This is a genomic window from Terribacillus aidingensis, assembly GCF_900215625.1.
In the GTDB taxonomy this organism is placed as follows: domain Bacteria; phylum Bacillota; class Bacilli; order Bacillales; family Amphibacillaceae; genus Terribacillus; species Terribacillus aidingensis.
Genome location: NZ_OBEK01000009.1, coordinates 1 through 54,538, shown reverse-complemented (window position 1 = coordinate 54,538; position 54,538 = coordinate 1). Strand labels below are relative to the sequence as shown.

Below are 54,538 nucleotides of genomic sequence, written 5' to 3'. Positions count from 1 at the left end.
CGAGGTGGAAGCGTGGTGACACGTGCAGCTGACGAATACTAATCGATCGAGGACTTAACTAAAATGATTTAGTAAGTCAACGCCAAAGACCAAGCACTCCGGTGCTTGGCAGCGCATGAGATGTAAAAGCATGAAGTTTCTTATCTAGTTTTGAGGGTTCATTTAATTGAATCTTTGAATTGTCTGGTGGTAATAGCGAAGAGGTCACACCTGTTCCCATGCCGAACACAGTAGTTAAGCTCTTCAGCGCCGATGGTAGTTGGGTTCGCCCTGCGAGAGTAGGACGCTGCCAGGCAAGATAAAATCCCTGATCAGAAATGATCAGGGATTTTTTTATATAGCGTGATAAATTGGATACGAAAAATTCCACTGTGGATTAATCTCTTGAATTTCAAATCGATGGATTGCTTTAATCAGCTGGATATACAATTCCTGCTCCATATCTTCTTTCCAAGCACGAGGAGCATTGTTGCTCAATCTCCGGATCTTTGGCTGAAAACGAAGGAGCACTGCTTCCATAGCAGCTTTGTCGTTTGCTTTTGCTTTTAGTGTCAGGTCAAATAAGCTCTCCATATTAATTTTCTCCTTTCTGAATCTGTTCAATAAGTGCCTGCAATGTCTGTTCCAGGCGTTTTATGTTTTGTTCAAGCCGAATGAGCAGATAAAAAGATACGACGATAGGGAAACCCAGGTTGCCAATCATAGAAATCAGATTATCGGTTGTCATGGTAATGCTCCTTTCGATAGAGCCACCCGCAGTTTTTTTAGTGCAGACTGGATAGATTTCGAAACAGCCTGTTGAGAGATGTCTAGTTTGTCTGCTATCTCGGTATGGGTGAGCTGATGAATGAAGCGCAGCTCGAGATGTTGTTTCTGCTTATCAGGGAGCTCCTGTATGGCCGAAAAAAGTCCGGGGTCATGAATCGCTTGTTCCCATCCATACACCTGCTGATCATCTCTGGCAATAAGCATGTCCTTTTTACTGCTGTCGTGTTCTTCATTAATTGGCTGATCAAGTATTACTAATTCCCGATCTTGTTTTTTTGCAGCATGTTTACTGTAATTGCTGGCATAAAAACTGAGTGTAGTCGTAAGGTAATTGGTCAATTGTATTTCTGTATAAAATTGCTGAAAAGCTGAGTTGAGCCGGCTTAGATTAGCGGCCGATGGATAACGAACTGCTTGTTCATAAATGGAACGATGATCTTTCTCCTTTAGGAATCCATTCATTAAGGCTGCATTCGGGTGTATGTTAGTTGGCGACTCATCTTTCTTGCTGCACATTATGCAGTCCTCCCTTCCACTACGAAGCGAACGTATGTTCTGTTTTAGTGTAAAAAAAATTAGCCTATTTGAAAAGAGTTATGTGGACAGTCCCAAGCTTCTCATCCATCAGGTATTCCTGTGGCGATTTTGCTGGGGGAGTTTCCTATAGTATATAAAAGGCAGCTAGTCCTTGAATTGACAACGTCAATACGTACAAAGCGTACAAACAACATCTGATCTAGGCACACATAGGCTAGAATACAAGGTTAGCAGGTATAGAGTTCGTTAGTTTAGGAGAAACTATCCTAACGGAGGTGGAGAATGATGAGCAAAAGTTGCTTATGCGGTATATGTGACCAAGAGAAAAAAGAAGGAATCCATTTGTATCGTCTTTTCATATGCAGAGAATGCGAACAGAAGATTGTCCAGACTGAACCGAAAGAAGTGCAGTATCATTACTTTGTGAAGAAACTTCGCAATCTTAATCAAATGACTTTCCACTAAAGCCTCTTACCGGGCTTTTTTCTTTCTATTTTAGTCCGTATAATAAATACAAACAGATCAGTAAAGGAAGAAATACGAAATGAATCAGGAAGAAACACCGCTTTATGATAGTTTACTACAATTTGCAGAACGAAAACCGATATCATTTCACGTTCCGGGACATAAACATGGTGCGCTTTTTCAGAAAGAGAATTACTTTCGGCGCGTAGCATGTCTTGATCAGACGGAGTTGTCAGGTTTGGATGATTTGCATGCACCGGAGGGAGTAATTGCAAAAGCGCAGCATTTAGCAGCATCTTACTTCGGAGCAAAGCATTCTCGTTTTTTAGTTGGCGGTAGTACGGTCGGTAATTTGGCTATGATATTGGGGGCTATCCAACTGAACGAGACAGTGTTAGTGCAGCGTAATTGTCATAAGTCTATATTAAACGGATTGGAACTTGCAGGAGCGAAGCCGGTATTTTTAGCTCCTGAATATAATGAAGCAAAAGCAAGGTATACACATCCCACACCGCATACAGTCTATAAAGCGATTAAGATGTATCCAGAGGCAAAAGCGATTATTTTAACGTATCCTGATTATTATGGCACAGTCTTCGATTTGAAAAGCGTAATAGATGCAGCGCATGCAGCAAACATGCCAGTGCTGGTCGATGAAGCGCATGGCGTACATTTTGGAACAGCCGTGTCACTTCCTCTGAGCGCACTGCAGGCCGGAGCAGATGTGGTGGTACAGTCAGCTCACAAAATGGCTCCAGCATTCACGATGGCCTCTTATCTGCATGTAAACGAAGAGAGCTATGTCCCGGTAGGCACTATTGATCGATATTTACGAATGCTGCAGTCCAGCAGTCCCTCTTATTTGCTGCTTGCTTCTTTAGATACAGCGAGGAAGTATTTAGCTACATGCACAGAAGAGGATATGAATAGCTTGCAGGCGGCTGTCGATAACTTGCGAAGCTTGCTTGCCCAATCAGATTGCTGGGAAGTAGAAAGCCCGGATGGTGACTGGCTTAAAATTGTGCTGCGGGTCAAGCCGATTTATCAGCCAAAACAGCTGGCAGCAGAGCTGGAATCACACGGTATATACCCGGAACTAGTCACAGATCGGCATATTTTACTTGTCCATGGATTAGAAAGTCTGACGCAGGAAGAGCTCCAGCGAGTAAGAGAGACTATTAATACTGTAGGACGCTATTCAAAGAGAACGCCTGTGCATGAGATTCGCCTCTTTACACAGCCTATTACGGAACTAGCTTTTAGCTATTCGGAGATGGAGCAAAAGCAAACACAGTTTACAGCATGGCAAGAAGCAGCCGGCATGGTTGCAGCAGAATCGATTATTCCGTATCCTCCTGGTATTCCGGTTCTGGCAAAAGGAGAAATCGTTACAAAACAGCATGTGGAAATGATACAATTATGGAAGAATAGCGGCATCTCTTTTCAAAATGAACGGATTGCAGAAGGGATGCTTATGTATAGCAGATGAAGGAGAATGATTTTGACAGGATTGTTTATTACGCTGGAAGGCGGAGAAGGTGCAGGCAAGACTTCTGCTGTTCCGCTGTTGGCAGCTCGTTTAGAGGAAGAAGGCTATCAAGTGCTGTCGACACGCGAGCCTGGCGGTATTGAGATTGCAGAAGCAATTCGTGCTGTCATCTTGGATCCGTCTAACACGAAAATGGATGGACGCACAGAGGCGCTGCTTTACGCTGCTGCGAGAAGACAGCATCTTGTAGAGAAGGTGTGGCCGGCTTTAGAAAAGGGAATGATAGTACTGTGCGATCGCTTTGTTGACAGCAGCTTAGCCTATCAAGGGTATACACGCGGACTTGGAATGGAGGAAGTGATGGAAATAAATCGCTTCGCTGTCGAGTCGACCATGCCTGATTTGACGCTATTCTTTGATATTTCTCCAAAAGAAGGATTAGCACGAATCTCGGAGAATAAAGGTAGAGAGAAGAATCGATTGGACTTGGAGACTTTATCCTTTCATGAGCGCGTTTATGAAGGGTATAAGATCTTGCAGGAACAATACAAGGACCGCTTTGTAGCACTTGATGCTGCTAAGCCGCTTGCAGAAGTAGCGGAAGAGGCTGTGCAGGCGATCATGACTTTTTTAAAGCAAAAGTAATGGAAAAGACATGGAGGAGGAATTGCGATGAAATTAGTATTAGCAATTATTCAGGATAAAGATAGTAACAGATTGACAGATGCACTCGGAGATCAGAATTACAAAACAACCAAGCTATCTACGACCGGCGGTTTCCTTAAAGCAGGGAATACGACACTTATGGTCGGTTGTGAAGATGACCAAGTAGATGACGTGATGGATATCATTAAAGATAACTGCAGCCAGCGCAATCAGATGGTCGCACCTATCTCCCCTATGGGAGGCAACGCAGATTCTTATATCCCGAACCCGGTCAAAGTAGAAGTTGGCGGAGCAACTGTATTTGTACTGCCTGTTGATTCCTTCTTCAAGTTCTAAATAAAGGAGACTATACCGTTGAAAATCGGTCCGGAGATACGTGCACAGCTGGATGCTGCACGTAAGAATACAACACAGACACCAACAGAACCAAAACGGTTTCAAGACTTGGTGCAGTCTCAAAGCAGGAAGCTGCAAGGGGCTGAGTTACAGCAGCTGATAACGGATATCACAAAGCAAGGAGAACGCCTTGCAAAGACAAGGTCGTTTCGCGAGCTTACTTTATATAAAAGAAAGATCAAGAAATTCATGGAAGATGTAAAGGAAAATGGAATGGAGCTGCATCATGAGCATTCCTGGAACCAGAACGGAGCCCGGCGACTCACAACAGTACGCCAGATAGATGAGAAACTCATGGAGCTGACAGAGATCTTAATGGATCAAGAAAAGCAGCAGATTGGTGTACTCGGACTGATTGGAGAAATAAAAGGGCTCTTGTTTAATCTTTACACGTGAAGTAACTGATAAAGGAAGAGCAGTATGTCTAATTGGACGGAAATGTCTGCCGTGCAGCCTGTTGTGAGTAAAATGCTCATCAACAGTCTAAAGCGCGATCGAATATCTCATGCCTACATATTTCAGGGGGCGCGCGGTACTGGCAAAGCGGAATTGAGCCGCTTGTATGCCAAAAGTATCTTTTGTAAGAACCGCACAGGTGCTGAACCTTGCAATGACTGTAAGGACTGCCGCCGTATTGATTCAGGCAACCATCCAGACCTTCATTGGATTATTCCGGATGGTGCTTCAATCAAGAATGAACAAATTCTCAAGCTGCAAAAAGAATTTTCTTACACGGGTATGGAATCGGAACGCAAGGTATACGTCATGGAAAATGCGGATAAAATGACAGCAAATGCATCCAATCGCCTGCTCAAGTTTCTGGAGGAGCCTGGAGCTTATACAACGGCCATTTTGCTGACCGAGAATAGTCAGGCTTTACTGCAGACAATTCAATCCAGGTGTCAGATACTAGCACTGCAGCCATTACAGGAAGGACAATTTGCAGAATTACTTAATTCCGAGGGAATATCTCAGTCCTCAGCCCGTCTTTTATCTCAGCTGACGAACAATTATGAGGAGGCAATGGAGATTTCCGGGCAAGAGTGGTTTGCTAAAGCGCGAAAACTAGTGGTACAATTAGTAGAAGTGCTGGAAACGAGGCCTAATGAAGCGCTTTTGTTTGTCCATAGCCAATGGATGCCTGTAATGAAGGACCGCGAGATGCAGCAGCTGGCATTACATCTGCTATTATTGTGGTTTAAAGACATTATCTATCTTTATGCTGACAGGCCGGATTCCGTTATCTATATACAGGAAAAAGACAGGCTTGAAAACAGCCTTCGCCATTGGACAAGGCAGCGAGCTACAGATTGTTTGCAGTCTATTATGGAAGCAAAACGCCAATTAGATCAAAATGTCCATCCTGCACTTGTTATGGAGAAATTAACACTTCAGATGCAGAGGTGAATTGGTAGATGCAAGTCATTGGTGTCCGTTTTAAAAAGGCGGGTAAGATCTATTACTTTGATCCAGGCAACCTTTCTGTTGCACTGGACGACTATGTTATTGTAGAGACTGTTCGCGGCGTAGAATTCGGACGAGTTGTACTTGCAGATAAGCAAGTAGACGAAGAGGATATTGTCCTTCCTCTGAAAAAGGTTATTCGTATCGCAACAGACAAAGATAAATATAGCGTGGCGGAAAATACAGAGAACGCTGCGCAAGCGTATAAAGTTTGTGAGAAGAAGATTCGCGATCATAAACTTGATATGAATTTGGTTGAAGTAGAATATACATTCGACCGAAATAAAGTGATTTTCTACTTTACAGCAGACGGACGGGTTGATTTCCGTAACCTGGTGAAAGATTTAGCAGCAGTATTTAAGACTCGGATTGAGCTTAGGCAGATTGGTGTGCGTGACGAAGCAAAGCTGCTAGGCGGAATTGGTCCTTGCGGCAGAATGCTTTGCTGCTCTACTTTTCTGGGAGATTTCGAGCCAGTGTCCATCAAGATGGCAAAGGATCAGAACCTATCGCTGAATCCGGCGAAGATCTCCGGCTTATGCGGCAGGCTTATGTGCTGCTTGAAGTATGAAAATGATGAGTACGAAGAGGCGAAACGTGAGCTACCGGATTTAGGTGAAGCGATTCGGACTTCTTACGGATCAGGTAAGGTAGTAGGCCTGAACATTTTGGAACGGTTGATTCAGATTGAAGTACCGGAGAAGGAACGGGTTATCGAGTATACCTTAGATGAACTGATCGAAGAAGGAGTTATCTCAACGCAAGCCATGGACTGATGGGGTGGAGAGACGGTGAATAAGAAGGAAATACTGGAGCATGTCACACAGATGGAAGAGCAGATTGGCCAGCTGTACAAGCAATTGGGTGATGTTAAAGGTCATGTAGCGGAACTGTTGGAAGAGAACAACCGTTTAACGGTAGAGAATCATCATCTGCGCAATCGTCTAGATGGCCAAGCTGCACAGGAGCAAAAAGCTGGCAGCAAGGCCGCACCGTCTAAGGAAGCACCGATTGGCGAAGGATATGACAACCTAGCGCGTTTATATGAAGAGGGTTTCCATATCTGTAATGTACACTTCGGCAGTCCGAGACGTAATGAAGATTGCTTGTTCTGTTTGACGTTCTTGAATAAGAATAAATGACGTGGAGGCTTACCTTACTTATAGTAAGGAAGGCCTTTTTTTGATGAAAAAATATATTAGATGGTGTATATGCTATCATTTTATAATCCGTGTTTAGATAATGGTAATGACGAAACCAAGATTTCTATCTATATTCATTTTACTTGTTACTTCTCAAAGAGAGATATCCTTTCCTAGTTTTCATTGTACCCCATTCGCTACCAATCCCATTAACTACATTCGATAAGCCGCCTCCTGTCTTCGTTCCTTCTATCGGAAAATAAACATACAGATTAAGAAAGTGTAGAACTCTTTCCTCATTTGCCTCTAGGTCTTCTTTATCTAATTTTCATTAAAAGTATTAAGGTTTGTAGGTAATTATCCTTAATTGTTGAATTTTGTAAGTTATTGTTAAACAAATCCAATTAAAAACGATATAATTTGGTAGACTTTTCAAGGCGGACTTTTTTAATACATGAATAGTAATAGGACATACCAAAGCAACCATACAGTGGTTAAGTTCGTTAGGTTAAGAAAAAATTGGAGGGATTAGATGAAAGCAGCAAAACACCTTATTTGGATCGTACTGGCAATTGCACTATTCTTAACTGGATGTGGTGCTAATGACGCTTCAACAGAGACAAAAGGAGAAGAAAAGAAAACACCAACTCCAGAAGAGATTCTAGAGAAAAGCTTCGAAGCTGATGCTGACATGAAAAGTGCTGATATTGATATGAATATGAAGATGGATATCAATGCTCCCGGTGTTGACCAGTCAACCACTAGTTCCATATCAGGAACAATTGTTATGAAACCATCTATATCTATGAAACTAAACATGGATACGATGGGAGAACAAGTCGAATCGTACATTAAAGAAGATACACTTTACTTATATGAACCTACTACAGCTGCGTGGTATAAAATGGATGCAGACTCCGAAACCAGCGCTGCCCTTGATCCGAAGCAATATGAGCAACCGATAGGCAGCCAGATTAAAACAGTACAGAAAATGGCAGATAGTATAAAGGTTTCTGAAACGGATACAGATTATGTTCTTGATGTAAAGATAGCAGAAGATAAAATGAAGGATATTATGGAAGAAAAAATGGGTGCCTCTTATGAAGACATTGTGGCCTTAGAGGATGTATCATATGATAAATTTGATTACACCATTACCATTGACAAAGAAACCAACTATTTCAAGAACTACAAAATAGATATGGTTATGAAGGCAACCCAAGCTGGTGAAGAAGGTACTGTAAATGCTGTGATAGATGTTAATACAAGTAACTTTAATGGAACGGATGCCATTGAACTTCCAGAGGAAGTGAAAGACGCTATTGACATAACCGAAGAAGCAGGTATGGCTTATTAAGCAGCTATCTTATAAGAATTTCTTTCGGAGCAAGTGTGATAGGTGATTTGTGAACAGGATTTTGATCGGCATAGCTGCCTCTTTCAGAATCCTGTTTTTTTAGGCTGCCTGCACTGAGTACTGATATGTGTCAATGTACTTTCACTAGGAGGTTGTAAATGAAAAAACAACTGGCCCCAGGCTAGCTAGCGCCCGGTGTTCTATACTGATACGTATTCAAAACTGTCTATGACATAGATAGGGCAACGCCTTAAGTAATTATTCTCAATCTCCATACCTTCATTTTTCTCTACTATCCCTTTCAGCTTTGTATAATCCTTTCAGCTAGTTTTTATAACGAACGTTTGTTAATGTCTAACCATCCCAAGAGATTATTTTTCCTTCATTTAATGAATTGGCATTGAATATAGTTAGGAGTTTTTTTCGTAACAAAACAGATAGTTCTTACTTGCAGTAGATAGTGTCCCGTTTAATTGACTTTGTGGACTCATTAGCTTATTCTTTTTTAGTCTTCTAAGATTACCATCTAAAACGCATAGTTTTCTTAAGACAATCTATCTTCTTGATTTTTAATTGCTAGTTATACAAGCTATCTAATTATATGGCTAACCTACATCATTTCATTATTACTTCATTATAAGATACATTTGAAAATCGAACTTTCGTTCGTGCTATAATACTATGAAAGGAGCTGCTATTATGTCGTCTGATTACTTTAAAATGAATTTAGAAAACATAAGCAAGGTTATCATATGGTGGAATTAAAAGGAGATGAGCGGCTAGACGATCTGCTTGCGGAGCAAAATATGCGTATTATCCAGAGTCCGACTGTTTTTGCCTTCTCATTAGATGCGGTGCTTCTGGCTGATTTCGCTTCTATTCCTCTTACAAAGGGAAAAATATTAGACTTATGCTCCGGTAATGGGGTTATTCCTTTATTGATGAGCAGAAGAACGAAAGCACAAATTACAGGTGTTGAAATCCAAGAGCGCCTTTATGATATGGCAGTTCGTAATGTGACATTAAATGAGCTGGATGAACAGCTGGATATAGTACATGGAGATTTAAAAGACATGCCGGCATTCTTTGGCAACGGTCCTTTTGATGCTGTGACATGCAACCCGCCTTATTTCAAGACGCCAGGCAAACGCGAGCAAAATCTGAATAAACATCTGACAATTGCTCGTCATGAAGTTATGTGTACGTTGGATGATGTAATTCTGGCTTGCCGTAAGCTTGTCAAGCCGGGCGGAAAGGTGAGTCTAGTGCATCGTCCGGAGCGGATGCTTGATATTGTTACGTCGATGCGTCAACAGAAAATCGAACCAAAACGTATGCGGCTTGTTTATCCGAAACCTGATAAGGAAGCCAATATCCTGTTAATCGAAGGGGTACGTAATGGCAATCCTGGCTTAAAGGTATTGCCTCCGCTATATTCACATACTGCAAGCGGGGGATATACAGAAGAATTAGAGGAAATCCTGTATGGGAGAAAATAAGCATGTCGTCTATATATTAAAGTGCAAGGATGAAAGTTTGTATACCGGCTATACGAATGCACTTGCTAACCGCTTAAAGCAGCATAGCACTGGAAAAGGTGCAAAATATACAAGAGGAAGAGGGCCATTTATCTTGGTATATCTCCAAACATTTGAAACACGACAAGCAGCATTGCGAGAGGAATATCGGATCAAGCAGCTCTCTAAGCAGCAAAAATGGAAGCTTATATTGGAAGGGGGAAGGCAGCATGCAATCACAGAAAAGTTTTGAGAAGCACCAGACAGGAACGCTTTTTATTATCCCGACACCGATTGGCAACTTGCAGGATATTACATTGCGAGCACTGGAAACATTGAAGCAAGTACATACTGTCGCTGCAGAAGATACACGCAATACGATAAAACTATTTAATCACTTTGATATTCAAACACCGCTAATCAGTTACCACGAACATAATCGTAAAACGAGAGAACAAATGCTGCTGGATTTGTTAGCAGAAGAGAAGGATGTCGGGTTAGTCAGCGACGCTGGTATGCCGGCAATATCTGATCCGGGTCAGGAATTGGTCCAAGCAGCTGCAGCAGCTGGTTATCCGGTAGTTGTACTTCCAGGAGCCAATGCAGCGCTGGTAGCATTAGTCGGTTCTGGTATTTCTACTGATGCTTATCATTTTTTCGGATTTTTGCCGAGAAAGAAGAAGGATTTGACTGGAGACCTGGAGAAACTGCGTAAGGTGACAGCAACATTGGTTTTTTATGAGAGTCCTCATCGTTTGAAAGAAACGTTAGCGGCTATACATGATAGTTTCGGTGAACGCAAAGTAGCATTAGGTAGAGAACTGACGAAACGTTATGAAGAATTTCTGCGAGGTAACCTACAAGAAGCCGTGGAATGGGCGGCATCTGAAAATTTGCGCGGCGAATTCTGTATCGTAGTAGAAGGTGCAACAGAAGCAGAACTGCAGGAAGCAGAGCAGGCTTTCTGGGAGAATATGAGTGTGCAGGAACACGTAGATTGGTATATAAAGAAAGACGATATCCCATCTAAGCAGGCAATCAAACAAGTAGCCATTGATCGCAATCTTTCAAAACGCGATGTTTATCAGGCCTATCATGTAGAATAAAAAAAAACCGCTCCCTTTAACGGAGCGGTTTTTGCTTATTTGTTCAAACGTGTTTGGATTTCATTGATTAGCTCTTCTGCACCTTCGCGGCTAAGAACTAGTTTGCCATTTGCCAATGACAAGTTATCATCAGAGATCTCGCCAGTGATATGGCAAGTCATATTTGGTTTGTATTTTTTAAGAATGATGCGGTCATCATCAACGTAGATTTCCAAAGCATCTTTTTCGTTGATGCCAAGTGTGCGGCGCAATTCAATTGGAATTACAACCCTTCCTAATTCATCTACTTTACGTACAATACCTGTTGATTTCATCCTTTGTTTCTCCTCTCGGGTGTATATATATGTTGATTCGTCATTATTCGACAATTTAACTAACGCTATCGTACCAGTGATTGACATATGTGTCAATTCAAATATCTTGAAGTAAAGCGCTTTTCTGGCAGTAAAAACAGGTATAAGGCAAATGAGTAGGTATTTTAACCTCTAATAATGTATTTATTTGTAAAATAAGTAAAATAAATTAAGGAATTTCAACCGAACAATGACAAAAGAAATGTGCCGATAAGTCGACATTATTCGACAAATTAACTCGATTTGTCGGATTTCTACTATAAAGTACGTAGATTAGATCTATTTTCTGTCGCAACACGATGAAAATATTTCAGCCGGATTGGAATTTATAGTGGAAAGTCGCTACAATAGAGGTAAGTGTAAATGTATACGAACAGCTCATCTTAGTGAGCTTTTTTGATAATGGAGGGTTAGCAGATGCAGAAAGAAAATAAAACATTTTATATCACAACGCCGATTTATTATCCGAGTGGCAAGTTACATATCGGACATGCCTATACGACAGTAGCGGGTGATGCAATGGCGCGCTACAAGCGTCTGCGTGGATACGATGTTGCGTATTTGACAGGTACTGATGAGCATGGCCAGAAGATTCAAAAGAAAGCAGAAGAAAAAGGTGTAACACCTCAAGCGTATGTAGATGAGATTGTTAAAGGAATAAAAGACCTTTGGAAAACACTTGAGATTACCAACACAGACTTCATTCGAACAACAGAACCGCGGCATAAAGAGACGGTTCAAAAAATCTTCTCCCGTCTTTTAGAACAGGGTGATATTTACTTAGATGAATACGAAGGCTGGTACTGTACGTCTTGTGAGTCCTTCTTTACAGAAACACAGCTGCAAGACAGCAAATGTCCTGATTGCGGCGGACCTGTTGATCGTGTTAAGGAAGAGTCTTATTTCTTACGTACGAGCAAGTATGCAGATCGTCTGTTAAAGCATTATGAAGAGAATCCTGAATTCATCCAGCCAGTGAGCCGGAAGAATGAAATGATTAATAACTTCATTAAGCCTGGTTTGGAAGACTTAGCTGTATCTCGTACTTCCTTTGAATGGGGACCTAAAGTGCTGGAAAATCCGAAGCACGTTATTTATGTATGGATTGACGCGCTATCTAACTATATTACTGCACTTGGGTATGGCTCCGATGATGACAGCTTATACCAAAAGTACTGGCCGGCTGATGTGCATTTGATGAGTAAAGAAATCGTTCGTTTCCATACAATTTACTGGCCAATCATGCTGATGGCACTTGACTTGCCATTGCCAAAGAAGGTATTCGCACATGGATGGATCCTTATGAAGGATGGCAAGATGAGTAAATCGAAGGGGAATGTTGTAAGCCCGGTTGATTTGAAAGAGCGCTATGGTCTTGATCCGCTTCGTTACTACTTGCTTCGTGAAGTACCATTCGGTGCTGACGGCGTATTCACACCAGAAGGCTTTGTCGATCGCACAAACTTTGACTTGGCAAATGACCTTGGTAACTTGCTGAACCGTACAGTGGCAATGATTACGCAATATAAGGGCGGTATTGTTCCTGCTTATACAGCTGGTGAAACAGAATTTGAGCAGGCGCTGGAAGATATGGCAAAACAAACAGTCAAAGAAGTAGAAGAGGGAATGGAAAACATGGAGTTTTCCGTTGTGCTTGCGAAGATTTGGCAGTTAGTAAGCCGGGCAAACAAATATATTGATGAAACAAAACCATGGGTATTAGCGAAAGATGAAGCACAGGCGGACCGTTTAGGTAACGTGCTTGCGCATCTTGCAGAAGTATTGCGCCAAGTGGCAATCTTGCTTCGTCCCTTCCTTGTGGAAACACCAGCGAAAATCTTCGATCAGCTTGGTGTAGAGGAAGCAAGCCAAGCGTGGGAAACGCTGCTTTCTTCCGAAGTGAAGGCAGGACGCCAAGTGAAAAAAGAAGGTCCAATCTTCCCGCGTTTGGATGCCAAGGTGGAAGTAGAAGCAATTAAGAATATGATGAAGCTACCAGAACCAGAGAAAAAGGCTAAACCAGCAGAAGAACAAGACATTGCGAAACTTCCAGAAGTGCAGTATGACGATTTCGCAAAGCTTGAATTCCGAGTGGCAGAAGTTATTGCAGCAGAAAAAGTAAAGAAGGCGAACAAGCTACTGAAAATTCAGCTGGATCTTGGGACGGAAAAACGCCAAGTTATCTCCGGAATTGCAGAGCATTATGAGCCGGAAGCATTAGTAGGCAAGAAAGTGATTTGTGTAGTAAATCTAAAGCCAGTTAAACTTAGAGGCGAGATGTCTGAGGGAATGATCCTTTCTGGTGAAAGTGCAGATGGAAAACTGGCATTGGCAACAGTGGAGCAAGCTTTACCGAATGGTTCCATTGTAAAATAAAGAAGGAAAGGGAGACGCTTGTACACAAGCGTTTTTCCTTTTTTTATTAGATAGAAAGGATAATGTTTTATGTTATTTGATACACATGCTCATATTAATGATAAGCAGTTTGCGGAAGACCGCGAAGAAATGCTGCAGCGGGCATTGGACGCGGGTGTTTCTCGTCTTGTTGTGATTGGCTGTGACGCAGAAGGCATCACATCAGCAATGGAGCTTGCGGAAAAATATGATTTCGTTTATGCTGCGATCGGCTGGCACCCTGTAGATGCTATTGATATGACGGATGCAGACTTAGAGCGAATAGAAGAGCTATCAACTCATCCAAAGGTTGTTGCAATCGGTGAAATGGGCCTTGATTATCATTGGGATAAATCACCGAAGGATGTCCAAAAAGATGTATTGCGTCGGCAGATTCAGCTGGCTAAACGAGTGAAGCTGCCTATCATCATTCATAACAGGGAGGCAACAGCTGATATCATCCCTATCCTGAGAGAAGAAGGAGCAGCGGAAGTTGGCGGTATTATGCACTGCTATAGTGATGAAGCTGATTTGGTTCAGGAGTTTCTTGATATGAACTTTTATATATCGTTAGGCGGACCTGTTACATTTAAGAATGCGCGGGCGCCAAAGGAAGTAGCAAAGATGGTTCCGCCAGATCGCTTATTAATCGAGACGGACTGTCCTTATTTAGCGCCGCATCCAAATCGCGGCAAACGTAATGAACCAGCTTATGTAAAACTGGTGGCAGAACAGATTGCTGAGCTCCGCGGTATCGGCTATGAGGAATTGGCAGAGCTGACGATGCGGAATGCAGAAAGACTATATCAAATCAAAGCATAGAGGGAAAAGTGTGCAAATTAAAGAAGTTATTGTCGTTGAAGGAAAGGACGACACAGCGAAGATAAACCAAGCGATCGAAGCAGATACAATAGAGACGAATGGTTCTGCGGTGAATGCGGGTGTTATTGAGCAAATCAGACATGCGCAAGAGAAGCGGGGCGTCATTATCTTTACAGATCCGGATTATCCTGGTGAGCGAATTCGGCATATTGTCTCTCAGGCAGTACCAGGATGTAAGCATGCGTTTTTATCAAAGGATAAAGCTCGTGCAAAACATAATAAAGGGATCGGTATTGAACACGCAACAGCTGAATCGATCCGTGCCGCTTTAGAGCAAGTATATGAGATGGACAACACCTACGAACCGCAAATATCCAGAGAAGCTGTCATCGCTTACGGCCTTTTAGGAGGACCGCGAGCAAAACAAAGACGGAAACTGCTAGGAGAAAAATTGGCGATTGGGCATACGAATGGAAAGCAGCTGCTAAAGCGGCTGGCAATGTTCCGTATATCAGAGCAGCTGTTCGTTGAAACGATGCAGCGCATTATACAGGAGGAAGAAGATGACGAATGAACGGCATATTGCCACCCCGACACGAACAAAGGAGCTGCTTCAGAAATATAATTTCTCCTTTAAGAAAAGTCTCGGACAGAACTTTTTAATCGATACAAACATTTTACGAAATATAATTCATCATGCAGGAGTAACGAAGGAATCTGGTGCAATTGAAATTGGGCCTGGAATGGGTGCGTTGACAGAGCAGCTGGCAATCGCTGCAAACAAAGTATTGGCATTTGAGATTGATCAGCGATTATTGCCGATTTTGGAAGATACTTTATCTCCGTATGACAATGTTCAAGTTCGGAATGAAGATATATTGAAAGCAGACGTACAGAAGGAATTGCAGCAGTATTTCGGTGATCAAGAAGTGAAGATTGTGGCGAACTTGCCATATTACATTACAACGCCAATTTTAATGAATCTGTTAACTAGAGAGCTGCCAATCTCCAGTATTACAGTTATGATTCAAAAAGAAGTAGCTAATCGGATGGCTGCATCGCCGAATTCAAAGAGCTATGGTTCCCTGTCGCTCGCAGTTCAATATTATACAGAAGCAGCTGTTGTCATGACAGTGCCAAAAACGGCTTTCATGCCGCAGCCAAACGTCGATTCGGCAGTACTTCATTTGGAGCTGCGTAAAGAAGCTCCTGTTGCAGTAGAGGATGAAAAGTTCTTTTTTGAGCTTATACAGGCATCCTTTGCACAGCGTCGCAAAACGCTCCGCAATAATTTGAACCGACATTTCTCTGCGAAATTCTCGAAAGAGCAGCTGGAAGACATCATGAATGAAGCGGGTATTGATGGCACTCGCAGAGGGGAATCGCTTGCTATGGATGAATTTGCTGCCTTAGCCAACACCTTTACAGCCAGAAGCTGAACACTTTTGCCCGCCTATCATAAGCTGTAGAAGAAAGCTTTGGTGGATGAGGTGAACGGGAATGGAATGGACGATTGGTGATATCGTCACGAGAAAATCATACCAGCACGATTTATTGTTTCGTGTGTCCAGCTTCACAGCAAACAAAGTCATTCTGCATGGAGAAGATATGCGTCTTATCGCTGATGCTCCAGCGGATGATCTCGTGAAAGCTGGCACACGCGAAATCAGCAAACAAAAGAAAACATGGCAGGATAAAGAAGATTATTCCTACCGTCTCTTTCGCCAGGATTATATGCTGATGAAGGATAAGCGGGAATATGACTCAACTGCAGGCTATCAGCACAGCCCTAACTACTTTCAAATCCCTGCGAAGGTTCTCCATATTGATGGAGACAGGACGTATCTGAAGAAATGTATCGATTTTTACCAGCGGTTCGGCATCCAGGTACACGGTGTTCATCTGCAGGAAAAAGAGATGCCGCTCCAAATTGCTTCCCTTCTAGAAAAAATCCAACCAGATATTATCGTCATAACCGGACATGATGCCTTTCAGAAAAATAAAGGTGATAAGCATGACATGAAGGCTTATCGACATTCCCAATACTTTGTGGAGACCGTCAGAGAAGCTCGTCGACTCTACCCTCATTTAGATCAATTGGTTATTTTTGCTGGTGCCTGCCAATCCCATTTTGAATCTTTGATTCGAGCTGGTGCGAACTTTGCGAGTTCGCCGAGCAGAATCAATATCCATGCTTTAGATCCTGTTTACATTGTAGCTAAAATTGCGTTTACACCTTTTATGGAAAAGGTCGGTGTTTGGGATGCGCTTCGTAATACATTGACAGGAGAACGTGGTTTGGGGGGGATTGAAACCCGCGGATTACTGCGAACTGGACTACCATATGTCGATCCAGATGAGGAAGAATAAAACAATAGAATAAGCAATCTGACACATAAATTTACCACTGATGCATAATTCTGCACAAATTTGAAAGAATAAAGTGAAATAAGAAACATTTAATCTTTTCATTGACATCAAAATTGATATGCTGTTATAATGATAAGTTTTATTTGACTTCATATCTGAAATGTGCTATGATTAGATCAGTGAGGTGGAGTGCAGTGGCTAAAACATTAGTTGAAATTAAGCAGGGTCTGGAAGGACAAATTGGTAAACGTTTAAAATTGAAAGCTAATGGTGGGAGAAAGAAAACCATCGAACGTTGCGGAGTACTTGCGGAAACGTATCCAGCTGTATTCATCGTAGAACTTGATCAAGATGAGAATGCGTTTGAGCGTGTCTCCTATAGCTATGCAGATGTCTTAACCGAAACAGTAGAATTAGATTTTGATACAGACGATTTGAACGAAATCGCTAAATAATGCTAGAAAAAAGCAGAGGATTATCCTCTGCTTTTTAATTTGCCCTTTTTGCATAAATCTGACAGTCATAACACTGACTGTCGAGACAGATAATAAGCGTGTCGTAAATATCAGAAGGGAGCTGTTTTCTTTGGGCAGAAGAAGAGGTATGATGTCTGATGCACTAAAAGAGGAAATTGCAAAAGAACTTGGGTTTTACGACACGGTACAGAAGGAAGGCTGGGGCGGCATACGTTCTCGCGACGCGGGGAATATGGTAAAGTATGCAATCGCCATGGCTGAGCAGTCGATGCAAGACAAACAGTAGTAGAGATCAGCCCTTCTCGGTTATTTAAGAGGAGGGCTGCTTCTTTTCAGGCAGAATAGCCTGCACCTTCTTTTTATGATACAATTTTGAAGAAATTCAACTAAAGTAGGTGACATGACATGTATTTGCTCGAAAAGGCGCCAGCTAAGATCAATCTTTCGTTGGACGTACTATACAAACGCCCGGATGGCTATCATGAGGTAGAGATGGTGATGACAACGATTGACCTGGCAGACCGGATAGAGTTAATCGTGTTACAGGAGAACAAGATTGAAATCGAATCGGATAACAGATTTGTACCGAACGATGAACGCAATCTTGCCTACCGTGCGGCGCAATTGATCAAAGATACATATAACATTGATAAAGGTGTCAAGATATACATAGATAAGCAGATACCGGTCGCAGCCGGTCTTGCAGGCGGAAGCAGCGATGCAGCGGCTGTACTGCGTGGCCTGAACACGTTATGGGAATTGGGATTATCCCTTGATACGCTGGCTGAGCTGGGAGCAAAAATCGGCTCGGATGTTTCTTTCTGTGTATATGGATCAACAGCCCTATCAACTGGCCGCGGAGAGAAGATAAAAGAACTTCCAGCTCCGCCGGCTTGCTGGGTTGTGCTAGCTAATCCTGGAGTGGGTGTTTCCACACAGACAATTTATCAGCAGTTAAAAATCGAAGGTATTGAGCACCCTGATACAGAAGGAATGGTTAATGCGATCGAGCATGGAGATTTCCAATCTATTTGTGACAAGGTCGCAAATGTATTGGAACCTGTCACACTAAAGCTATGTCCGGAAGTAAAACAAATTAAACAGCAGATGGCTGAAGCGGGAGCAGATGCGGTATTGATGAGCGGTAGCGGACCAACTGTCTTCTCTCTAGTCTCCCAAGAGAGTCGCGCATACCGGATATACAACAGCTTAAGGGGATTTTGTGAGCAAGTTTATGTTGTGCGAATGCTTGGCGGTCGGCCTGAGCTTGATTAAAACCGTACGAGAGTGTTATTATCTAACAATAACATTCGGTTTTGAGGTGTAGAGATGAAAAGAAGTGAACGTTTGGTTGCGATGACGAATTATTTAATTAATCATCCGCAGCAATTGGTGTCTTTGCCATATTTTTCAACAACGTACGCTGCTGCCAAATCTTCCGTTAGCGAAGATTTGTCTATTATAAATGATATGTTCCAGCAAGAAGGAATTGGGTATTTGCAATCCGTATCAGGTGCAGCTGGCGGTGTCCGCTATATCCCGATCTACTCGAAGGAAAACAGTGCCTCCTTCATTGATGAGCTTTGTGATAAGCTGGCGGATTCGGATCGGCTTCTTCCAGGAGGCTATTTGTTCATGAGTGATATTCTGGGAGAGCCTGCTGCAGTGAACAAAATCGGCCGTCTTTTTGCAACAGCCTTTCACGACCGTGAAATTGATGTCGTTGTAACAGTTGCTACAAAAGGTATTCCAATTGCTTATGCGACAGCGAATTATTTAAACGTTCCTGTAGTTATTGTAAGAAGAGATCCGAAAGTAACAGAAGGGTCTACCGTGAGTGTTAATTATGTTTCTGGATCGTCAAGGAAGATACAGACGATGGTGCTTTCGAAACGGAGTATACCGGATCAAGCCAATGTATGTATTGTTGATGACTTTATGAAGGCGGGCGGTACGATTAATGGCATGAAGAGTCTCCTGCAAGAATTCAATGCGAACGTGACTGCTATTGGTGTATTAGCGGAAGCTGAAGATGAAGAAGAGGACCGAGTAGTGGAAGATTACACGTCGCTGATTAAGATACAGAACGTGGATGTCCGCAACAAGCAAATCGACGTACAAAAAGGCAATTACTTTAGCTAAAATAAGTTCCAATCCCTTACCGAAAAATTTTTAAAAAAAGTTTTAGGTTTAGAAGGAGTTTCCAGAGTTTTGTAGAATTACTGGTAATAAGTTCTAAATAAGGTAAGGGTGGTGAAACATAATGGAAGTAACTGACGTAAGATTACGCCGCGTTAATACCGAGGGAAGAATGCGTGCTATCGCTTCTATTACGATGGATCAAGAGTTTGTTGTACACGACATTCGTGTCATTGAAGGGAATAACGGCTTGTTTGTCGCTATGCCTTCCAAACGTACACCAGACGGCGAATTCCGTGATGTAGCACATCCAATCAACTCCGGCACACGGAGCAAGATTCAGGATGCAGTGCTGCAGGAATATCATCGTGCAGGAGATGAAGAAGTAGAAGTGGTGGAATATGAAGAAGCAGCAGGTGCTTCTTAACAGGAGATCAACAGATGGTATCTGCCATCTTTTATAAAGGCAAAACTAACAGCTGTTCTAACATATGGAATGGCTGTTATTTTTATGCCATTATTTACACAAATGATGATAAAATTGTCTCGAATTACGTGAAATCAAGCCAGCCTCCTGTTGAAATGACAATTATTTTAAGATATATTTACAGAGGATAAAAGAATGGAGGGTTCGCATGTCATACCGATATGCAGTCATCCTTGCTGCTGGAAAAGGCACCAGGATGAAATCAAAGCTGTACAAAGTGCTGCATCCTGTTATGGGAAAGCCAATGGTACAGCATGTTACTGACCAGTTAAATTCTTTACACTTAAATAAATTAATTACGATTGTAGGACATGGAGCGGAGTCGGTCCAAGCACAGCTTGGCGACGCAAGTGTTTATGCATTGCAGGAAGAACAGCTGGGTACAGGTCATGCCGTACTGCAGGCAGAAGAATTTCTCAAGGATAAAGACGGTGTAACAGTTGTGTTGAGCGGAGATACACCGTTAATCACAGGCGAGACGATTCAAGCTTTACTTGATCATCATGAACAGCAAGGGGCAAGTGCAACAGTTTTGACTGCAAAAGCACCAAACCCTGCAGGTTACGGGCGTGTTATTCGCAATGATGCAGGAGAAGTACTGCGTATTGTCGAGCATAAGGATGCGAATGCAGAAGAGTTGCTTGTTGATGAGATTAATACGGGTACATACTGCTTTGATAATAAGTTATTGTTCCACACATTGCATAATGTATCGAACGATAATGCTCAAGGTGAGTATTACCTTCCAGATGTACTGGAACTGCTGAAGAAAGCCAACAAACTGGTGACCGCTTACCAGACAGCTGATTTTGATGAAACGATGGGTGTAAATGATCGTGTTGCGCTCTCCGAAGCGGAGCAAATCATGAAACGCCGTATCAATGAGCAGCACATGCGCAATGGTGTAACAATTACAGACCCTGCATCTACTTATATCAGCACCGATGCTGTAATCGGTCAGGATGTGACGATCTTACCGGGCACAATGATTCTGGGCAATACAGTTATTGGGGAAGATAGCATTATTGGTCCGAATTCGGAAGTGAAGGATGTCACAATCGGAGATCGTACCATTGTGAAACAAAGTGTTGCGCATAACAGCGAAATTGGCAATGATGTCAATATCGGACCTTATGCTCACATCCGTCCGCAAGCACAGCTTGGCGACAATGTGAAGATTGGTAACTTTGTGGAAGTGAAAAAAGCGTCGATTGCAGATGGAAGTAAAGTATCTCATTTGAGCTACATTGGCGATGCCGAAGTAGGAAAAGATGTAAATATCGGTTGTGGTACAATAACAGTGAACTATGACGGTAAAAATAAACATCTCACGAAAATTGAGGACAACGCGTTTATTGGCTGTAATACGAACCTGATTGCGCCAGTCACAGTCGGAAAAGGCGCTTTAGTAGCAGCAGGCTCGACGATTACGGATGATGTACCATCAGAAGCTTTATCGATTGCAAGAGCAAGACAAGAAAACAAAACTTCTTATTTTAAGAATAAATAATTTTGGAGGGTTACTTGACATGCCTTATACTGATCCATCGTTAAAAGTTTTTTCTTTGAATTCCAATCCGGAGTTAGCTAAGTCAATTGCAGACCACATTGGCGTAGAACTGGGTAAAATCACTGTCTCCCACTTTAGCGATGGCGAAATCCAGATCAATATTGAAGAAAGTATCCGCGGCTGCGATGTGTATGTTGTTCAATCCACTAGCGCGCCGGTAAACCAGCACATGATGGAATTGCTTATCATGATTGATGCATTAAAACGTGCGTCAGCTAAAACGATTAATATTATCATGCCTTATTACGGCTATGCACGTCAGGACCGCAAAGCGCGTTCTCGTGAACCAATCACTAGCAAACTGATTGCTGATATTCTGCAAACTGCTGGTGCAACACGCGTCTTGACGCTTGATTTGCATGCACCGCAAATTCAAGGTTTCTTCGATATTCCAATTGATCATCTAGTCGGTGTTCCAATTCTATCTGATTACTTCGAGAAGAAGAATTTGGAAGATATCGTTGTTGTATCTCCTGACCACGGTGGTGTAGTTCGTGCTCGCCGCATGGCTGACCGTCTGAAAGCACCAATTGCAATTATTGATAAGCGCCGTCCGCGTCCGAACGTGGCAGAGGTAATGAATATTATCGGTGAGATCAAAGGCAAAACAGCGATCATTATTGATGATATCATTGATACAGCTGGTACCCTTACACTAGCTGCTAATGCGTTAAGAGAAAAAGGCGCAACGGCAGTATATGCAGCATGTTCTCACCCAGTATTATCTGGACCGGCAATCGAGCGAATCCAAAATTCTCAAATTAAAGAGCTTGTTGTGACAAACTCTATTCCGCTTCCTAAGGAGAAGCAAATTGATAACATCACACAGCTTTCTGTAGCACCATTGTTCAGTGAAGCAATCATCCGCATTCACGAACAGCAATCTGTTAGTGTACTATTTGATTGATTATATGTTTAGTGCCTGAATCATAAGGGAATCCTTACATGTAGATGCGTAAAAACATGGAGGGTGATTATGATGGCAGTAAAACTTAAAGCAAATAGAAGAGACAACCATACAAGATCGTATCTCAATGAATTACGCGAGGAGGGTATTATCCCTGCAATCGTGTATGGCAACGGGAAAGAGCCTGTAAGTGTTGCGGTAGATAGTATCGACTTATTAAAAACAGTACGTGATGAAGGGAAAAACGCGGTAATCTCACTGGATATTACAGGAGATGCAGTAGATGTTATGCTGCACGATTACCAAACGGACCCATTAAAAGATCGTATCTTGCACGCGGATTTCTTTGTTGTAAATATGTCTGAAGCGCGCACTGTAGAAGTACCGATTCAGCTGGAGGGAGATGCACCAGGTTCTAAAGAAGGCGGCGTTTTACAGCAGCCATTGTACGATTTAGAAATCAGTGCAAAACCTAATGATATTCCGGATCATATTTCAGTCGACGTTTCTAAGTTGGAAGTCGGTGACAGTATCAGTGTAGGTGACCTGCCATCAAACGGCACTTACGAAATACTCACAGACGCTGATACAACGATCGCAACAGTCACAGCACCAACTGCAGAAATTGAATCCGATGACACAACTACTGGTGACGCAAGCGATGTAGAGGCAACGGAAGAAGGATCTAAGAACGATAAAGAAGAATAAATTAAAAAGCTGTACCTTAGCGGGTGCAGCTTTTTTTACGTAAATTATATGTTAAGAATATTGTATGAAGGACTAACGTCATCTTTACAGGGGTATGCTATACCAATACCCAGATAAAGCATGTCAAGGATGGGAAAGTAAGCCTCCTTGGTGTGCTTTTTGTGCAGGATAGAGGAATTTTACCGTGGCAAGGAGAAGAAGATAGTATGGGGAAAGGTCTCCACTTCTGGGCTCCCTTGCTTATCCTTACGTCCCTAACCGTCTCTCTCCGCTTTTCGGTTTCCTTGTATTTTATTTTCTGTTGGGGTATCATTTTTTCGTATGGAATATGTGAATAAAGGGCGTTTATAGATATGAAAATGATTGTTGGGCTTGGGAATCCGGGTCAGAAGTTTGATCAGACACGGCATAATATTGGGTTCATTGCAATTGATGAATTGGTGCATCGGCACAATTTGCCGTTAACAAATAAAAAGTTCAATAGTGTGTATGCAACAGGCATGATAAATGGGGAAAAGGTAATACTTGTGAAGCCTACAACGTTTATGAATCTTTCAGGCGAGGCAGTGCGTCCGCTCATGAATTATTATAATGTGGAGCTTGAGGATGTGGCTGTCATTTATGATGATTTGGACTTGCCTGCTGGGAAGATTCGTCTTCGGGAGAAGGGCGGTCATGGAGGTCATAATGGTATTCGATCTTTGATTGATCACCTCGGCACGAAAGAATTTAAACGGCTTCGACTTGGTATTGGCCGTCCGGTTAATCGGCAGCCTGTAGTAGACTATGTACTGCAGCGTTTCCATAAGGATGAATTACAAGATATAGTAGACAGTGTGAAAAAATCTGCTGATGCTGTAGAAGCATGGCTTCAGGAGCCTTTCTTGAATGTTATGAACGATTTCAATCGCTGACACATACATTGCCATGTGTATGAAATGAACGATTTTCGGGCAGACTTTGACAGAGTCAAATCTAAGTCTCGGAGGCGTGATCATGGCTATTATTTACCGTTGTCGGCATTGCAAAACACAGCTCGCAGAACTGGACGAATATAAAGTTGATATAAAGTCACTCGGATGGGATCAGTTATCCGCAGTCGATTATCAGGAAATGGTGCAGATGGACGCTGGAAATATTGTTTGCCAAGTGTCGTGTGAGGATTGTGAAAATACCTTGCAGCGGTATCCGCACTATCATGAACTGGATCATTTTATGCAATAACGTATAGCTAAATATTGCTGTCATAAAAAAGCTTTGGTGCTTCAACCAAGGCGTTTTTTGCTTATGACATGTACTAGCAGAAGGAGGCATTATGCAAGAGATTAAGCAATTCGTCTCTGCCCAGGATGACATTCAGTCCGTCATCAATGGGGTAAAGTCAAGGATGGGGGAACAGCTTCTCACCGGATTGTCCGGCTCGGCAAGAAGTGTGTTAGCGACATTGCTGCAGGATGCAGTGCGACGTAAGGTTATTCTCGTTACCCACCAGCTGACACAGGCGCAAACACTTTATGAAGACTTATTAGAACTTAGTACAAATTCAAATGTTTATCTTTACCCGGTAAATGAACTGCTAGCATCAGAGCTTGCCATCTCCAGTCCGGAACTCCGCAGCCAGCGTCTTGATGCTTTGCGGAATTGGATGCAGAGTGAAAATGGTGTCTTGGTGGCGCCGGCAGCTGCTTTAAAACGAATACTTCCGCAACCAGCTAAATGGGAAAGCTATCAGCTGGCTTTTCGTGTTGGAGAAGAAATCGATCTTGACCAATATATGAAGGCACTTGCAGATATGGGATACGAGCGCTCGGATATGGTTGCAGGTCCTGGCGAGTACAGCTTACGCGGCGGTATCCTGGACATCTTTCCGCTGACAGAAGAAAACCCAGTGAGGATAGAGTTATTTGATACAGAAGTCGATTCAATACGGTACTTTGATTCAAATACACAGCGATCAATGGAGAAGCAAAACATGGTTGATATCGGACCTGCGACAGAATTGCTCGTTGATCAAGAAGATATCGCAAGGGCAGCTGATCGTCTGGAGAAGGCGTTGGGCGAAACAATCGGTAAGCTGAAAGAAGATGAACATAAACAGCGCGTGCTCGAGGCAGTCAGTCAGGATCTGGAGCGACTGAAGCAGCAGGAGCGCTTCCCTGCGATGGCTAAATATGCTGGCTATTTCTATGAAAAGCCAGCTAGTTTATTAGATTATCTTGGACAGGATGGCTATATTATCCTAGATGAAATGAGCCGTATTCAAGAAACTGCCAATCGGCTTGATGAAGAGGAAGCGGAATGGCATCAAAGTTTATTGGAAGCGCATCAGACTGTCAGGGATTTACGCCTCTCCTTTGATTGGCACGAGGTATTGCAGCAGATGAAACAGCCGCGTCTGTACTTGAGTGTGTTCCTGCGGCATATATCGAATACGCAGCCGCAAAACATTGTGAATGTGACATGCAGAGCGATGCAGCAATTCCACGGACAAATGCATTTATTGAAAAATGAGTTAGAACGGTGGAGCAAGAGCAATTATTCTATTATCTTAATGGCTCCGAGCCAACAGCGGGCAGAAAAAATTCAGGCTGTAATGACTGATTATGAGATGGAAGCGGTCATTACAGAGCGTGTCTCGTTACCAGTAAGTACCCCGACAATCATTATTGGCAATATTAGCAGCGGATTTGAGCTGCCTTTCCACAAGCTGGCGGTACTAACAGAAAACGAGTTGTTCAAGAAACGAACATCCAGACCAAAACGGAAACAAAAGATATCCAATGCAGAACGAATAAAAAGTTATCAGGAGCTTGCAGTTGGTGATTACGTTGTTCATGCCAATCACGGTATTGGTCGCTATGTTGGAATAGAAACGCTGCAAGTACAAGATATACGGAAAGATTTCATGTTGATCCGTTATTCAGGCGATGATAAGTTATTTGTACCAATCGATCAAATTGATCTTGTGCAAAAGTATGTTGGTTCGGAAGGTAAAGAACCAAAGCTATATAAACTTGGCGGATCAGAATGGAAGAAAGTAAAAAGCCGTGTGCAGTCTTCCGTTGAAGATATTGCGGATGAACTGATCAAGCTGTATGCGGAGCGAGAAGCATCTAAAGGGTATGCCTTCTCCGAAGATACCGAGATGCAGCGAGAGTTCGAAGCTGCTTTCCCTTATCAGGAAACGGAGGATCAGCTTCGCTGTATTGATGAAATTAAGCAGGATATGGAGCGGGAGCGGCCGATGGACAGGCTGCTTTGCGGAGATGTTGGGTACGGAAAAACAGAGGTTGCCATACGTGCTGCATTTAAAGCAATTGCAGATGGCAAGCAGGTTGCGATTCTCGTTCCGACTACCATATTGGCGCAGCAGCATTATGAGACGATTTTAGAGCGATTTCAAGACTACCCGATTAATGTCGGACTAATGAGTCGCTTCCGGACACGCAAACAGCAAAATGAGGTGACAGCGGGCTTGAAAAACGGCACAGTTGATGTTGTCGTAGGTACGCACAGACTATTATCTAAAGATGTTGTCTATAAGGATCTAGGGCTGTTGGTCGTCGATGAAGAGCAGCGTTTTGGTGTAAAACATAAAGAAAAACTAAAACAGCTGAAGACGAATGTCGACGTATTAACGTTGACGGCAACGCCAATTCCGCGAACATTGCATATGTCCATGCTTGGTGTAAGAGATTTATCTGTTATTGAAACCCCACCTGAAAACAGGTTCCCGATTCAAACATATGTTATGGAATATAATCCGGTATTTATCCGAGAAGCGATTGAACGGGAAATGGCTCGCGATGGCCAAGTGTTCTTCCTGTATAACCAGGTTGAAAGCATTGAGCGAAAAGCGCAGGAAATCTCTGCTTTGGTTGATGATGCGAGGGTTGCATTTGCACATGGTCAGATGAATGAATCAGAACTCGAAGGTGTGATGCTTGCCTTCTTGGAAGGGGAGTATGACGTCCTTGTCAGTACGACCATTATTGAAACTGGTGTAGATATACCTAATGTAAATACATTAATCGTTAATAATGCGGATCGGATGGGTCTTAGCCAGCTGTACCAGTTACGCGGACGAGTTGGACGCTCAAACCGTGTTGCTTATGCTTACTTCACATATCAGCAAGATAAAGTGCTCACAGAAGTAGCCGAGAAACGGCTGCAGGCAATCAAAGAATTCACAGAGCTAGGATCCGGATTCAAGATTGCAATGCGTGACTTATCTATCCGCGGAGCCGGTAACTTGCTCGGTTCTCAGCAACACGGATTTATCGATTCAGTCGGTTTTGACATGTATTCACAAATGCTTACAGAAGCAGTGGAGGCTCGTAAAGCAGGTAAGCCTGCCGAGGAGATGAAGCCGTTCGAAGTTGAGTTGGATCTGGATATCAATGCGTATATACCGGAAAGCTATATTAGCGATGAAAAGCAGAAGATTGATATGTACAAACGGTTCCAAAGCTGCACTTCTCAAGAAGAAATCCATGACTTACGCGAGGAGCTAATTGATCGTTTTGGAGATTATCCGGATGAAGTAGCCAATCTCTTCCACGTTACAACGATCAAGATGTATGCGAAGCGTGAGAAAATTGAATCCATTAGTGAGAAGAAGAAAAAGCAGCGCATGGAGATACTTGTCGATTCAGATATGAGTCAGCATGTAGATGGCGGAAAGCTATTTGACTTCGCGAATCAATACGGACGGATGGTCCAGCTTGGCACAGAAGACAAGAAACTGAAAATCGTGTTCAATTGGGACAGAAACTCCTATAACCGACGGTATGAGATTGCAGAGGAATTCATTCAAGCAATGCGGGAATTCAAGCGAGCTGGTTAAAGTCTTATCATTGTCCTCGAAAAATTTGGCAGGAAATTGAATAGTTATGCCAATGTGTATCATACTAACATCACAACTGGTGAATTCTTCTTTTCTTCATAATAAGTAGAAAATACCCCAGAGCAGCTTAGGATACAGAAAGAGAGGCAATGGAAGATGAAGGCTACAGGAATCGTACGCAGAATTGATGACTTGGGACGTGTTGTTATCCCGAAGGAAATACGCCGGACACTGCGCATTCGAGAAGGAGATCCGCTAGAGATCTTTGTTGATCGTGATGGAGAAGTGATTCTAAAAAAGTACTCACCTATCAGTGAATTAGGTGACTTCGCAAAAGAATACGCGGAAGCGCTATTTACTACAATTAATCATGGTGTTATGATCTGTGACCGTGACGAATATATCGCAGTTGCAGGCGAATCGAAGAAAGAATACATGAACAAAGGTATTGGAGAAGTTATCGAAAAGGCAATGCAGGACAGAGCAACTGCTGTTTACAATCAATCGGGAAATGTTGAGCTTGTAGAAGGAAAAGATGATGAAATACAGGCATATGTAGTCAGTCCTATTATTGCCAGCGGTGATCCAATTGGCTGTGTTGTCATTGTCAGTCGTAATGACGGTGAATTAAGCACGGTAGAGGAAAAAGCTGCAGAAACTGCTGCTAACTTCCTTGCGAGACAAATGGAATAATGAATCTGAAATCATAGGAATTCCGCAGCTGATATGCTGCGGGATTCTTTTTTATGCTAAGCTGTTGAAGAGAAGGGGGGGACGTCATGATACTAGAACATCAAAACGGCCTTTTGTTATGGCGCAAAAGCTTGCTGGGAGAGAGAATCTGGCGTGATGATCTTAGCTACAAACTGCTATTCAGTCCTAACGGGAGATCTGTCTATCAGTTCACAGAACAGGACATGGAGCTTACCGCCGGTGAATCGCTCCTCCTTAACCCGCACGTTATTCATAAGCAGCTCTTTCATACCTCTGAGAAATGGATTGTAGAATTAAGTCCAGCATTCTTGTCGGACGTAGCTAGGGAAGTTGGCATTACAGCCTCAGATCCTTTCTTCGCAAAAATTGTATTTAAGCATCCTCTGATTCATCAGTGGGTGGACACGACTCGCTTGTATTTACAAATGCAAACGACAGAAACGGAGCAGCGCTTTTGGATGGAGAACAGTTTAATCCAGCTTGCGTTGCTGCTGCTTCGGCTTGTTCCAGGCGCACATGCCGAAAATTGGAATATAGAGGGATACGATCCGTCGATATTTGTAGTACTGGATGCATTGAAGCAGAGTTATGAACAGGATTGGACATTAGATGATATGGTGGCATTGACTTCGTTAGGAAAGTATCAGTTTAGCCACCACTTCAAAAAGGAAACAGGTCTGACTCCCTACAGCTGGCTGCAAATACTCCGTGTCGTGAAAAGCCAGCGGCTGCTGCAGCAGACAGATGCCTCCATCCTTACAATTGCATTAGAAGTTGGTTTTAAAAATGCAGCTGCTTATCATACGGTGTTTCGGCGGCTCTATGGTCAGACACCAGGTGATTTCCGAAAGAGACTGTTGAAAACATAGAGGCACACGACCAACAGAATAGCCAATCCGCTTATTAACATGAACATTCGAATAGATAACACGGGTAATAGACTAGCATAAATACTCAAGGACAATGTGTTAGCTGCATAAAGCAAAACCGTATTTGTACTAAAAGCTCTCCCTAGCATCGATTTAGGTACAGAAGTTTGGATAAGATAAACTCTCGTCAAACTGCTGATTGGAAGACCAATTCCAATGAGCAGCGCGCCAATAAAGAAAAATGGAAGCTCATATACAAATCCTATTAAGCTGATACCCAGCCCCCATATGATACTTCCGATAAGATACTTTTTCATGTTCAGCTGATTTAGCAGATAAGGGAGGAGAACACTGATGATGGTAGCTGCGATACCATAAAATATCTGTAAGGCATTAAACCAACGCTCCCCGTTTGTTGTAATCTCCTCGAAAGCAAGCAGCATCCCTACTTGCCACACCCATGTATTGAAAAAGACGACCAAGAAAGTGATGGAAAACAGCCGTACCAGCACGGAATTGTTTTTCCCGTATTGCACAAACGCCCACATAGATTTATACAAAGAAGATAAAGAGAGGCTTTCTTGTTTGGTTAAACGAGGTATGGGTGGTAAACGAGAAATACAGACAGCGCTTATAGCAAATGATAAAGCATCTGCTATAAATAGATATACGATATCACCTTTTGCCAGCATCCAGACAGCCAAAATCGGACCTGCTAAGGAAGCTGATCGCTGTATAGTGTCCCACGCACTATTCGCAGCCGGAAGCTGCCTCTCTTTAACAAGCTCTGGCAGAACAGCCCGATGAGCAGGATTAAAAAAGCATCCGCTGCATTGGAGCAGGAAACTGCCTGTTAATAGATGATAAAAGTTCAGCCAATCCTGAAAATATAAAATAACAGTGACGCTTGTAATTCCAAAGCGCAATAAATCCATCATAATCATCATCTTTTTTCTATTCATTACATCTGCTGCTGCTCCGCCAATCAAGCCGAACATAAGATACGGCACTGTTTCTGCAATTGCTATACATGTAGTCTGCACATTTGATTCTGTCAGACGGTATGCGAGAAATAAAAAGCCTAAGCCAGATAAGACATTGCCAATTTGTGATACAGCACCTCCTGAGAAGTAATAGATTACATGACGGTTCTTCCAAATATCTCTATACATATACTCACCTCCTGTTCAGCATATAGCCCAGAAAGGGTTTCGTCGTATAGAATCTTGCGCAAAGATAAAGCAAGATTTGACATAACGCTACGTGGTATAATCCCAATAGAAAAGGTTGGGGGAATTAGTGCATGGGGTTAGGAATGAAGCGGCTTTTCCATGGAGCGTTTATCCTGGCAGTCGCTGGATTGATTAGTAAGATCTTAAGTGCGGGTTATCGTGTCCCGTTCCAAAATATTGTAGGTGATAAAGGATTCTACATTTACCAGCAGGTATATCCTTTTCTAGGTATTGCGGCAAGCATAGCTTTATATGGAATTCCAGCTGCGGTATCTCGGCTAGTATCTGAACAATATCCGAAGCAGCTGCCGTCTCTTCGTTCGTTCTACGTGCCGCTTGGTGCTTTTTTGTTTCTTTTGGCCGCTTTAACATCTGCCTTCTTATATACAGCAGCACCGCACATAGCTGAACTTATGGGAGATTCCGCTCTGAAGGTCCCGCTTCAAGCGTCGTCTTTTATCTTTCTGGCGGTGCCGTTTACAGCTATCTTAAGAGGAGTTTATCAAGGCAAGCAGAATATGACGCCGACAGCTGTCTCGCAAGTAGTAGAGCAGCTTATCCGAGTAGGGTTGATTCTGGTTGTTACGTTCCTGCTCGTTCGCGGCGGAAGTGATTTATATGTGATTGGAGCGAAAGCGGCGCTAGCATCATTAGCAGGAGCTTGCTGCGGCATTGTGGTACTTTGTTTTTTTATAAAGCAGGAACCGATTATCTCTTCTGTGAAGCAGTCGCTAGCGTGGGTCCATGTTATAAAAACGATTTTCGTATATGGCTTTTTTATTTGTCTAAACTATATGCTATTGCTTCTGCTGCAGTTTGCAGACGCGTTTACACTTGTATCTGGCTTGCTGGAGCATGGGTTTAGTTTAGAGGAAGCGCGTGAATGGAAAGGAATATATGACCGTGGGCAGCCGTTAGTTCAGCTGGGAATTGTAGTAGGTTCTTCTCTGGCGCTGGCATTTGTGCCATCTATTACGAAAAAACAGCTGCTGGACGAGCGAGCATCTGTTATTGCTCTGCTGCATAGCGGTTGGAAACTTAGCTTCTTATTGTCCATCGCTGCTGCTGCCGGTTTAATAAGTCTTTTTCCGTTAGTTAACAGATTGCTCTTTAAAGAGGATCTTGGTACATATACGTTGCAAGTATTTATGCTCACAATCTTTGTGTGCTCACTCACACTAACAACCGCTTCCATGCTGGAGACATTAGGGAAATGGAAGCATACAGCTGCTGTCATTGCTGTCGGGTTGTTAATCAAGTGGATGCTGAATGATTGGCTTGTCCCGATGTGGGGTATTATGGGTGCTTCTATAGCAACCGTTATGACTGTGACCTGCATCTTGGCTGCTAATATGTATTTGCTTCACCGTTATATACCGGATATAAAACTGTTCAAGCTGCCCTGGAGGAGTTTATTTGTCGGACTGCTGGCCATGGTTGTCGCAGTTGGTATGTTATATGCAGCTGCTGTCGAATTGTTTCACGTGAAAACACGAATTTTGTTATTGGTATATGTTATGTTCGCAGTCATAACAGGTGCATTGCTGTATGCTATAACGTTAATTAAGACAAAGGCGTTCAGCCGATCTGAATTAAAGGCATTACCATTCAGCCGATATTTGCTGCGATTGGAAGGGAGAACAAGAAAATGAAACATACAATAGAAGTGGTCGGCCTTGGCGGCGGCGACATTAATCAGCTGTCACTCGGAATCTACCGAAAATTAAAGGAGCAGGCAAACCCTGTTTTTGTGAGGACGAAGGACCATCCAGTCGTCCAGACATTGCAAGAAGAAGGTGTGACGTTCCATTCGTATGATGAGATATATGAACAATATCCAGATTTCCAGACGGTGTATGAAGAGATAGCCAACAGCTTGTTTCGGGAAGCAGAGGAAGGTTCAATTATCTATGCAGTGCCCGGACATCCGATGCTGGCAGAAAAAACAGTACAGCTGCTGCTGGCACAGCAAGAAGTAGATGTGAAAATCATTGGCGGCCAGAGCTTTTTGGATGACTTATTCTCTGTCCTTCAGATTGATCCGATTGATGGCTTTCAGTTCGTAGATGCCACATCCTTCCGCCGAGATGAACTCGAGTACAGGCAGCATCTAATCTTCTGTCAGGTATATGATCAAATGGTAGCATCAGAAGTGAAGCTGGAATTATTGGAAGATCTTCCGCCGGAATACCCGGTAACGATTGTGGATGCTGTAGGCAGTTCGAATGAAAGCATCAAAACCGTAGCGCTGGAGGAACTGGACAGAAGTGTAGCGTTCAGTAATCTGATGAGTGTTTATGTACCGCCGGCTATTTCATTGGAATTAAATCATAAATTTTATCGACTTCATGACGTCATCCGGACATTGCGAGGGCCGAATGGCTGTCCATGGGATCAAAAACAAACACATACATCCTTACGCCGTTATGTAATTGAAGAGGCATATGAATTAATTGATGCGATTAACAAGGAAGATGATGAGAATCTGATTGAAGAGCTCGGAGATGTGCTGCTTCAAGTTATGCTGCATAGCCAAATCGGGGAAGGTGAAGGGTACTTCACGATTGATGATGTGATTCGAAGCGTAACAGAAAAAATGATTCGCCGTCATCCGCATGTGTTTGGTGATGAAGTGTTAGAAACAGAAGAAGAGCTGCGCGATAGTTGGGCAGCCATCAAGCAAGAAGAAAAGAAAGAGCAAGGTCGCACGCATACGGAAGAAGAAGCGATGGTGCCTCAGTTAATGAAAGCTGCGAAGTTAGGAAAAGCAAAAAAGATAACTGTGTCTGATATTGATCAGCTGCTAGCAAAGCTGGATGGGAAAGAGGAGCAGAGCGAGCAGTATGAAACGGCAATTGGAGAGATTCTGTTTGCTATTGCATCCTATGCAGGCTATCATAAGATAAACCCAGAAATCGCACTGCATCAGGTGATTGATAAGAAGCAAAGTACGGATAAAGGAAGTGAACGATGATGCGATTAGACAAGTTTCTGAAAGTATCACGATTGATTAAACGACGGACACTGGCAAAAGAAGTAGCAGATCAAGGACGTATTACAATTAATGGTGTCCAAGCGAAAGCATCTACTAATGTGGCTGTTGGAGACGAAATGGCTATTCGTTTCGGACAAAAACTGCTCACGATTGAAGTGCAGCAGCTTAAAGAAGCAGTGAAGAAAGACGATGCTGCAACACTCTATAAAGTGAAAAAGGAAGAGCCTGTTCAATAAAGCCGTTCTAACCTTGTCCCTATCCACATAGATTGTTAGGGATAAAGGGAGGCGGTAACGATGGATCAAACCCGAAAAGTTCAAGCGGATCATGACATAAAGATGTTCAATCGAAAAACACTTGAGATTAGCGGTGTGAAAGAAGTGGACAGCTTCGATAGCGAGGAGTTTCTGCTTCAGACCGAGATGGGTTATATGGTCATCCGCGGCAGTAACCTGCATATGAAGAATCTTGATTTGCAGGAAGGCAAAGTATCAATAAAAGGCAAGATCCAGGAGCTGTCTTATTTAGACGAGCAGCACGGGGAGAAGGCTAAAGGAATCTTTAGCAAGCTCTTCAAATGACGCTTACCGTCCAGTTCCTCACTATTGTGTCGATGATTGCCGGCGGAATTTATCTTGGAGCAGCCATGGATACATTCCGCCGCTTTGAACGGCACTGGAAGAAACAGATTATCATGCGGTATGTGATGGAATGCGGATTCTGGCTGCTGCAGGCATTGCTGCTATTCTTCCTGCTGTTTCAGGTAAATCAGGGAGAAATGCGATTTTATATTCTTCTAGCACTAATATGCGGATTCGCGGGATATCGAGCTCTATTTCAGACAAGCTATCGGCGTGTGCTCGAATGGCTTATTCGTGTGATTTACAGGATAATCTTCATCGTCAAACGTATCTTGTATGTACTTGTTTTAACGCCGCTTCGATGGCTTCTGCAAGGACTCCTTGTACTGGCTGGAGGATTACTCACATTAGTATGGAAGTTCATTTGGCTGCTTTTTATTATCCTATTGTACCCAATCCGTATGATAGGGCGGTTGATTTGGAAGCTGACACCAAAAAAGTACCGAAAAATTTACTCCATTTCAGCAGGTATCTATAGTAGAATGAAGAATATAGCAGCAAAGGTATTTGATTCACTGCGCAGATCAAGGAGGTAAAACCGGCGTGGCAAGACAGAGACGAAATGTAACGAAGATGGAGTCCAGTTATACGAAGAAATACGACGCATATACAGAACGGCAGCGGAAAAAACAAAAAAGACTCTTTCGGCGTTTAATCTTGTTCGCCGCTTTTGCAGTTGTTCTGCTTGGACTGATGATAGGCTTTCATATTCACCAGCGCGGTGTCTATTCAGCAAAGCAGTCGGAATACAAAGAGAAACAAGAAGAGTTGGCTAGTTTACAAAAGAAAGAAGAGGAACTGAAAGAAGAGATCGAGCTTCTGAATGATAAGAGTTATGTACTGGAAATAGCCAGAACGAACTATTTTTATTCAAAAGACGGTGAAACGATATTTAAGATCACCGAAGAGGAGCCCTCTTATTGACACCCTTTTCTAAGCTTTTATATAATATATAAGTAGTATATTTCTTTCAAACTTTAAGGAGGAGCATTTTTTTTATGTCAATTGAAGTAGGCAGCAAGTATCAGGGTAAGGTAACAGGTATTACTAATTTCGGTGCATTCGTAGAACTGCCAGGCGGATCTACAGGTCTTGTGCATATTAGTGAGGTTGCCGATAATTATGTGAAAGACATTAATGAACATTTGTCTGTTGGTGATATGATCACAGTCAAAGTTATTAATGAGAAGGACGGAAAGATCGGACTTTCTATTAAGAAAGCAAAAGATAATCCGCCTCCAGCACGCCGTAACAACAATAATAGAGGGTCCAATCATGGCGGCGGCCGTGAACGCACGGAAACTTTCGAAGCAAAAATGAATCGCTTCTTGAAGGATTCAGAGGACCGTCTGGCGTCCCTTAAGAAACACACAGAAGCAAAACGCGGTGGCAGAGGCGCTAAAAAAGGTTAAACTTGCTGTCTATATTGGGATTTGATAAAAATGCAAATCTTAAGATATAAAACGATTGACCGAATGCTTTCAAGCATTCGGTTTTTTCTTACTATACAAGTGTATATAATAAAAAAACAAGGAATGCAATATGCATTCCTTGTTTTAGGGATAGCGGCGGAGGGGATCGAACCCCCGACCTCACGGGTATGAACCGTACGCTCTAGCCAGCTGAGCTACACCGCCATAACAATATATGTTTCAGACACAAATAATATAATACACCAGCCTATACTATATGTCAACAATAAAATTATTATTCGTTTGCTGTTAAGAATACGGTATAGTAGGAATATAGTTTATGGGGAGGGGATCAATGTGATTTGCCTTGTAAGACATGGAGAAACTGATTGGAATAAGCTTGGCAAAGTACAAGGAAGCACCGACATACCATTGAATGAAACAGGAATAAAGCAGGCGCAGGCAACGCGTGATTACCTGGCGGGCAGTGATTTTGATTTGATTATAGCTAGTCCGATGCAACGCGCAAGAAAGACAGCAGATATTATTAACGAGTCATTACAGCTTCCGCTAATAGAGATGAAAGGCTTTGTTGAGAGAGGCTTTGGCGAAGCAGAGGGGCTGACAAGAGAAGAGCGTGAGGCCAAGTATCCGAGCTGGGACTTTCCGGGTATGGAAACATGGGACGCCCTGGTGGAACGTGTAATGCAAGCCTTGCAGCAAGTAAATGCGAAGTATGGAGAGAAGAAAGTGCTGCTTGTTGCACATGGAGCAGTAATTTCTGCCATTCTGGCTACCATATCTGACGGGGAATACGACATCGAGAATACACGCCTTGTGAATGCGTGTTTAAGCAACATTCAGTTTGTTGAAGATAAATGGAAAATGCATGATTACAATCTGGCCGATCATTTGGCGAATATATAAAAAAACCTGCATCCAATTACGGATGCAGGTTTTTACTTTTAATGTGTTTCGGAAGGTTTTCCGATAGGTGTTGTATTCGCGTTTGTTTGTTCTTCTTCAATCTCATCTGCAGGACGAACCTTTTTCAGGAAGAATGAAAGCAGGAAGCCAACACCAGCAATCAATGTGGCAATCCAGAATGCATCATTGATCCCTTCAATTGAACCAAGCAAAGCAGCTTGCTGCTGTGGGGTACCAGATGCCATGAAATCAGTCACATGCACTTTTGTTTGGTTAGAGAATACCGTAACTAGTAATGCTGTACCAATTGCACCGGCCATCTGACGCAACGTATTTGCCATTGCTGTACCGTGTGCATAATAACGCTTTGGCAGCTGGTTCAAACCTGCTGTCATGATTGGCATCATAACCATGGAAACACCAATCATACGGAATGTATAAACAGTCATCATATACGTGTACGTTGTATCAATTGTTAATGTGCTTAGGAAGTATGTTGTAATCGTTGTAATCAATAATCCAATCAATGCAAGCGGACGAGCGCCAATCTTATCAAATAACTTACCAGTAACAGGCGACATAATTGCTGATACTAATGCACCAGGTAATAGCAGTAAGCCTGATTCAAGTGGTGTGTAGCCAAGCATATTCTGGGTAAAGATAGGAATTAATAGCATCGCCGCAAACATAGCCATTGTGACAACGACGTTGATTACTGTTGATAGAGAGAACATCCAGTATTTAAATACACGGAACTCCAGCATCGGCTTTTTCATTATCAACTGACGTGTAATGAAGATAATTAAAGCAACTGCACCTACAGCTAGTGTGGTAATAACTTCTGCTGAATCCCAGCCTTTATCACCAGCAACACTAAAGCCGTATAATAGTCCGCCAAATCCGATAGTAGAAAGAAGGACAGATAGAATATCAACAGATGACTTTTGTGTCTTCGTTACATTACGCAATACGAAAACAGCTAGAATTACATCAATTAGAGCAATTGGCAGGATGATAAAGAATAACCATCTCCAAGATGCGCTTTGAACAATAAATCCGGATAGTGTAGGTCCAACTGCTGGAGCAAACATCATCGCAAGACCAATTAGTCCCATTGCACTTCCTCGTTTTTCAATCGGGAAGAGGCTCAATACTGTGTTAAATAGCAATGGCATCATAATACCGGCGCCGGCAGCCTGGATGATACGACCAATTAAGATAGTAGAGAAACCAGGTCCAACTCCGCAGATGAGTGTTCCAAGTGCAAACAAGCTCATTGCTGTAATGAATAATTTACGTGTTGAGAATCTTTCCATAAAGAAAGCAGTAATAGGAATTAAGATACCGTTAACTAGCATAAATGCTGTTGTCAGCCATTGGGCTGTATTTTCTTCAATTTCTAGATCCTCCATCATAACGGGCAGTGCGATATTCATCAATGTTTGGTTTAGGATAGCTACAAAAGCACCTAAGACCATGATGGCTATGATCGGACCTTTGTTAACCGTTTTCGGATCCGCATAGGCAGAACGATCTTTCATTTTGTTTCATCTCCTTGAGTTGTTATCTTGTTAAGCAAACGGCGGTGAAGCGACATCAATGTCTCTATCTCCTCCGTGCTGAAGTCTGAAATGTTCCCCAATCTTTGCAAGTAGGCTCGGTAAGCTGTCTTCTTCTGCTCCAGCCCCTTTGGAGTCAGCGACAGAACGATAGCGCGCCGGTCGTGCGTCGAACGCTCTCGTTTTACCAGGTCAGCTTGTACAAGCCTTTCAACCGTTTCACTCACTGTACTCTTGCTTGCATTCACTTTATGCGCAAGTTCATTCAAGCCAGTTCCAGGCTCGTCCGCCAATACTTTTAGAATGTGGAGCTGTACGACAGTCACACCCAATTGGTCAGCGTTGTGCCAAAACTGCTTATGGAAAGCTTGATTCAAGCAGCGAAACGATTGAATAACTTGGCTGATTTTATCCTCATCAGTCAAAGTTGTCATCCCCTCAACAAAAAAATAGTTCGCATGCGAACTGTTTCAGTGTGAACTATTTTACTCTCTTTTCATTAAAAATCAATATAGAAGTTTTACAGTAAACGCTTCCTTGAAAAAGTAATTGTTTTCTGACAAGAGACCCAACAGCTGAACTCGATACGACAAGAGAAATTGGCGTAAAACAGCTGTTGTTGTCCCAGAGGTGTTGAAGCTCGTGAAAAGGGACAGGAATAAGTCGAAATGTTTTTCGGTTTGCATTGGTTCTTTTGACAAATTGTGAAAAAGAGATGTGGTTAAATGACATTAATCAAAAAGAGTTTGTCCCGGGGATTGCCATAGTATGTACACAGAACCTCGGCAAATTTGAGGATAGGAGTGTTCAATGTAATGGAGACAGTATCGAGAAAAAAATGGGGCATCTATGGAGTAGAACAGAAGCGGCTGGATAATTGGAAGAAGAAAGGGATTGAACTTGCGAAGCTTCTATTGATTGAAAAGGCATGGCTCTTAGCACTTGTTGGATTCTTGTTAGGACGAGCTGTCGTTTTGACAACTGTCTCACCATTTGCAGCAGCATTTCTGGCATCCATATGGCTGACAAGACGAAGAAAGATGCTGCCGATTACGCTGGCAACCATTGCGGGGGCATGCAGCTACCAATGGACACATGGTCTCTATGCAGCGGGTGCAGCATTTGTTCTCTACTTTTTAGCGGCTATATGCAAAAAGATACCGCATCAAGTTCGAGTCTTGACTGTACTTGTCTTTTTGGCCAGTGCCTTACCTAGAATGCTGACTCTTTCTTATGAACATACTTTATCCAGCTTCGATTGGATGATGATTGGCGTCGAAGGAGTTCTAGGTTCTGTCCTCTTTATTATCTTTATGCAAAGTCTACCGTTATTATCCGTTAAAAGATATTATCCAGCATTAAAGAATGAAGAAATTGTCTGTTTGATCATCTTACTCGCTTCGGTACTGACTGGTACGATCGGTTGGCAGATACAGGGAGCTGGCATTGAGCAAATCTTCTCCCGGTATTTTGTCTTACTGCTTGCTTTAATTGGGGGCGCGGCAATGGGTTCGACAGTAGGTGTAGTTGCTGGACTGATTCTGAGTCTCGCCAATGTCGCCAGTCTCTATCAGATGAGCCTGCTGGCATTTGCCGGGCTGCTGGGCGGGTTATTAAAAGATGGAAAGAAATTCGGCGTAAGTATAGGGCTTGTGATTGGAACTTTGCTGATTGGTCTGTACGGACAAGAGCAAGGATTGCAGGAAGTTTATCCATCTTTGCTTGCATCAGCAATTAGTATTCTGCTTCTGGTATTGACGCCGGACAGCTGGATCCGGCGTATGTCTCGTTTTGTGCCAGGAACTGCCGAACATAATCAAGAGCAGGAGCAATACTTGCAAAAGGTCCGGGATGTAACAGCCAGTCGTGTGCAGCAGTTTTCAAATGTGTTTCATGCTTTAGCGAAAAGTTTTACGACTCCGGATCGTGCTGCAGAAGAAATGCGTGATCGGGAGACTGATTCTCTGCTGGGCAATGTAACCGAGCAAACATGTCAGCTTTGCTTTAAAAAGGATCGCTGCTGGGGGGCGCAGCAATTTGACCGAACCTATCAACTGATGGAGAGTTTGAAGGAAGATATGGAGGGCGGCGGGTCGCCGAATAAGCTGCTGGAGAGGAACCTGGAATCGCACTGTGTTAAATCGAAGAAAGTGGTGGAAACGATGAAGCATGAGCTGAGTTTCTACCAAGCAAATCAAATGCTGCGCCGGCAAGTAGAGGAAAGCCGCCGTTTTGTCGCTGATCAATTAAACGGCGTATCCGAAGTGATGGAGGATTTCGCGAAAGAGATTGTAAAAGAAAAAGAAAATCATGAACAACAGGAAGTAGAGATAATGGCTGCACTGACGGCGGCTGGCTTAGTTGTGGAGAAACTGGATGTATTCTCTCTTACGAAGGGAAGCATTGACGTAGAGATACACGTATCTATAGCTGGTTATCACGGGGAAGGACAGAAACTTATAGGTCCAATCCTATCCGACATTCTAGGGGAGACTGTCGTTGTGACGAAGGAAGAAATAGCAGAGTTTCCGGACAAGTCCTGTTTCTTGGCCTTTTCTTCCATCAAGAAATTTGTTGTGGACACAGGCGTTGCGCATGCGGCAAAAGGTGGGGGGTTCGTATCGGGAGACAGTTATTCGACGATCGAACTAGGGGCGGGCAAGTACGCAGTTGCAATCAGTGATGGAATGGGCAATGGAGATCGAGCACATGAAGAAAGTACAGAAACACTGCGTTTGCTGCAGCAGATACTGCAGTCAGGGATCCGAGAGGAAGTGGCAATCAAATCTATTAACTCTATCCTCTCCTTAAGATCCAGTGAAGAAATATTTGCAACATTGGACCTTGCAGTCATCGATTTGCACGATGCAGCTGTCCAATTCCTAAAAATCGGATCGACACCTAGCTTCATTAAGCGTGGTGATCAGGTCATTAAAATAGAGTCCGGTAATTTACCAATAGGTATTGTGCAAGATCTAGAAGTTGATGTCGTACAGGAGCAGCTTCAGCCGGGAGACTTACTCGTCATGATGAGTGACGGCATCTTCGAGTCACCGCGACATATAGAAAATATAGATATTTGGCTGAAACGCAAAATAAGAGAGATGAATACAACTGTGCCACAGGAAATGGCTGATTTGCTGCTGGAAGAGGTTGTTCGCAATCGAGCTGGGGAGATTGAGGACGACATGACGGTGATGGTAGCGGCTATTGATCGCAATATGCCGGAATGGGCCTCCATCTCTACTTATAAAAACGATGTAAGAGAGGCATAGAAACGTATATTTTCTTCTTTTCCAGTCGATGATGGAGATAACGAATGGAGAAGAGGGATAACGATGAAACCAAGCACACTCAAACAGATCCTGTTACTTACTGATGGATGCTCCAACCGCGGAGAAGACCCTTCAGCTGTTGCAGCCTTAGCTTACGCTCAGCATATAACCGTTAATGTTATTGGCATATTAGAAGAAGGACAGACAGAGCAGTCGCTCAGTTTAGCAGAAGTAGAGAACATCGCTAGAGCTGGGGGCGGTGTCAGTCAGCTTATTTACAAACAAGCCTTGACAGAGACCGTTCAAATGGTCACCAAGCAGGCGATGACACAAACAATTGAAGGAGTTGTCAATCAAGAGCTTAAGCAAATTCTTGGCAAGGGTAATACATTAGATGATTTGCCTCCAGAAAAACGCGGCGATGTACTGGAAGTTGTTGAGGAGATTAGTGAGACGGCGAATTTGGAAGTTCTAATCCTTGTCGACACAAGTGCCAGCATGCATCATAAGCTTCCAGTCGTCAAAGAAGCATTAATTGACCTTTCCATTAGTATGAATGCGCGGCAGGGACAAAACAAATTTGCCATCTTCGGTTTTCCGGGGAAAAGAGAAGCGGCCGTAAAAATAATGGATTGGACCGAACGGCTGGAGAATGTATCATCTGTGTTTCCTAAACTTGCAACAGGCGGCGTGACACCGACTGGTCCAGCACTTCGGGAAGCATTACATGAATTCAGCCGCCAATCGCTGCAAAGGAGCACAGCCAATGACAGAATCTCCGAATATGAAGAGTTCGGCAACTGATTTGCGTTCTGGTATTCGCTTAACAGGCAAGTGGCATAACGGAACTTATCCGCTTATCCGCAAACTCGGAAGCGGAGCGATTGGTTCTGTCTACCTAACAGAGAGAAATGGTGTTCAAGCTGCCTTGAAGATCAGTGATAAGCGAACCTCAATAACAATGGAAGTGAATGTGCTGCAATCACTGAAAAAGGTCCAGGGTCATTTCCTAGGGCCTTGTTTGCTTGAAACAGATGATTATAGCAGTCCTAGCGGGAAACTATATACTTTTTATGTGATGGAATATATTCAAGGAAGCAGATTAGATGACTATGTTAAAAAGAAAGGATCGGAATGGCTGCCGGTGCTGTTGCTTGGACTGCTCGAGGATCTCGAACATCTTCACCAAGCAGGCTGGGTATTTGGCGATTTGAAATTGGATAACCTGGTTGTAAGTGATAACCCAATTCGGCTTCGGTGGGTCGATGTAGGTGGCACCACCCAAATAGGACGTGCAATTAAGGAATATACAGAATTCTACGATCGCGGTCACTGGGGAATGGGCAGCAGAAAAGCAGAACCAACTTATGATTTATTTGCGCTTGCGATGACAGCACTAGAAGTAATACACGGAAGCAGATTTAATAAAGGGGAAACGCCGAAAGTAACATTGAAGAAGTCTTTAACCCGTGCTGGTCTTTTGCGGCCGATACTTGAAAAAGCCTTGGCAGGAAAGTACCCATCCAGTATCGCAATGAAGCAAGATATGATGAAATTACTTATGAAGCAAAATATCCCTGCAGCAGTATCAAAACAAGTGCCGCCTGCAAGGCGTTCCAAACGAAAAACTGGAATTGGGGAGTGTTTGTTACTAAGCGGCTACGGCTTCGTTTGTTATGTACTTTACTTGCTGCAATAAACTTTAGGTATATCCGTATAAATGGTACGATAATAGCAGCAACTACATAAGGATGACAGTAATGGACCAAACGATGACAGCATTTATGGATAAACATGAGTTGTGGAAAGAGAACACAACAATCTTGGTAGGTGTTTCTGGAGGACCTGACTCAATGGCGCTGCTTCATTTCTTGAAGGAAAGAAAGGAACGAAGAGGATGGAAGATAGTAGCTTTAAGTGTCGATCACGGGCTGAGGGGGACTGAATCCAGATCTGATGCTGAATTCGTAAAGGAAGTATGCGAAAAATGGGGAGTTATGTCTGAGATTGTCACATTGGATGTTCCGGCTTGGAAGGCAGCGCACCAACAGAGCACACAAGTTGCAGCAAGGGAAGTACGCTATCGGTATTTTGAGGAGCAAATGAGACGCTACCAGGCAGACAGCTTGTTTCTGGCCCATCATGGTGATGACCAAGCAGAAACAATTATGATGCGTATGGCACGGGGGTCAAATACTGCTGCTGTCAGCGGGATGGCTGTCAGACGAAACTTTGCCAGCGGTGAATTGATTCGCCCAATGCTAGCTTGCAGCAAAGAGCAAATTCAACAATATTGTGAACGTTACGATGTTCCTTTTCGAATTGATCCATCCAATGCAAGTGTGGATTACACGCGAAACTATTTCCGGCACCGCGTTCTTCAGCCCATTAAGGAAGCTTATCCAAGCTTCCATCAGCATGCCCAACGCTTTAGTGAAGCGCTTAAAGCAGATGAAGCATATCTTGCGGAACAGGCTGCGAAGATGTTCAAAGAGGCCGTAGCGTACGACCCAGAGAAACAGGCGGCAGCCTTTGAAATTGCACGTTTTTGTACATACCCGATTGCTTTACAAAGAAGAGTGTTTCATCTAATATTAAATTATCTGTATCAAGCGCTTCCGGTGGACTTACACCATCGGCACGAAGCGCAGTTTTTTGAACTGATAGCTAGCTCTAAAGCAAATAGCTCTTTAGATTTTCCGGCAGGATTACAACTGACAAAGTCTTACAGCCGCTTGTCGATTTCTTTTCGAGATGAGGCGAAAGATTTATTCCACTATACATTACACGCTCCCGGATGCGTCACGTTACCTGATGGATCATTATTAACGGCTGCTTTTACCCCTCACCAAACAGAAGAAAATCCCTATATCTTTGTTATTCCGCTTGAAGACATTACGTTGCCTTTAAAAGTACGGACAAGGAAAAATGGCGATAAAATGAAGCTGCGCGGAATGAGAGGGACCAAAAAAGTAAAAGATATTTTCATTGATGGAAAAATTCCTGCGCTCCAAAGGCAGGTTTGGCCGATTGTGGAGGATGCGACTGGCACTATTTTGTGGCTTATCGGTTTGAGAAAAGGGGAAACAGGCAGAACAACAGGAAAGACAGGCAATTATTTATGTCTGTGTTACCAAGCGAAAAATGGGGAACAAACAGGAGGACCAGGCAATGCATGATGAGATTGAGAAAGTACTGATATCTAAGGAAGAGATTGACGCGAAATGTGCGGAAATCGGAAAGCAGCTTACAGAGGAGTACAAGGATTCATTCCCGTTGGCAATCGGCGTATTAAAAGGCGCCCTTCCATTTATGTCTGACGTGATCCGTTATATGGATACGCACTTGGAAATGGATTTTATGGACGTATCCAGCTATGGAGGCGGCATGACATCTTCTGGTGAAGTGAAAATCGTCAAGGATTTGGACACAAAAGTAGAAGGCAGAGACCTTCTGATTATTGAGGATATCATTGATAGCGGACTTACATTGAGCTATCTGGTGGATCTGTTCAAATACCGAAAAGCAAAATCGATTAAGATAGTAACATTGCTTGATAAACCTTCAGGCCGCACGGCAAAAATTCAAGCGGACTTGGTTGGATTCCATGTACCGAATGAATTTGTTGTAGGTTACGGATTGGACTATCAAGAGAAATATCGTAACTTGCCATATATCGGTGTACTGAAACCAGAAGTATATGGCGGTGTCCGTGCTGAATAAACAGTTACGGTATGGATTATCTGCCTTTTACATAAGGTAAAGGGTATTTAGTTGTGCAGCACGTTTTGCGTATGGTAGTATTTACTATAGTTTTCTCGTTTGGGAGGAGGTAGGCAATGAGCAAAGTGTTTCGTAATATCCTAATGGTTATAATTATATTTGTAGTCATTATCGGTGTGATCAACTTATTCCAGAACCAGTCTAATGAAACCGAACAGTACGATATTAATCAGTTCAGAACCACGCTTGAGAGTGGTGACATAAAAAGTATGACCGTCCAGCCTACTAATAACATCATTACTATTACAGGTGAGACGGAAGACAATACGCAGTTCCAAACTGAGGTTCCTCAGAATGAGCAGCTGATGGACGAAATCCTGGCTGCAGCAGGTGAACAGAATGTCAAGCTTAATGCAGATGAAGAGCCTCAGCCAAGCTTCTGGCAGACGCTGCTGTCTACACTATTCCCTGTATTGCTGATTATCTTGGTATTCCTATTCTTCATGAGCCAAGCACAAGGCGGCGGCAGCCGAGTAATGAACTTCGGTAAGAGCAAAGCCAAAATGTACAGCGAAGAGAAGAAGAAAGTGAAGTTCCGTGATGTAGCAGGTGCTGATGAAGAGAAACAGGAGCTTGTTGAAGTAGTTGACTTCCTTAAAGATCCGCGTAAATTCTCCGCAGTTGGTGCACGTATTCCGAAGGGTGTTCTTCTTGTAGGACCTCCGGGTACAGGTAAAACATTGCTAGCCCGTGCAGTAGCAGGGGAAGCTGGCGTTCCATTCTTCTCAATAAGTGGTTCGGACTTCGTAGAGATGTTTGTGGGTGTCGGTGCATCCCGTGTACGTGACTTGTTTGAAAATGCGAAGAAAAATTCTCCATGTATCATCTTCATAGATGAGATTGATGCAGTTGGACGTCAGCGTGGCGCTGGATTAGGCGGCGGACATGATGAGCGTGAGCAGACATTGAACCAGCTTCTTGTTGAAATGGATGGTTTCGGTGCTAATGAAGGAATCATCATCATCGCGGCAACAAACCGTGCTGACATCTTGGATCCAGCATTGCTTCGTCCAGGACGTTTCGACCGTCAGATCACAGTTGACAGACCAGATTTAGGCGGACGTGAAGCAGTATTGCAAGTACATGCTCGTAACAAACCACTTGATGAGTCAGTTAATTTGCGTACAATTGCGATGCGTACACCAGGTTTCTCTGGAGCGGATTTGGAGAACTTACTTAATGAGGCTGCTTTAGTAGCTGCTCGTAATGACCGCAAAGAAATTGTAATGGATGATGTCGATGAAGCAATCGACCGTGTCATTGCAGGCCCGGCGAAGAAGAGCCGTGTTATTTCTAAAAAAGAACGTAATATCGTTGCTTATCATGAGAGCGGACATACTGTTATCGGTATGGTGCTGGATGATGCAGACATGGTGCATAAAGTTACCATCGTCCCTCGCGGCCAAGCTGGCGGGTATGCCGTTATGCTGCCGAGAGAAGACCGTTACTTCATGACGAAGCCGGAATTGCTTGATAAGATTACTGGATTACTTGGCGGACGTGTCGCGGAGGAAGTTATTTTCGGTGAAGTAAGTACTGGAGCACATAATGACTTCCAGCGAGCAACGAACATTGCTCGTAAGATGGTCACTGAGTATGGTATGAGTGATAAGATTGGACCGCTTCAGTTTACAAGCAGCGGCGGAAATGTCTTCCTTGGCCGTGATATCCAGAACGAACAAACATACAGTGATGCGATTGCTTATGAAATTGATCAAGAAGTACAAAGCTTCATCAATCAGTGTTATGCAAGAGCGAAGGATATTCTCACAGAGAACAAAGCGAAGCTGGAACTTATTGCACAAACATTGCTTGATATCGAAACATTGGATGCACTGCAAATCCAAACGCTATTCGATAAAGGGCGTCTTCCAACAGAGGAAGAGCTTGCTGAAGAGCGCAGCAAGTCGAATAAAAAAACAAGCCTGATGAAAGATGAAGATGATGACGTAACTGTTACCATCCAACCGCAGGAAGACAAGGAAGTAACACCAGCAGATGACAATGCCATCGATGAAAATACTCCTGCTCCTCGGGAACAATCAGGAATACCGGAAGATGAACCGCGCCAAGATAATGGTCCGGACGATCGTCCAAGATTATAAAAGAAAAAGGTCTCCTTAAAGGAGGCCTTTTTCTCTGTTTGGGTATAGTAAACATATCAAAGGATTTACCCAAAGGATTATGTTAAGATATACAATACCTTAAGGACATAAAACCGTTAAAGGTTGATATATAAAAGGAGTGACTTTACTGTCATGGGTGATTATTTAATTAAAGCTACAGGATTCAACGGCAATATTCGTGCTTATGCTATTCAATCGACAGAATTGGTGGAAGAGGCACGGCGTCGTCATGATACGTATGCAACAGCTTCAGCAGCATTAGGTCGTACACTGACGATTAGTGCTATGATGGGAACAATGTTAAAAGGTCAGGACAAGCTGACGGTGAAGGTAGAAGGAGACGGGCCGGTCGGACCGATTATTGTAGACAGTAATGCTAAAGGAGAAGTAAGAGGGTATATTACTAATCCCCATGTTGATTTTGAGCTGAACTCTCTTGGAAAACTTGATGTATCACGGGCAGTCGGTACAGTTGGAACATTAAGTGTAGCAAAAGACCTTGGACTAAAAGACATGTTTACTGGTCAAGTGCCGCTTGTGTCTGGTGAGATCGGAGACGACTTCACCTATTACTTCGCTAATTCAGAACAGGTGCCTTCCGCAGTCGGTGCTGGTGTCTTAGTGAACCCAGATCACACTATCCTTGCTGCTGGCGGGTTTATCCTGCAAGTAATGCCCGGAGCAAGTGATGAAATTATTGCGCAGCTAGAAGAGAGAATCAGTACGATCGCGCCAATTTCTACATTGATTAGAGAAGGAAATACACCTGAACAGATTCTAGAGAAGCTGATTGGGGAGGAAAACCTTCACCTTTTAGAATCAATGCCTGTAAGCTTTACTTGCCAGTGCTCCCGGGAACGTATCCAAAATGCAATTACGAGCCTTGGGAATGATGAAATTCAAGCAATGATTGACGAGGATCATGGTGCGAAGGCGAGCTGTCACTTCTGTAACGAAACATACACTTTCTCTGAAGAAGAACTAACAGAACTGCTCTGATAAAAGCCCGTTTGGATTGACTTTTCAGCATATTTTGCTTACAGTTAAGTAAATCCAATCAAAATAGTGGGAATTAGGGGGAATAATCATGGCAATTGCATCATCTATTTCTGAATTGATCGGTAACACACCTATCGTCAAACTTAATCGCACGGCGGACGCAGACAGTGCTGAGATTTACGTAAAGCTGGAATTTCAGAATCCAGGCGGCTCTGTTAAAGATCGGATTGCCCTTGCAATGATTGAGGATGCAGAAGAAAATGGCAGACTCACTGCTGGCGATACAATCATTGAACCGACAAGTGGGAACACAGGTATCGGACTTGCTTTAGTGGCGGCAATAAAAGGCTATAAAGCAATTCTGGTTATGCCGGATACAATGAGTATGGAAAGACGCAATCTGCTTCGGGCTTATGGTGCGCAGCTTGTGCTAACACCTGGTGCTGAAGGGATGAAAGGTGCCATTCAGAAAGCAGAAGAATTGCAAAAAGAACATGGTTATTTCATGCCGCAACAGTTTAATAACGAAGCCAATCCTGCTATACACGCACGTACAACTGGTAAAGAGATTGCATCTGAATTTGGCGGTGATTTGGATGCTTTTGTCGCTGGTATCGGCACAGGCGGAACAATCACTGGTGTAGGTAAAGTATTAAAAGAGCTGAATAAGGACATTCGTATTGTCGCGGTTGAACCGACAAGTTCGCCAGTTTTGTCTGGCGGGCAGCCAGGGCCTCATAAGATACAAGGTATCGGGGCAGGATTTGTTCCTTCTATCTTGGATACAGACATCTATACGGATATCATTCAAGTAGAGAATGATGAAGCGTATGACACGGCTAGAGAAACAGCAGCCAAGGAAGGTTTGCTTGGCGGTGTCTCTACCGGAGCGGCAATCTTTGCGGCGAAGAAGGTAGCGAAAGAACTAGGACCTGGCAAAAAGGTGTTAGCGATTGTGCCAAGTAATGGCGAACGCTATTTATCAACACCGCTTTACCAGTTCGAAGACTAATAGAAAAAACATCCCTGCTAACGTTGGCAGGGGTGTTTTTTTGTGCGGAAAATCGTGTACACTAGTAAAATAGATTGAACGAGAGGTTGACGTGCCATGAAACGAAAGATAGGAAATAAAGAATATGACCTGAAGAAGCAGACGCTTGTAATGGGTATACTCAATGTGACACCTGATTCCTTTTCAGATGGAGGCAGCTATACAGATGTGGAAGCTGCGGTTCAACAGGCACGAAAGCTTGTCGATGAAGGGGCGCATGTATTGGACATTGGCGGTGAGTCAACACGTCCTGGCTTTGAACCTGTTGGGATAGACGAAGAAATTGCTCGTATCGTGCCAGCGATAGAAGCTATCAAAGAAGCGGTAGATGTGCCAATTTCTATCGATACATACAAAGCACAAACAGCAGAAGCCGCTATTAAAGCAGGGGCAACAATCATCAATGATATTTGGGGAGCAAAATATGACCCGTTGATGGCAAAGGTAGCAGCTCGCTACAAAGTGCCGATCATTTTGATGCATAATCGGGAGAAAGTACAGTATAAAGATTTGCTTTCGGATATGATGACTGATTTGGAGGAAAGTATTCAAATCGTCTTAAGCGCAGGTGTGAAAAAGGAAAACATATGGTTGGACCCTGGTATAGGCTTTGCGAAGAACCTGGAAGAAAATATGACTGCCATGCGCCAGTTAGACAAACTTTCTGCTATGGATTATCCAGTGCTGCTTGGTACTTCGAGAAAGAGGTTTATCGGTACAATACTTGATTTGCCAGCTGACGAACGAGATGAAGGAACCGCCGCTACTGTAGCGTATGGTATCACAAAAGGTGTACATATGGTTCGTGTACATGAAGTGAAGCGAACAGTGCGTATCGCGAAAATGATGGATGCTTTAGTTCGGGAGGAGTAAATAATGGATAAAATACATTTGAATCAACTGCAGTTTTACGGCTATCATGGTCTGTTCCCGGAAGAAAACAAGCTTGGACAGCGGTTTACAGTCGATGCTGTACTAGAGTTAGATCTTCGTAAAGCGGGTGAATCGGATGATATGACGCAATCGATACATTATGGACAGGCATACGAAGTTATTAGAACAGTTGTTGAAGGCCGGGCAAAAAACCTAATTGAAGCAGTGGCAGAAGAGATTGCCAAGCAGCTATTTGCTGCTTTTCCTCTGCTGGAAGCATGCACAATCAAAGTAATTAAACCAAATCCGCCAATTGCAGGACATTATGAATCAGTGGCAGTTGAAATTAGGCGGGAGCGCTTATGAAGCCGGCGTGGATTGCTTTAGGATCGAACATACAGCCAAAAGAAGTATACTTGCAGCAAGCAGTCCAAAAGCTGGCAGACAGTCGGAATATTGTGCTTAAACAAGTGTCGACAGTTTATGAGACAGAGCCAGTCGGCTATGAAGAACAAGATCAGTTTCTAAATCTTGTAGTAGAAGTGGATACGAGCTTGACTCCTCAGGAACTGCTTCGTGCGTGTCAGGAAATTGAACAAGAGCTAGGAAGGGAACGTGTCATCAGGTGGGGGCCTCGAACAGTAGACCTTGACATTTTACTGTATAGTAATGAGAATATGAACATTGAGGAACTTATTCTCCCTCACCCGCGCATGCATGAACGAGCCTTTGTTTTAGTGCCATTAGCTGAAATAGCTCCGCACCTCACCCTTAATGGGAGAGAAGTGAAAGAATGGTTGGAAACAATGACTGCTGAAGAGGTGCAAGGCGTAAGGGTTTGGGGTTCTTTGCATAGATAGTCACATAGGAGGTAGTGAAGTTGTTCAATATAGGTGATATCACCATTAAGAACCGTGTAATATTAGCGCCAATGGCTGGTATCAGTAACTCTGCATTCCGTTTAACCGTGAAAGAATTCGGCGCAGGAGTCGTATGCGCCGAAATGATTAGTGATAATGGCATCGTGACTCGTAATGCGAAAACGATGAACATGCTTTATATAGATGAGCAGGAAAAGCCGATGAGCTTGCAGATCTTTGGGTCAAATCCAGAAACATTGGTGGAGGCTGCTAAATTCGTTGATCAAAACACAACAGCAGATATCATCGATATTAATATGGGTTGCCCAGCACCGAAGATTACGAAGAATATGGCGGGATCTCGCTGGCTGCTGCAGCCAGAGAAAATTTATGAAATGGTTTCGGCAGTTGTGAAAGAAGTCAATAAACCGGTTACTGTAAAAATGCGAACAGGCTGGGATGACAGCACCATTTATGCTGTAGAAAATGCGCAAGCTCTGGAAGAGGCGGGAGCAGCGGCAGTTGCACTGCATGGCCGTACGCGGGAGCAGCATTACGAAGGATTGGCTAACTGGGATATCATCCGACAAGTGAAAGAGTCCGTATCCATTCCAGTTATCGGGAATGGAGATATTACGACTCCGCAGATTGCGAAACAGCGCTTGGATGAGACTGGCGTAGATGCAGTGATGATTGGCCGTGCTGCGCTAGGAGATCCCTGGATGATTTATCGTACGGTACATTACTTGGAAACGGGAGAGTTACTAGATGAGCCGAGACCAAGGGAGAAGATTGATGTTTGTCTCTTGCACATGGAGCGCTTGATTCGTCTAAAAGGGGAGAAGGTTGCGGTATTGGAAATGCGCAAGCACGCTGCCTGGTACCTAAAAGGGTTAGATGGTAATGGAAAAGTGCGCAAGTTGATCAATGAAACAAATACAAAAGAAGGTATGCTCGAATTGCTGTATGATTACGCTGACCAAGTAGAAGCTTCGATGGCAATGTCGTAATAGGGTGTGCTTTGTTGACACAGCAGTGCTGCTTTTCTATACTAATACGAGGTAGCAATGCGATAAGCCTCGCATTTTACGAGGACGAAGGATACTGCCAGCCCATGCTGGCAGTTTTTTTAGCATGTTAGAGACTGAATATAGAAATGGGAGTGAACAGGATGAGTGAAGAATTAAACGATCAGATGCAGGTGCGTCGTGAGAAGATGGAACAGCTCATGAACCAAGGCTATAATCCGTTCGGTGCCAGGTTCGAGCGTACACATCAATCCGAAGAACTAGTGGCAGCTTACGATTCTTTCAGTAAGGAAGAACTAGAAGAGAAAAAAGCAGAAGTAACTATTGCGGGCCGTCTGATGACGAAGCGAGGCAAAGGGAAAGCGGGCTTTGCTCACTTGCAAGACTTGAGCGGACAAATTCAGCTTTATGTACGTAAAGATCAGGTTGGAGAAGAAGCGTACGAGCTATTCAGCAGTGCAGACCTAGGTGATATCGTAGGAGTAACTGGTGTTATGTTCAAAACAAACGTAGGAGAGCTTTCTGTTAAGGCAACATCCTTCGATCTTTTGTCAAAAGCACTTCGCCCGCTTCCGGACAAGTTCCATGGTCTGACAGACATTGAACAGCGTTACCGTCAGCGCTATCTTGATTTGATCGTAAACCCGGAATCAAAGCAGACATTCATCACTCGCAGTAAAATCATTCAAAGCATCCGTCGTTATTTGGATGATATCGGATACTTAGAAGTCGAAACGCCACTTATGCACAGCATCCCAGGCGGAGCGGCAGCTCGTCCGTTCATTACACATCACAATGCACTGGATATACCACTATACATGCGTATAGCTATTGAGCTACATCTAAAACGCTTGATTGTCGGCGGATTAGAAAAAGTCTATGAAATTGGACGTGTATTCCGAAACGAAGGTGTCTCCACGCGCCATAACCCGGAATTTACGATGCTTGAGCTATATGAAGCTTACGGTGATATGGACACCATTATGGATTTGACAGAGAATCTGATTGCGCATGTAGCAAAAGATGTACTTGGCAAAACAGTTATTCCTTATGGGGAGTATGAAATCAACCTAGAGCCGGAGTGGAAACGACTACACATGGCAGATGCAGTAAAAGAACATACAGGTGCGGACTTCTGGAAGCACATGAGTGATGACGAAGCAAAAGCTCTGGCAAAAGAGCATGGTATTGAGATCAAAGATACAATGACATTCGGTCATATTCTAAATGAATTCTTCGAACAGCGCGTAGAGGAGAAGCTGATTCAGCCTACATTCATTTATGGACATCCGGTAGAGATTTCTCCGCTAGCGAAGAAAAATCCAGAGGATGAACGTTTCACAGATCGTTTTGAAGTGTTTATTGTAGGAAGAGAGCATGGAAATGCATTCTCTGAATTAAACGATCCAATCGATCAGCGTGAACGATTTGAAGCACAATTAAAAGAGAAAGAACAAGGTAATGACGAAGCACATGAAATGGATGAGGATTTCTTAGAATCCCTTGAATACGGTATGCCGCCAACAGGTGGATTGGGTATCGGGATTGACCGCTTGATCATGCTGCTTACAAATGCGCCATCTATCCGGGACGTACTGCTATTCCCGCAAATGCGCAACCGTTCTTAATAAGAAGAAGAAGGGCATTTTGCTCTTCTTCTTTCACTCTTTATAGGCATTTGCATAGAATACAGAAAAGATGAGAAAGCTATATCAAAAAAAGGCTTTACAGAAATATTATGTTTATGTAAAAAAAAGTATTGCAATGGTTCTGTATCCGTGGTAAATTATTAGAGTTGCTTCGAACGGAGCAGCAGACGCAAGAATTAAATTAAAAAAACATGTTGACAACGAAAGTCAAAACATGATAAGATATTCTAGTCGCCAAATGAGCGGCGGGATAAAAAATTGATCTTTGAAAACTGAACAAAACAACCAATTACGAACTAAACGACATGGTCTTTTATAAGATCAACGTCAGCGCAAGAAGCAAAGCATCACACTTTCATGGAGAGTTTGATCTTGGCTCAGGACGAACGCTGGCGGCGTGCCTAATACATGCAAGTCGAGCGCAGGAAGCTAGATGACCCCTTCGGGGTGATTCTAGTGGAATGAGCGGCGGACGGGTGAGTAACACGTGGGCAACCTGCCTGTAAGACTGGGATAACTCCGGGAAACCGGGGCTAATACCGGATAGTATTTTCTTTCTCCTGATT

Annotated in this window: 58 protein-coding genes, 1 tRNA gene and 2 rRNA genes; 53 read left to right on the top strand and 8 right to left on the bottom strand. The window is 43.2% G+C overall.

Features of this window, described 5'->3' with window-relative positions:
* The first annotated feature begins 182 nt into the window (after window positions 1-182).
* Window positions 183-295 (top strand): 5S ribosomal RNA (gene rrf, locus CRO17_RS17255).
* A gap of 38 nt (window positions 296-333) precedes the next feature.
* Here the strand turns inward: rrf and CRO17_RS17250 are convergent.
* From CRO17_RS17250 to CRO17_RS17240, 3 genes are read right to left on the bottom strand one after another with little or no spacing between them, the layout of a single operon-like run.
* The gene (locus CRO17_RS17250; RefSeq protein ID WP_097043684.1) at window positions 334-573 is read right to left on the bottom strand and encodes a helix-turn-helix domain-containing protein; all 240 of its coding nucleotides are present in this window, start codon (window positions 571-573) and stop codon (window positions 334-336) included.
* Window position 574: 1 nt separating this feature from the next.
* Complete coding sequence (locus CRO17_RS17245) at window positions 575-727, bottom strand: YvrJ family protein (protein ID WP_077303920.1); 153 nt, start codon at window positions 725-727, stop codon at window positions 575-577.
* Entirely contained in the window at window positions 724-1,284 is a 561-nt protein-coding gene (locus tag CRO17_RS17240; RefSeq protein ID WP_097043683.1) for a sigma-70 family RNA polymerase sigma factor, read from the bottom strand. Before CRO17_RS17240 ends, CRO17_RS17245 begins: the two co-directional genes overlap by 4 nt.
* A 303-nt stretch (window positions 1,285-1,587) precedes the next feature.
* On the opposite strand from CRO17_RS17240, the gene CRO17_RS17235 reads away from it, so the two are divergent.
* The 12 genes from CRO17_RS17235 (at window position 1,588) to rsmI (ending at window position 10,907) form a co-directional block, all read left to right on the top strand.
* Entirely contained in the window at window positions 1,588-1,770 is a 183-nt protein-coding gene (locus tag CRO17_RS17235; protein WP_077303914.1) for a sigma factor G inhibitor Gin, read from the top strand.
* A 79-nt stretch (window positions 1,771-1,849) separates the two neighbouring features.
* The gene (locus CRO17_RS17230) at window positions 1,850-3,259 is read left to right on the top strand and encodes an aminotransferase class I/II-fold pyridoxal phosphate-dependent enzyme (RefSeq protein WP_097043682.1); all 1,410 of its coding nucleotides are present in this window, start codon (window positions 1,850-1,852) and stop codon (window positions 3,257-3,259) included.
* A gap of 12 nt (window positions 3,260-3,271) precedes the next feature.
* Window positions 3,272-3,904, top strand: a complete 633-nt coding sequence (tmk, locus tag CRO17_RS17225; protein WP_425444482.1) for a dTMP kinase — start codon at window positions 3,272-3,274, stop codon at window positions 3,902-3,904.
* Between the two features lie 27 nt (window positions 3,905-3,931).
* Window positions 3,932-4,261: a cyclic-di-AMP receptor gene (locus tag CRO17_RS17220; RefSeq protein WP_077303905.1), complete on the top strand. Its 330-nt coding sequence runs from the start codon at window positions 3,932-3,934 to the stop codon at window positions 4,259-4,261.
* 18 nt (window positions 4,262-4,279) lie between these two features.
* On the top strand, window positions 4,280-4,717 hold the full coding sequence (locus CRO17_RS17215; RefSeq protein WP_097043681.1) for a YaaR family protein: 438 nt from the start codon (window positions 4,280-4,282) through the stop codon (window positions 4,715-4,717).
* Between the two features lie 24 nt (window positions 4,718-4,741).
* The gene (holB, locus tag CRO17_RS17210; RefSeq protein WP_097043680.1) at window positions 4,742-5,728 is read left to right on the top strand and encodes a DNA polymerase III subunit delta'; all 987 of its coding nucleotides are present in this window, start codon (window positions 4,742-4,744) and stop codon (window positions 5,726-5,728) included.
* Between the two features lie 8 nt (window positions 5,729-5,736).
* Window positions 5,737-6,561: a PSP1 domain-containing protein gene (locus CRO17_RS17205; RefSeq protein WP_097043679.1), complete on the top strand. Its 825-nt coding sequence runs from the start codon at window positions 5,737-5,739 to the stop codon at window positions 6,559-6,561.
* A 15-nt stretch (window positions 6,562-6,576) separates the two neighbouring features.
* Window positions 6,577-6,927: a DNA replication initiation control protein YabA gene (gene yabA, locus CRO17_RS17200; protein ID WP_077303894.1), complete on the top strand. Its 351-nt coding sequence runs from the start codon at window positions 6,577-6,579 to the stop codon at window positions 6,925-6,927.
* 532 nt (window positions 6,928-7,459) lie between these two features.
* Window positions 7,460-8,284, top strand: a complete 825-nt coding sequence (locus CRO17_RS17195; RefSeq protein WP_097043678.1) for a DUF6612 family protein — start codon at window positions 7,460-7,462, stop codon at window positions 8,282-8,284.
* A gap of 752 nt (window positions 8,285-9,036) precedes the next feature.
* On the top strand, window positions 9,037-9,783 hold the full coding sequence (locus CRO17_RS17190) for a tRNA1(Val) (adenine(37)-N6)-methyltransferase (protein WP_097043677.1): 747 nt from the start codon (window positions 9,037-9,039) through the stop codon (window positions 9,781-9,783).
* Window positions 9,770-10,054, top strand: coding sequence for a GIY-YIG nuclease family protein (locus CRO17_RS17185; RefSeq protein ID WP_097043676.1), 285 nt, complete (start codon window positions 9,770-9,772; stop codon window positions 10,052-10,054). Before CRO17_RS17190 ends, CRO17_RS17185 begins: the two co-directional genes overlap by 14 nt.
* Window positions 10,032-10,907: a 16S rRNA (cytidine(1402)-2'-O)-methyltransferase gene (gene rsmI, locus CRO17_RS17180; protein ID WP_097043675.1), complete on the top strand. Its 876-nt coding sequence runs from the start codon at window positions 10,032-10,034 to the stop codon at window positions 10,905-10,907. Before CRO17_RS17185 ends, rsmI begins: the two co-directional genes overlap by 23 nt.
* 35 nt (window positions 10,908-10,942) lie before the next feature.
* Here rsmI and CRO17_RS17175 read toward each other — a convergent pair whose 3' ends face one another.
* A complete protein-coding gene (locus CRO17_RS17175; protein WP_038562480.1) occupies window positions 10,943-11,221 on the bottom strand; it encodes a transition state genes transcriptional regulator AbrB in 279 nt (92 codons plus the stop codon).
* A gap of 456 nt (window positions 11,222-11,677) precedes the next feature.
* On the opposite strand from CRO17_RS17175, the gene metG reads away from it, so the two are divergent.
* The 18 genes from metG (at window position 11,678) to CRO17_RS17085 (ending at window position 29,562) form a co-directional block, all read left to right on the top strand.
* On the top strand, window positions 11,678-13,636 hold the full coding sequence (gene metG / locus CRO17_RS17170) for a methionine--tRNA ligase (RefSeq protein ID WP_097043674.1): 1,959 nt from the start codon (window positions 11,678-11,680) through the stop codon (window positions 13,634-13,636).
* A 69-nt stretch (window positions 13,637-13,705) separates the two neighbouring features.
* Entirely contained in the window at window positions 13,706-14,476 is a 771-nt protein-coding gene (locus CRO17_RS17165) for a TatD family hydrolase (protein ID WP_097043673.1), read from the top strand.
* Between the two features lie 10 nt (window positions 14,477-14,486).
* Complete coding sequence (gene rnmV / locus CRO17_RS17160; protein ID WP_097043689.1) at window positions 14,487-15,050, top strand: ribonuclease M5; 564 nt, start codon at window positions 14,487-14,489, stop codon at window positions 15,048-15,050.
* A complete protein-coding gene (rsmA, locus tag CRO17_RS17155; RefSeq protein WP_097043672.1) occupies window positions 15,040-15,915 on the top strand; it encodes a 16S rRNA (adenine(1518)-N(6)/adenine(1519)-N(6))-dimethyltransferase RsmA in 876 nt (291 codons plus the stop codon). The genes rnmV and rsmA overlap by 11 nt, the downstream gene beginning before the upstream one ends.
* 61 nt (window positions 15,916-15,976) lie before the next feature.
* Window positions 15,977-16,846, top strand: coding sequence for a sporulation peptidase YabG (gene yabG / locus CRO17_RS17150; RefSeq protein ID WP_097043671.1), 870 nt, complete (start codon window positions 15,977-15,979; stop codon window positions 16,844-16,846).
* Between the two features lie 194 nt (window positions 16,847-17,040).
* Window positions 17,041-17,301 (top strand): biofilm formation stimulator Veg, encoded by a 261-nt coding sequence (gene veg, locus CRO17_RS17145; protein ID WP_038562465.1) that lies wholly within the window; start codon window positions 17,041-17,043, stop codon window positions 17,299-17,301.
* Between the two features lie 130 nt (window positions 17,302-17,431).
* Window positions 17,432-17,608: a small, acid-soluble spore protein, alpha/beta type gene (locus CRO17_RS17140; protein WP_097043670.1), complete on the top strand. Its 177-nt coding sequence runs from the start codon at window positions 17,432-17,434 to the stop codon at window positions 17,606-17,608.
* 119 nt (window positions 17,609-17,727) lie between these two features.
* Window positions 17,728-18,597, top strand: a complete 870-nt coding sequence (ispE, locus tag CRO17_RS17135) for a 4-(cytidine 5'-diphospho)-2-C-methyl-D-erythritol kinase (protein WP_097043669.1) — start codon at window positions 17,728-17,730, stop codon at window positions 18,595-18,597.
* A gap of 54 nt (window positions 18,598-18,651) precedes the next feature.
* On the top strand, window positions 18,652-19,464 hold the full coding sequence (gene purR, locus CRO17_RS17130) for a pur operon repressor (protein WP_097043668.1): 813 nt from the start codon (window positions 18,652-18,654) through the stop codon (window positions 19,462-19,464).
* Window positions 19,465-19,585: 121 nt separating this feature from the next.
* Window positions 19,586-19,888, top strand: coding sequence for a septation regulator SpoVG (gene spoVG / locus CRO17_RS17125; RefSeq protein ID WP_077303863.1), 303 nt, complete (start codon window positions 19,586-19,588; stop codon window positions 19,886-19,888).
* A 208-nt stretch (window positions 19,889-20,096) separates the two neighbouring features.
* The gene (gene glmU / locus CRO17_RS17120) at window positions 20,097-21,458 is read left to right on the top strand and encodes a bifunctional UDP-N-acetylglucosamine diphosphorylase/glucosamine-1-phosphate N-acetyltransferase GlmU (protein ID WP_097043667.1); all 1,362 of its coding nucleotides are present in this window, start codon (window positions 20,097-20,099) and stop codon (window positions 21,456-21,458) included.
* A 19-nt stretch (window positions 21,459-21,477) separates the two neighbouring features.
* A complete protein-coding gene (locus CRO17_RS17115; RefSeq protein WP_097043666.1) occupies window positions 21,478-22,425 on the top strand; it encodes a ribose-phosphate diphosphokinase in 948 nt (315 codons plus the stop codon).
* 72 nt (window positions 22,426-22,497) lie between these two features.
* Window positions 22,498-23,133, top strand: a complete 636-nt coding sequence (locus CRO17_RS17110; RefSeq protein ID WP_097043688.1) for a 50S ribosomal protein L25/general stress protein Ctc — start codon at window positions 22,498-22,500, stop codon at window positions 23,131-23,133.
* Window positions 23,134-23,486: 353 nt separating this feature from the next.
* Entirely contained in the window at window positions 23,487-24,047 is a 561-nt protein-coding gene (pth, locus tag CRO17_RS17105) for an aminoacyl-tRNA hydrolase (RefSeq protein WP_097043665.1), read from the top strand.
* An 82-nt stretch (window positions 24,048-24,129) separates the two neighbouring features.
* Window positions 24,130-24,357: an anti-sigma-F factor Fin gene (locus CRO17_RS17100; protein WP_097043664.1), complete on the top strand. Its 228-nt coding sequence runs from the start codon at window positions 24,130-24,132 to the stop codon at window positions 24,355-24,357.
* Between the two features lie 91 nt (window positions 24,358-24,448).
* Entirely contained in the window at window positions 24,449-27,979 is a 3,531-nt protein-coding gene (mfd, locus tag CRO17_RS17095; protein WP_097043663.1) for a transcription-repair coupling factor, read from the top strand.
* 156 nt (window positions 27,980-28,135) lie between these two features.
* Window positions 28,136-28,672 carry a stage V sporulation protein T gene (spoVT, locus tag CRO17_RS17090; RefSeq protein ID WP_097043662.1) on the top strand — a complete coding sequence of 179 codons (537 nt, stop codon included), beginning with the start codon at window positions 28,136-28,138 and terminating at the stop codon, window positions 28,670-28,672.
* An 86-nt stretch (window positions 28,673-28,758) separates the two neighbouring features.
* Window positions 28,759-29,562 carry a helix-turn-helix domain-containing protein gene (locus CRO17_RS17085; protein ID WP_097043661.1) on the top strand — a complete coding sequence of 268 codons (804 nt, stop codon included), beginning with the start codon at window positions 28,759-28,761 and terminating at the stop codon, window positions 29,560-29,562.
* Here CRO17_RS17085 and CRO17_RS17080 read toward each other — a convergent pair.
* On the bottom strand, window positions 29,520-30,734 hold the full coding sequence (locus CRO17_RS17080; RefSeq protein ID WP_097043660.1) for an MFS transporter: 1,215 nt from the start codon (window positions 30,732-30,734) through the stop codon (window positions 29,520-29,522). The two genes, CRO17_RS17085 and CRO17_RS17080, sit on opposite strands and share 43 nt — an antisense overlap.
* Window positions 30,735-30,865: 131 nt before the next feature.
* Here CRO17_RS17080 and CRO17_RS17075 point away from each other — a divergent pair, with 131 nt between their 5' ends.
* From CRO17_RS17075 to CRO17_RS17045, 7 genes are all read left to right on the top strand, one after another.
* Entirely contained in the window at window positions 30,866-32,446 is a 1,581-nt protein-coding gene (locus CRO17_RS17075) for a putative polysaccharide biosynthesis protein (RefSeq protein WP_097043659.1), read from the top strand.
* Window positions 32,443-33,768 carry a bifunctional methyltransferase/pyrophosphohydrolase YabN gene (gene yabN, locus CRO17_RS17070; protein ID WP_097043658.1) on the top strand — a complete coding sequence of 442 codons (1,326 nt, stop codon included), beginning with the start codon at window positions 32,443-32,445 and terminating at the stop codon, window positions 33,766-33,768. Before CRO17_RS17075 ends, yabN begins: the two co-directional genes overlap by 4 nt.
* Window positions 33,768-34,025 (top strand): RNA-binding S4 domain-containing protein, encoded by a 258-nt coding sequence (locus CRO17_RS17065; RefSeq protein ID WP_077303933.1) that lies wholly within the window; start codon window positions 33,768-33,770, stop codon window positions 34,023-34,025. The genes yabN and CRO17_RS17065 overlap by 1 nt, the downstream gene beginning before the upstream one ends.
* A 60-nt stretch (window positions 34,026-34,085) precedes the next feature.
* On the top strand, window positions 34,086-34,370 hold the full coding sequence (gene yabP, locus CRO17_RS17060; protein ID WP_097043657.1) for a sporulation protein YabP: 285 nt from the start codon (window positions 34,086-34,088) through the stop codon (window positions 34,368-34,370).
* Window positions 34,367-34,966 (top strand): spore cortex biosynthesis protein YabQ, encoded by a 600-nt coding sequence (gene yabQ, locus CRO17_RS17055; protein ID WP_097043656.1) that lies wholly within the window; start codon window positions 34,367-34,369, stop codon window positions 34,964-34,966. The genes yabP and yabQ overlap by 4 nt, the downstream gene beginning before the upstream one ends.
* A gap of 7 nt (window positions 34,967-34,973) precedes the next feature.
* A complete protein-coding gene (locus CRO17_RS17050) occupies window positions 34,974-35,354 on the top strand; it encodes an FtsB family cell division protein (RefSeq protein WP_245864854.1) in 381 nt (126 codons plus the stop codon).
* 74 nt (window positions 35,355-35,428) lie between these two features.
* Window positions 35,429-35,842, top strand: a complete 414-nt coding sequence (locus CRO17_RS17045) for a S1 domain-containing RNA-binding protein (RefSeq protein WP_077303802.1) — start codon at window positions 35,429-35,431, stop codon at window positions 35,840-35,842.
* Window positions 35,843-35,993: 151 nt separating this feature from the next.
* Here the strand turns inward: CRO17_RS17045 and CRO17_RS17040 are convergent.
* Window positions 35,994-36,067, bottom strand: a tRNA-Met gene (locus tag CRO17_RS17040).
* Between the two features lie 126 nt (window positions 36,068-36,193).
* Here CRO17_RS17040 and CRO17_RS17035 point away from each other — a divergent pair.
* On the top strand, window positions 36,194-36,769 hold the full coding sequence (locus tag CRO17_RS17035; protein ID WP_097043686.1) for a histidine phosphatase family protein: 576 nt from the start codon (window positions 36,194-36,196) through the stop codon (window positions 36,767-36,769).
* Window positions 36,770-36,807: 38 nt separating this feature from the next.
* Here the strand turns inward: CRO17_RS17035 and CRO17_RS17030 are convergent, their stop codons facing one another.
* Together CRO17_RS17030 and CRO17_RS17025 are read right to left on the bottom strand one after the other, a co-directional pair.
* Window positions 36,808-38,310, bottom strand: coding sequence for a DHA2 family efflux MFS transporter permease subunit (locus CRO17_RS17030; protein WP_097043655.1), 1,503 nt, complete (start codon window positions 38,308-38,310; stop codon window positions 36,808-36,810).
* Entirely contained in the window at window positions 38,307-38,753 is a 447-nt protein-coding gene (locus CRO17_RS17025) for a MarR family winged helix-turn-helix transcriptional regulator (protein ID WP_179637172.1), read from the bottom strand. The genes CRO17_RS17030 and CRO17_RS17025 overlap by 4 nt, the downstream gene beginning before the upstream one ends.
* 390 nt (window positions 38,754-39,143) lie before the next feature.
* Between CRO17_RS17025 and spoIIE the strand changes: the two genes are divergently transcribed.
* The 14 genes from spoIIE to CRO17_RS16955 form a co-directional block, all read left to right on the top strand.
* Window positions 39,144-41,603 (top strand): stage II sporulation protein E, encoded by a 2,460-nt coding sequence (gene spoIIE / locus CRO17_RS17020; protein WP_097043653.1) that lies wholly within the window; start codon window positions 39,144-39,146, stop codon window positions 41,601-41,603.
* Window positions 41,604-41,666: 63 nt separating this feature from the next.
* Window positions 41,667-42,407 carry a VWA domain-containing protein gene (locus CRO17_RS17015; protein ID WP_097043652.1) on the top strand — a complete coding sequence of 247 codons (741 nt, stop codon included), beginning with the start codon at window positions 41,667-41,669 and terminating at the stop codon, window positions 42,405-42,407.
* Complete coding sequence (locus CRO17_RS17010; protein ID WP_245864852.1) at window positions 42,370-43,302, top strand: protein kinase domain-containing protein; 933 nt, start codon at window positions 42,370-42,372, stop codon at window positions 43,300-43,302. Before CRO17_RS17015 ends, CRO17_RS17010 begins: the two co-directional genes overlap by 38 nt.
* Before the next feature lie 61 nt (window positions 43,303-43,363).
* Window positions 43,364-44,782 carry a tRNA lysidine(34) synthetase TilS gene (tilS, locus tag CRO17_RS17005; protein ID WP_179637170.1) on the top strand — a complete coding sequence of 473 codons (1,419 nt, stop codon included), beginning with the start codon at window positions 43,364-43,366 and terminating at the stop codon, window positions 44,780-44,782.
* A complete protein-coding gene (gene hpt / locus CRO17_RS17000; RefSeq protein ID WP_097043650.1) occupies window positions 44,775-45,326 on the top strand; it encodes a hypoxanthine phosphoribosyltransferase in 552 nt (183 codons plus the stop codon). The genes tilS and hpt overlap by 8 nt, the downstream gene beginning before the upstream one ends.
* 116 nt (window positions 45,327-45,442) lie before the next feature.
* The gene (ftsH, locus tag CRO17_RS16995) at window positions 45,443-47,491 is read left to right on the top strand and encodes an ATP-dependent zinc metalloprotease FtsH (RefSeq protein ID WP_097043649.1); all 2,049 of its coding nucleotides are present in this window, start codon (window positions 45,443-45,445) and stop codon (window positions 47,489-47,491) included.
* A gap of 153 nt (window positions 47,492-47,644) precedes the next feature.
* Window positions 47,645-48,511: an Hsp33 family molecular chaperone HslO gene (gene hslO / locus CRO17_RS16990; protein WP_097043648.1), complete on the top strand. Its 867-nt coding sequence runs from the start codon at window positions 47,645-47,647 to the stop codon at window positions 48,509-48,511.
* An 88-nt stretch (window positions 48,512-48,599) separates the two neighbouring features.
* Window positions 48,600-49,523, top strand: coding sequence for a cysteine synthase A (cysK, locus tag CRO17_RS16985; protein WP_218839533.1), 924 nt, complete (start codon window positions 48,600-48,602; stop codon window positions 49,521-49,523).
* 96 nt (window positions 49,524-49,619) lie between these two features.
* Window positions 49,620-50,435 (top strand): dihydropteroate synthase, encoded by an 816-nt coding sequence (gene folP, locus CRO17_RS16980; RefSeq protein WP_097043646.1) that lies wholly within the window; start codon window positions 49,620-49,622, stop codon window positions 50,433-50,435.
* Between the two features lie 3 nt (window positions 50,436-50,438).
* Complete coding sequence (gene folB / locus CRO17_RS16975) at window positions 50,439-50,801, top strand: dihydroneopterin aldolase (protein WP_097043645.1); 363 nt, start codon at window positions 50,439-50,441, stop codon at window positions 50,799-50,801.
* Window positions 50,798-51,295, top strand: a complete 498-nt coding sequence (gene folK, locus CRO17_RS16970; RefSeq protein ID WP_097043644.1) for a 2-amino-4-hydroxy-6-hydroxymethyldihydropteridine diphosphokinase — start codon at window positions 50,798-50,800, stop codon at window positions 51,293-51,295. Before folB ends, folK begins: the two co-directional genes overlap by 4 nt.
* Window positions 51,296-51,315: 20 nt before the next feature.
* A complete protein-coding gene (dusB, locus tag CRO17_RS16965; protein WP_097043643.1) occupies window positions 51,316-52,305 on the top strand; it encodes a tRNA dihydrouridine synthase DusB in 990 nt (329 codons plus the stop codon).
* A gap of 161 nt (window positions 52,306-52,466) precedes the next feature.
* A complete protein-coding gene (gene lysS, locus CRO17_RS16960; RefSeq protein ID WP_425444481.1) occupies window positions 52,467-53,951 on the top strand; it encodes a lysine--tRNA ligase in 1,485 nt (494 codons plus the stop codon).
* 375 nt (window positions 53,952-54,326) lie between these two features.
* A 16S ribosomal RNA gene (locus tag CRO17_RS16955) occupies window positions 54,327-54,538 on the top strand; the annotation flags it as partial.

What these genes read in the sequence shown, in the direction of transcription:
- CRO17_RS17250 (WP_097043684.1), bottom strand. Translation starts at nt 573, where the DNA reads ATGGAGAGCTTATTTGACCTGACACTAAAAGCAAAAGCAAACGACAAA.
- CRO17_RS17245 (WP_077303920.1), bottom strand. Translation starts at nt 727, where the DNA reads ATGACAACCGATAATCTGATTTCTATGATTGGCAACCTGGGTTTCCCT.
- CRO17_RS17240 (WP_097043683.1), bottom strand. Translation starts at nt 1,284, where the DNA reads ATGTGCAGCAAGAAAGATGAGTCGCCAACTAACATACACCCGAATGCA.
- CRO17_RS17235 (WP_077303914.1), top strand. Translation starts at nt 1,588, where the DNA reads ATGATGAGCAAAAGTTGCTTATGCGGTATATGTGACCAAGAGAAAAAA.
- CRO17_RS17230 (WP_097043682.1), top strand. Translation starts at nt 1,850, where the DNA reads ATGAATCAGGAAGAAACACCGCTTTATGATAGTTTACTACAATTTGCA.
- CRO17_RS17220 (WP_077303905.1), top strand. Translation starts at nt 3,932, where the DNA reads ATGAAATTAGTATTAGCAATTATTCAGGATAAAGATAGTAACAGATTG.
- holB (WP_097043680.1), top strand. Translation starts at nt 4,742, where the DNA reads ATGTCTAATTGGACGGAAATGTCTGCCGTGCAGCCTGTTGTGAGTAAA.
- CRO17_RS17205 (WP_097043679.1), top strand. Translation starts at nt 5,737, where the DNA reads ATGCAAGTCATTGGTGTCCGTTTTAAAAAGGCGGGTAAGATCTATTAC.
- CRO17_RS17195 (WP_097043678.1), top strand. Translation starts at nt 7,460, where the DNA reads ATGAAAGCAGCAAAACACCTTATTTGGATCGTACTGGCAATTGCACTA.
- CRO17_RS17190 (WP_097043677.1), top strand. Translation starts at nt 9,037, where the DNA reads ATGGTGGAATTAAAAGGAGATGAGCGGCTAGACGATCTGCTTGCGGAG.
- CRO17_RS17185 (WP_097043676.1), top strand. Translation starts at nt 9,770, where the DNA reads ATGGGAGAAAATAAGCATGTCGTCTATATATTAAAGTGCAAGGATGAA.
- rsmI (WP_097043675.1), top strand. Translation starts at nt 10,032, where the DNA reads ATGCAATCACAGAAAAGTTTTGAGAAGCACCAGACAGGAACGCTTTTT.
- CRO17_RS17175 (WP_038562480.1), bottom strand. Translation starts at nt 11,221, where the DNA reads ATGAAATCAACAGGTATTGTACGTAAAGTAGATGAATTAGGAAGGGTT.
- metG (WP_097043674.1), top strand. Translation starts at nt 11,678, where the DNA reads ATGCAGAAAGAAAATAAAACATTTTATATCACAACGCCGATTTATTAT.
- CRO17_RS17165 (WP_097043673.1), top strand. Translation starts at nt 13,706, where the DNA reads ATGTTATTTGATACACATGCTCATATTAATGATAAGCAGTTTGCGGAA.
- rsmA (WP_097043672.1), top strand. Translation starts at nt 15,040, where the DNA reads ATGACGAATGAACGGCATATTGCCACCCCGACACGAACAAAGGAGCTG.
- yabG (WP_097043671.1), top strand. Translation starts at nt 15,977, where the DNA reads ATGGAATGGACGATTGGTGATATCGTCACGAGAAAATCATACCAGCAC.
- ispE (WP_097043669.1), top strand. Translation starts at nt 17,728, where the DNA reads ATGTATTTGCTCGAAAAGGCGCCAGCTAAGATCAATCTTTCGTTGGAC.
- purR (WP_097043668.1), top strand. Translation starts at nt 18,652, where the DNA reads ATGAAAAGAAGTGAACGTTTGGTTGCGATGACGAATTATTTAATTAAT.
- spoVG (WP_077303863.1), top strand. Translation starts at nt 19,586, where the DNA reads ATGGAAGTAACTGACGTAAGATTACGCCGCGTTAATACCGAGGGAAGA.
- glmU (WP_097043667.1), top strand. Translation starts at nt 20,097, where the DNA reads ATGTCATACCGATATGCAGTCATCCTTGCTGCTGGAAAAGGCACCAGG.
- CRO17_RS17115 (WP_097043666.1), top strand. Translation starts at nt 21,478, where the DNA reads ATGCCTTATACTGATCCATCGTTAAAAGTTTTTTCTTTGAATTCCAAT.
- CRO17_RS17110 (WP_097043688.1), top strand. Translation starts at nt 22,498, where the DNA reads ATGGCAGTAAAACTTAAAGCAAATAGAAGAGACAACCATACAAGATCG.
- pth (WP_097043665.1), top strand. Translation starts at nt 23,487, where the DNA reads ATGAAAATGATTGTTGGGCTTGGGAATCCGGGTCAGAAGTTTGATCAG.
- CRO17_RS17100 (WP_097043664.1), top strand. Translation starts at nt 24,130, where the DNA reads ATGGCTATTATTTACCGTTGTCGGCATTGCAAAACACAGCTCGCAGAA.
- mfd (WP_097043663.1), top strand. Translation starts at nt 24,449, where the DNA reads ATGCAAGAGATTAAGCAATTCGTCTCTGCCCAGGATGACATTCAGTCC.
- spoVT (WP_097043662.1), top strand. Translation starts at nt 28,136, where the DNA reads ATGAAGGCTACAGGAATCGTACGCAGAATTGATGACTTGGGACGTGTT.
- CRO17_RS17085 (WP_097043661.1), top strand. Translation starts at nt 28,759, where the DNA reads ATGATACTAGAACATCAAAACGGCCTTTTGTTATGGCGCAAAAGCTTG.
- CRO17_RS17080 (WP_097043660.1), bottom strand. Translation starts at nt 30,734, where the DNA reads ATGTATAGAGATATTTGGAAGAACCGTCATGTAATCTATTACTTCTCA.
- CRO17_RS17075 (WP_097043659.1), top strand. Translation starts at nt 30,866, where the DNA reads ATGGGGTTAGGAATGAAGCGGCTTTTCCATGGAGCGTTTATCCTGGCA.
- yabN (WP_097043658.1), top strand. Translation starts at nt 32,443, where the DNA reads ATGAAACATACAATAGAAGTGGTCGGCCTTGGCGGCGGCGACATTAAT.
- CRO17_RS17065 (WP_077303933.1), top strand. Translation starts at nt 33,768, where the DNA reads ATGCGATTAGACAAGTTTCTGAAAGTATCACGATTGATTAAACGACGG.
- yabP (WP_097043657.1), top strand. Translation starts at nt 34,086, where the DNA reads ATGGATCAAACCCGAAAAGTTCAAGCGGATCATGACATAAAGATGTTC.
- yabQ (WP_097043656.1), top strand. Translation starts at nt 34,367, where the DNA reads ATGACGCTTACCGTCCAGTTCCTCACTATTGTGTCGATGATTGCCGGC.
- CRO17_RS17045 (WP_077303802.1), top strand. Translation starts at nt 35,429, where the DNA reads ATGTCAATTGAAGTAGGCAGCAAGTATCAGGGTAAGGTAACAGGTATT.
- CRO17_RS17030 (WP_097043655.1), bottom strand. Translation starts at nt 38,310, where the DNA reads ATGAAAGATCGTTCTGCCTATGCGGATCCGAAAACGGTTAACAAAGGT.
- spoIIE (WP_097043653.1), top strand. Translation starts at nt 39,144, where the DNA reads ATGGAGACAGTATCGAGAAAAAAATGGGGCATCTATGGAGTAGAACAG.
- CRO17_RS17015 (WP_097043652.1), top strand. Translation starts at nt 41,667, where the DNA reads ATGAAACCAAGCACACTCAAACAGATCCTGTTACTTACTGATGGATGC.
- CRO17_RS17010 (WP_245864852.1), top strand. Translation starts at nt 42,370, where the DNA reads ATGACAGAATCTCCGAATATGAAGAGTTCGGCAACTGATTTGCGTTCT.
- tilS (WP_179637170.1), top strand. Translation starts at nt 43,364, where the DNA reads ATGGACCAAACGATGACAGCATTTATGGATAAACATGAGTTGTGGAAA.
- hpt (WP_097043650.1), top strand. Translation starts at nt 44,775, where the DNA reads ATGCATGATGAGATTGAGAAAGTACTGATATCTAAGGAAGAGATTGAC.
- ftsH (WP_097043649.1), top strand. Translation starts at nt 45,443, where the DNA reads ATGAGCAAAGTGTTTCGTAATATCCTAATGGTTATAATTATATTTGTA.
- hslO (WP_097043648.1), top strand. Translation starts at nt 47,645, where the DNA reads ATGGGTGATTATTTAATTAAAGCTACAGGATTCAACGGCAATATTCGT.
- cysK (WP_218839533.1), top strand. Translation starts at nt 48,600, where the DNA reads ATGGCAATTGCATCATCTATTTCTGAATTGATCGGTAACACACCTATC.
- folP (WP_097043646.1), top strand. Translation starts at nt 49,620, where the DNA reads ATGAAACGAAAGATAGGAAATAAAGAATATGACCTGAAGAAGCAGACG.
- folB (WP_097043645.1), top strand. Translation starts at nt 50,439, where the DNA reads ATGGATAAAATACATTTGAATCAACTGCAGTTTTACGGCTATCATGGT.
- folK (WP_097043644.1), top strand. Translation starts at nt 50,798, where the DNA reads ATGAAGCCGGCGTGGATTGCTTTAGGATCGAACATACAGCCAAAAGAA.
- lysS (WP_425444481.1), top strand. Translation starts at nt 52,467, where the DNA reads ATGAGTGAAGAATTAAACGATCAGATGCAGGTGCGTCGTGAGAAGATG.